The 51,694-nt window shown below is 59.1% G+C and carries 48 protein-coding genes, 2 tRNA genes and 1 pseudogene; 25 read left to right on the top strand and 26 right to left on the bottom strand.

Features of this window, described 5'->3' with window-relative positions; all coding sequences use genetic code 11:
• The 9 genes from panB to ACIOWE_RS17565 form a co-directional block, all read left to right on the top strand.
• Positions 1-738 (top strand): 3-methyl-2-oxobutanoate hydroxymethyltransferase (gene panB / locus ACIOWE_RS17605; RefSeq protein WP_401393823.1); only part of this gene is annotated, 738 nt, incomplete at its 5' end.
• Positions 735-1,595, top strand: coding sequence for a pantoate--beta-alanine ligase (gene panC, locus ACIOWE_RS17600; protein ID WP_401393821.1), 861 nt, complete (start codon positions 735-737; stop codon positions 1,593-1,595). The genes panB and panC, both read left to right, overlap by 4 nt.
• Before the next feature lie 210 nt (positions 1,596-1,805).
• Entirely contained in the window at positions 1,806-2,186 is a 381-nt protein-coding gene (panD, locus tag ACIOWE_RS17595; RefSeq protein WP_003228271.1) for an aspartate 1-decarboxylase, read from the top strand.
• A 229-nt stretch (positions 2,187-2,415) separates the two neighbouring features.
• Positions 2,416-4,080 (top strand): glucose-6-phosphate isomerase, encoded by a 1,665-nt coding sequence (gene pgi, locus ACIOWE_RS17590; protein ID WP_401393818.1) that lies wholly within the window; start codon positions 2,416-2,418, stop codon positions 4,078-4,080.
• A gap of 214 nt (positions 4,081-4,294) precedes the next feature.
• Positions 4,295-6,232, top strand: coding sequence for an acetate--CoA ligase (acs, locus tag ACIOWE_RS17585; RefSeq protein WP_401393816.1), 1,938 nt, complete (start codon positions 4,295-4,297; stop codon positions 6,230-6,232).
• A 50-nt stretch (positions 6,233-6,282) separates the two neighbouring features.
• The gene (locus ACIOWE_RS17580) at positions 6,283-7,155 is read left to right on the top strand and encodes an oxygenase MpaB family protein (protein WP_401393813.1); all 873 of its coding nucleotides are present in this window, start codon (positions 6,283-6,285) and stop codon (positions 7,153-7,155) included.
• 148 nt (positions 7,156-7,303) lie between these two features.
• A complete protein-coding gene (locus ACIOWE_RS17575) occupies positions 7,304-8,320 on the top strand; it encodes a class I SAM-dependent rRNA methyltransferase (protein ID WP_401393810.1) in 1,017 nt (338 codons plus the stop codon).
• A 220-nt stretch (positions 8,321-8,540) separates the two neighbouring features.
• Entirely contained in the window at positions 8,541-11,492 is a 2,952-nt protein-coding gene (locus tag ACIOWE_RS17570) for a DUF748 domain-containing protein (protein ID WP_401393807.1), read from the top strand.
• Complete coding sequence (locus tag ACIOWE_RS17565) at positions 11,492-11,788, top strand: DUF2845 domain-containing protein (RefSeq protein WP_401393804.1); 297 nt, start codon at positions 11,492-11,494, stop codon at positions 11,786-11,788. Before ACIOWE_RS17570 ends, ACIOWE_RS17565 begins: the two co-directional genes overlap by 1 nt.
• A 265-nt stretch (positions 11,789-12,053) precedes the next feature.
• Here ACIOWE_RS17565 and ACIOWE_RS17560 read toward each other — a convergent pair whose 3' ends face one another.
• Together ACIOWE_RS17560 and ACIOWE_RS17555 are read right to left on the bottom strand one after the other, a co-directional pair.
• Complete coding sequence (locus ACIOWE_RS17560; RefSeq protein WP_016986244.1) at positions 12,054-12,410, bottom strand: BON domain-containing protein; 357 nt, start codon at positions 12,408-12,410, stop codon at positions 12,054-12,056.
• A 300-nt stretch (positions 12,411-12,710) separates the two neighbouring features.
• Complete coding sequence (locus ACIOWE_RS17555; protein WP_201236765.1) at positions 12,711-13,151, bottom strand: pilin; 441 nt, start codon at positions 13,149-13,151, stop codon at positions 12,711-12,713.
• 226 nt (positions 13,152-13,377) lie between these two features.
• Between ACIOWE_RS17555 and pilB the strand changes: the two genes are divergently transcribed.
• From pilB to yacG, 5 genes are read left to right on the top strand one after another with little or no spacing between them, the layout of a single operon-like run.
• On the top strand, positions 13,378-15,078 hold the full coding sequence (gene pilB, locus ACIOWE_RS17550; protein ID WP_401393801.1) for a type IV-A pilus assembly ATPase PilB: 1,701 nt from the start codon (positions 13,378-13,380) through the stop codon (positions 15,076-15,078).
• 2 nt (positions 15,079-15,080) lie between these two features.
• Positions 15,081-16,298, top strand: a complete 1,218-nt coding sequence (locus ACIOWE_RS17545; protein WP_201236763.1) for a type II secretion system F family protein — start codon at positions 15,081-15,083, stop codon at positions 16,296-16,298.
• 1 nt (position 16,299) lies between these two features.
• Positions 16,300-17,172 carry a prepilin peptidase gene (locus ACIOWE_RS17540; RefSeq protein WP_401393797.1) on the top strand — a complete coding sequence of 291 codons (873 nt, stop codon included), beginning with the start codon at positions 16,300-16,302 and terminating at the stop codon, positions 17,170-17,172.
• The gene (gene coaE, locus ACIOWE_RS17535) at positions 17,169-17,792 is read left to right on the top strand and encodes a dephospho-CoA kinase (RefSeq protein WP_401393794.1); all 624 of its coding nucleotides are present in this window, start codon (positions 17,169-17,171) and stop codon (positions 17,790-17,792) included. The genes ACIOWE_RS17540 and coaE overlap by 4 nt, the downstream gene beginning before the upstream one ends.
• Positions 17,789-17,989, top strand: a complete 201-nt coding sequence (gene yacG / locus ACIOWE_RS17530) for a DNA gyrase inhibitor YacG (protein ID WP_127651961.1) — start codon at positions 17,789-17,791, stop codon at positions 17,987-17,989. Before coaE ends, yacG begins: the two co-directional genes overlap by 4 nt.
• A 5-nt stretch (positions 17,990-17,994) precedes the next feature.
• On the opposite strand, the gene ACIOWE_RS17525 is transcribed toward yacG, so the two are convergent.
• Together ACIOWE_RS17525 and ACIOWE_RS17520 are read right to left on the bottom strand one after the other, a co-directional pair.
• The gene (locus ACIOWE_RS17525; protein ID WP_096820888.1) at positions 17,995-18,210 is read right to left on the bottom strand and encodes a hypothetical protein; all 216 of its coding nucleotides are present in this window, start codon (positions 18,208-18,210) and stop codon (positions 17,995-17,997) included.
• Between the two features lie 65 nt (positions 18,211-18,275).
• Entirely contained in the window at positions 18,276-18,965 is a 690-nt protein-coding gene (locus ACIOWE_RS17520; protein ID WP_401393790.1) for an energy-coupling factor ABC transporter permease, read from the bottom strand.
• A 109-nt stretch (positions 18,966-19,074) separates the two neighbouring features.
• Here ACIOWE_RS17520 and ACIOWE_RS17515 point away from each other — a divergent pair, with 109 nt between their 5' ends.
• The 5 genes from ACIOWE_RS17515 (at position 19,075) to ACIOWE_RS17495 (ending at position 22,500) form a co-directional block, all read left to right on the top strand.
• Entirely contained in the window at positions 19,075-19,701 is a 627-nt protein-coding gene (locus ACIOWE_RS17515) for a DUF1780 domain-containing protein (protein ID WP_003228301.1), read from the top strand.
• A complete protein-coding gene (locus tag ACIOWE_RS17510; protein ID WP_201236758.1) occupies positions 19,698-20,225 on the top strand; it encodes an MOSC domain-containing protein in 528 nt (175 codons plus the stop codon). Before ACIOWE_RS17515 ends, ACIOWE_RS17510 begins: the two co-directional genes overlap by 4 nt.
• Before the next feature lie 51 nt (positions 20,226-20,276).
• A complete protein-coding gene (locus ACIOWE_RS17505) occupies positions 20,277-20,450 on the top strand; it encodes a DUF3094 domain-containing protein (RefSeq protein WP_007909875.1) in 174 nt (57 codons plus the stop codon).
• A 63-nt stretch (positions 20,451-20,513) separates the two neighbouring features.
• Positions 20,514-21,812 (top strand): NAD(P)/FAD-dependent oxidoreductase, encoded by a 1,299-nt coding sequence (locus tag ACIOWE_RS17500; RefSeq protein WP_401393787.1) that lies wholly within the window; start codon positions 20,514-20,516, stop codon positions 21,810-21,812.
• Positions 21,813-22,092: 280 nt separating this feature from the next.
• Positions 22,093-22,500 (top strand): EF-hand domain-containing protein, encoded by a 408-nt coding sequence (locus ACIOWE_RS17495; RefSeq protein ID WP_401393784.1) that lies wholly within the window; start codon positions 22,093-22,095, stop codon positions 22,498-22,500.
• A 722-nt stretch (positions 22,501-23,222) separates the two neighbouring features.
• On the opposite strand, the gene ACIOWE_RS17490 is transcribed toward ACIOWE_RS17495, so the two are convergent.
• From ACIOWE_RS17490 to rluD, 5 genes are all read right to left on the bottom strand, one after another.
• Positions 23,223-23,299 (bottom strand) — tRNA-Pro (locus ACIOWE_RS17490).
• A 9-nt stretch (positions 23,300-23,308) separates the two neighbouring features.
• Positions 23,309-23,384, bottom strand: a tRNA-Asn gene (locus ACIOWE_RS17485).
• 296 nt (positions 23,385-23,680) lie between these two features.
• The gene (gene clpB, locus ACIOWE_RS17480; RefSeq protein ID WP_401393781.1) at positions 23,681-26,245 is read right to left on the bottom strand and encodes an ATP-dependent chaperone ClpB; all 2,565 of its coding nucleotides are present in this window, start codon (positions 26,243-26,245) and stop codon (positions 23,681-23,683) included.
• A gap of 130 nt (positions 26,246-26,375) precedes the next feature.
• Positions 26,376-27,098 (bottom strand): peptidoglycan editing factor PgeF, encoded by a 723-nt coding sequence (gene pgeF, locus ACIOWE_RS17475; protein WP_401393779.1) that lies wholly within the window; start codon positions 27,096-27,098, stop codon positions 26,376-26,378.
• On the bottom strand, positions 27,095-28,057 hold the full coding sequence (gene rluD, locus ACIOWE_RS17470) for a 23S rRNA pseudouridine(1911/1915/1917) synthase RluD (protein ID WP_401393777.1): 963 nt from the start codon (positions 28,055-28,057) through the stop codon (positions 27,095-27,097). The genes pgeF and rluD overlap by 4 nt, the downstream gene beginning before the upstream one ends.
• 151 nt (positions 28,058-28,208) lie before the next feature.
• On the opposite strand from rluD, the gene ACIOWE_RS17465 reads away from it, so the two are divergent.
• The 4 genes from ACIOWE_RS17465 (at position 28,209) to ACIOWE_RS17450 (ending at position 32,507) form a co-directional block, all read left to right on the top strand.
• The gene (locus ACIOWE_RS17465) at positions 28,209-29,225 is read left to right on the top strand and encodes an outer membrane protein assembly factor BamD (protein WP_201236754.1); all 1,017 of its coding nucleotides are present in this window, start codon (positions 28,209-28,211) and stop codon (positions 29,223-29,225) included.
• Positions 29,226-29,351: 126 nt separating this feature from the next.
• Positions 29,352-29,585, top strand: coding sequence for a PP0621 family protein (locus ACIOWE_RS17460; RefSeq protein ID WP_242489480.1), 234 nt, complete (start codon positions 29,352-29,354; stop codon positions 29,583-29,585).
• On the top strand, positions 29,575-31,164 hold the full coding sequence (locus ACIOWE_RS17455) for a sensor histidine kinase (RefSeq protein ID WP_401393872.1): 1,590 nt from the start codon (positions 29,575-29,577) through the stop codon (positions 31,162-31,164). The genes ACIOWE_RS17460 and ACIOWE_RS17455 overlap by 11 nt, the downstream gene beginning before the upstream one ends.
• Positions 31,161-32,507 carry a sigma-54-dependent transcriptional regulator gene (locus ACIOWE_RS17450; protein WP_401393773.1) on the top strand — a complete coding sequence of 449 codons (1,347 nt, stop codon included), beginning with the start codon at positions 31,161-31,163 and terminating at the stop codon, positions 32,505-32,507. Before ACIOWE_RS17455 ends, ACIOWE_RS17450 begins: the two co-directional genes overlap by 4 nt.
• 133 nt (positions 32,508-32,640) lie before the next feature.
• Here ACIOWE_RS17450 and thiO read toward each other — a convergent pair whose 3' ends face one another.
• Genes thiO through ACIOWE_RS17415 form a run of 7 tightly spaced genes read right to left on the bottom strand, consistent with a single transcriptional unit; the run spans position 32,641 to position 39,406 of the window.
• The gene (gene thiO / locus ACIOWE_RS17445; RefSeq protein WP_401393771.1) at positions 32,641-33,741 is read right to left on the bottom strand and encodes a glycine oxidase ThiO; all 1,101 of its coding nucleotides are present in this window, start codon (positions 33,739-33,741) and stop codon (positions 32,641-32,643) included.
• Between the two features lie 57 nt (positions 33,742-33,798).
• Positions 33,799-34,200 (bottom strand): type IV pilin protein, encoded by a 402-nt coding sequence (locus tag ACIOWE_RS17440; protein WP_401393768.1) that lies wholly within the window; start codon positions 34,198-34,200, stop codon positions 33,799-33,801.
• Between the two features lie 15 nt (positions 34,201-34,215).
• The gene (locus ACIOWE_RS17435; protein WP_401393765.1) at positions 34,216-37,299 is read right to left on the bottom strand and encodes a pilus assembly protein; all 3,084 of its coding nucleotides are present in this window, start codon (positions 37,297-37,299) and stop codon (positions 34,216-34,218) included.
• Positions 37,286-37,765, bottom strand: a complete 480-nt coding sequence (locus ACIOWE_RS17430; protein ID WP_401393763.1) for a PilX N-terminal domain-containing pilus assembly protein — start codon at positions 37,763-37,765, stop codon at positions 37,286-37,288. Before ACIOWE_RS17430 ends, ACIOWE_RS17435 begins: the two co-directional genes overlap by 14 nt.
• Before the next feature lie 11 nt (positions 37,766-37,776).
• Entirely contained in the window at positions 37,777-38,490 is a 714-nt protein-coding gene (locus tag ACIOWE_RS17425; protein ID WP_401393760.1) for a PilW family protein, read from the bottom strand.
• The gene (pilV, locus tag ACIOWE_RS17420) at positions 38,487-38,936 is read right to left on the bottom strand and encodes a type IV pilus modification protein PilV (protein ID WP_401393757.1); all 450 of its coding nucleotides are present in this window, start codon (positions 38,934-38,936) and stop codon (positions 38,487-38,489) included. Before pilV ends, ACIOWE_RS17425 begins: the two co-directional genes overlap by 4 nt.
• Positions 38,933-39,406, bottom strand: a complete 474-nt coding sequence (locus ACIOWE_RS17415) for a GspH/FimT family pseudopilin (protein WP_401393755.1) — start codon at positions 39,404-39,406, stop codon at positions 38,933-38,935. The genes pilV and ACIOWE_RS17415 overlap by 4 nt, the downstream gene beginning before the upstream one ends.
• 130 nt (positions 39,407-39,536) lie before the next feature.
• Between ACIOWE_RS17415 and ACIOWE_RS17410 the strand changes: the two genes are divergently transcribed.
• On the top strand, positions 39,537-40,091 hold the full coding sequence (locus ACIOWE_RS17410) for a GspH/FimT family pseudopilin (RefSeq protein ID WP_401393752.1): 555 nt from the start codon (positions 39,537-39,539) through the stop codon (positions 40,089-40,091).
• Here ACIOWE_RS17410 and ispH read toward each other — a convergent pair.
• The 6 genes from ispH to murJ form a co-directional block, all read right to left on the bottom strand.
• The gene (gene ispH / locus ACIOWE_RS17405) at positions 40,063-41,007 is read right to left on the bottom strand and encodes a 4-hydroxy-3-methylbut-2-enyl diphosphate reductase (RefSeq protein ID WP_401393749.1); all 945 of its coding nucleotides are present in this window, start codon (positions 41,005-41,007) and stop codon (positions 40,063-40,065) included. The genes ACIOWE_RS17410 and ispH overlap by 29 nt on opposite strands.
• 162 nt (positions 41,008-41,169) lie before the next feature.
• A complete protein-coding gene (gene fkpB / locus ACIOWE_RS17400) occupies positions 41,170-41,607 on the bottom strand; it encodes an FKBP-type peptidyl-prolyl cis-trans isomerase (protein WP_401393870.1) in 438 nt (145 codons plus the stop codon).
• A 7-nt stretch (positions 41,608-41,614) separates the two neighbouring features.
• Positions 41,615-42,127 carry a signal peptidase II gene (lspA, locus tag ACIOWE_RS17395; RefSeq protein ID WP_401393746.1) on the bottom strand — a complete coding sequence of 171 codons (513 nt, stop codon included), beginning with the start codon at positions 42,125-42,127 and terminating at the stop codon, positions 41,615-41,617.
• On the bottom strand, positions 42,120-44,951 hold the full coding sequence (ileS, locus tag ACIOWE_RS17390; protein WP_401393743.1) for an isoleucine--tRNA ligase: 2,832 nt from the start codon (positions 44,949-44,951) through the stop codon (positions 42,120-42,122). Before ileS ends, lspA begins: the two co-directional genes overlap by 8 nt.
• Before the next feature lie 13 nt (positions 44,952-44,964).
• Positions 44,965-45,903 carry a bifunctional riboflavin kinase/FAD synthetase gene (gene ribF, locus ACIOWE_RS17385; protein ID WP_177431386.1) on the bottom strand — a complete coding sequence of 313 codons (939 nt, stop codon included), beginning with the start codon at positions 45,901-45,903 and terminating at the stop codon, positions 44,965-44,967.
• A gap of 129 nt (positions 45,904-46,032) precedes the next feature.
• Entirely contained in the window at positions 46,033-47,571 is a 1,539-nt protein-coding gene (murJ, locus tag ACIOWE_RS17380) for a murein biosynthesis integral membrane protein MurJ (RefSeq protein WP_401393739.1), read from the bottom strand.
• A gap of 252 nt (positions 47,572-47,823) precedes the next feature.
• On the opposite strand from murJ, the gene rpsT reads away from it, so the two are divergent.
• Positions 47,824-48,096 (top strand): 30S ribosomal protein S20, encoded by a 273-nt coding sequence (gene rpsT, locus ACIOWE_RS17375; RefSeq protein WP_401393736.1) that lies wholly within the window; start codon positions 47,824-47,826, stop codon positions 48,094-48,096.
• 181 nt (positions 48,097-48,277) lie between these two features.
• Here rpsT and ACIOWE_RS17370 read toward each other — a convergent pair whose 3' ends face one another.
• From ACIOWE_RS17370 to rpmA, 4 genes and pseudogenes are all read right to left on the bottom strand, one after another.
• Positions 48,278-48,745, bottom strand: coding sequence for a CreA family protein (locus ACIOWE_RS17370; protein ID WP_201228557.1), 468 nt, complete (start codon positions 48,743-48,745; stop codon positions 48,278-48,280).
• A 10-nt stretch (positions 48,746-48,755) separates the two neighbouring features.
• The gene (gene proB / locus ACIOWE_RS17365; RefSeq protein ID WP_401393733.1) at positions 48,756-49,874 is read right to left on the bottom strand and encodes a glutamate 5-kinase; all 1,119 of its coding nucleotides are present in this window, start codon (positions 49,872-49,874) and stop codon (positions 48,756-48,758) included.
• A gap of 137 nt (positions 49,875-50,011) precedes the next feature.
• Complete coding sequence (cgtA, locus tag ACIOWE_RS17360) at positions 50,012-51,235, bottom strand: Obg family GTPase CgtA (RefSeq protein ID WP_103303602.1); 1,224 nt, start codon at positions 51,233-51,235, stop codon at positions 50,012-50,014.
• Positions 51,236-51,428: 193 nt separating this feature from the next.
• Positions 51,429-51,686 (bottom strand): annotated as a pseudogene (rpmA, locus tag ACIOWE_RS17355) (50S ribosomal protein L27).
• Positions 51,687-51,694: the final 8 nt, after the last annotated feature.

Below are 51,694 nucleotides of genomic sequence, written 5' to 3'. Positions count from 1 at the left end.
CTGACCTGCTATGACGCGACCTTCGCCCACGCCTGCAACGAGGCCGGTGTCGAAGTGCTGCTGGTGGGCGACTCCCTCGGCATGGTCCTGCAAGGTCACGACAGCACTTTGCCGGTGACCACCGCAGAAATGGCCTACCACACCGCCTGCGTCAAACGCGGCAACACCGATGCCCTGATCCTCGCGGATCTGCCGTTCATGGCCAACGCCACCCTCGAACAGACCATGACCAACAGCGCCATGCTGATGCAGGCCGGCGCGCACATGATCAAGGTTGAAGGTGCGCTGTGGCTGGCCGAGTCGATCCGTCTGCTCGCCGAACGCGGGATTCCGGTCTGCGCGCACATGGGCCTGACCCCGCAAGCAGTGAACATTCTCGGTGGCTATAAGGTGCAAGGCCGCAACGAGAACCAGGCGCGGCAAATGCGTGCCGACGCGATCTCGCTGGAGCAGGCGGGCGCAGCCATGCTGCTGCTCGAGTGCGTGCCGAGTGAACTGGCTGCTGAAATCAGTCAGGCAGTGAAGATCCCGGTCATCGGCATCGGTGCCGGTAACGCCACTGACGGTCAGGTACTGGTGCTGCACGACATGCTCGGTCTGTCGATCACCGGCCGCGTGCCGAAGTTCGTGAAGAACTTCATGAATGGCCAGGACAACATTCAGTCCGCGCTGAAGGCTTACGTCAGCGAAGTCAAAGCCACCACGTTCCCAGGCATCGAACACGGATTCTCTGCATGAACACCGTCAAAACCGTACGCGAACTGCGCGCCGCCGTAGCCCGCGCCCGTAGCGAAGGCAAGCGCATCGGCTTCGTGCCGACCATGGGCAACCTGCACAGCGGCCATGTCGCACTGATCACCAAAGCCACACAGCGCGTGGACTTCGTGGTGGCGAGCATTTTCGTCAACCCGCTGCAATTCGGCGCCGGCGAAGACCTCGACAAGTACCCGCGCACCCTGGCGGCGGATCAGGAAAAACTTCTGGAAGCCGGTTGCGACCTGTTGTTCGCGCCGACCGCTGAAGAAATGTATCCCGATGGCATGGCCGGGCAGACCCGGGTCAGCGTGCCACAACTCTCTGAAGGTCTGTGCGGCGCCAGTCGTCCCGGGCACTTTGAAGGTGTAGCGACAGTGGTCAGCAAACTGTTCAACATGGTCCAGCCGGATCTGGCGATTTTCGGTCAGAAGGACTTCCAGCAACTGGCCGTGATCCGCGCCCTGGTGCATGACCTGAACATGCCGATCCAGATCATCGGCGAGCCGACGGTGCGTGCCGCCGATGGCCTCGCGCTGTCGTCGCGCAATGGCTTCCTCAGTGAAGAACAACGTGCCGTGGCCCCGGTGGTTTACCGTAGCCTGAACGCGATTGCCGAGTCGATCAAACAAGGTGAACGCGATTTTCCGGCGTTGATCAGTGCGCAGTTGCAAACGCTGGAAGCCGCGGGCCTGCGCCCGGACTATCTGGAAATTCGCCACGCGCTGACCTTGCGCCCGGCGGTGGCTGAAGATCGTGATCTGGTGATTCTGGTGGCCGCGTTCCTGGGCACCACGCGGTTGATCGATAACCTGCACCTGAATCTCGACAGCCCTGTCTAAAAAAAACCGCAATCCCCCCTGTAGGAGTGAGCATGCTCGCGATGAGGGCCTGACTTTCGACATCATTGTTGAATGACAGTCCGCTATCGCGAGCAGGCTCACTCCTACAGTGTTTTTCAGCGTCCTGAAAATTGCATTTCAAGCCATATTGCCGCCCTCTAAGCCTTCGGGCACACTGCCCGCCGTTCGATTTCAACCCGGGAAACTCTCATGCACGCGATCATGCTCAAGGCCAAACTGCACCGCGCCGAAGTCACTCACGCGGTGCTCGATTACGAAGGTTCGTGCGCCATTGATGGCGAGTGGCTGGACCTGTCCGGCATCCGTGAGTACGAGCAGATCCAGATTTATAACGTCGATAATGGCGAGCGTTTCACCACTTACGCCATCCGTGGCGAAGAAGGTTCGCGCATGATCTCGGTCAATGGCGCCGCTGCGCACAAGGCCAAGGTCGGCGACCGGGTGATCATCTGTGCTTACGCCCATTACAGCGAGGCGGAACTGCTTAACTTCAAACCGCGCATGCTCTATATGGCACCGGGCAATGAGCTGAGCCATACCAGCAACGCCATCCCGGTTCAGGTCGCCTGACCCGCCGAGCGTCCTGTTCCCCTTCCGTTTGTCGGCCAGTTCCCGGTATCAATGTTAAAAAAGTACAGGGAACGGGTCAGACAAAGTCAAGACAGATCGCAGCGCGAGGTTTACTGTATTCGCCCTGTGTCCAGAAACCGTGGCGACGCAGTTGGCCCACGCTCAAACATGGCGTGCTGGCCTGTTCAGTGTTCAAAAGGCCGTTCAAGTAAAAAGGAAAACCGCAGCGATGGCGTACTACCGCACTCCTCATGACGTTACCGCTCTGCCTGCCTGGCAAGCGTTGAAAGATCACCGCCAAGCCATGCAGGATTTCAGCATGCGCGAAGCCTTCAACGCCGATCCGCAGCGCTTCAATCAGTTCACCCTCAGCAGCTGCGGGCTGTTTCTCGATTATTCGAAGAATTTGATCAACGCCGAGACCCGCAATCTGCTGGTGGGTCTGGCCAATGAAGTCGATCTGAAGGGCGCGATCAAAGCGCTGTTCGACGGCGAAATCGTCAACGCCTCCGAAGGCCGCCCGGCGCTGCACACCGCCCTGCGCCGCCCGGTAGGCGACAAGCTGTCGGTCAACGGCGTCAACGTGATGCCGGAAGTGCACAAGGTACTGAACCAGATCACCGATCTGGTCGGCCGCATCCATGACGGTCTGTGGCGCGGCTACACCGAGAAGCCGATCACTGACGTGGTCAACATCGGCATCGGTGGCTCGTTCCTCGGTCCTGAGCTGGTCTCCGAAGCACTGCTGTCCTACGCGCAGAAAGGCGTGCGTTGCCACTATCTGGCAAACATCGACGGCAGCGAATTCCACGAACTGACGCAAAAACTGCGCGCCGAGACCACGCTGTTCATCGTTTCGTCGAAGTCGTTCAATACCCTCGAAACCCTGAAGAACGCTCAAGCCGCACGCGCCTGGTATCTGGCTCAGGGCGGTTCCGAAGCCGAGCTGTATCGTCACTTCATCGCCGTGTCGAGTAACAATGCGGCAGCCATCGCGTTTGGTATCCGCGAAGAAAACATCTTCCCGATGTGGGACTGGGTCGGCGGCCGTTATTCGCTGTGGTCGGCCATCGGTTTGCCGATCGCTCTGGCCATCGGCATGTCCAACTTCAAGGAACTGCTGTCCGGTGCCTACACCATGGACCAGCATTTCCAGACCGCGCCGTTCGAACAGAACATGCCCGTGCTGCTCGCGCTGCTCGGTGTCTGGTACGGCAATTTCTGGGGCGCGCAAAGCCACGCGATCCTGCCGTATGACCACTACCTGCGCAACATCACCAAGCACTTGCAGCAGCTGGACATGGAGTCCAACGGCAAGAGCGTGCGTCAGGACGGCACTTCGGTGTCGACCGATACCGGTCCGGTGATCTGGGGCGGCGTCGGCTGCAACGGTCAGCACGCTTACCACCAGTTGCTGCATCAAGGCACCCAACTGATCCCGGCCGACTTCATCGTGCCGATCGTCAGCTTCAACCCGGTCTCCGACCACCATCAGTGGCTGTACGCCAACTGCCTGTCGCAGAGTCAGGCGCTGATGCTCGGCAAGACCCTGCCGGAAGCCGAGCAGGAACTGCGCGACAAAGGCATGAGCGAAGAGCAAGTGCACAAACTCGCACCGCACAAGGTGATCCCGGGCAACCGTCCGAGCAACACTATTGTGGTCGAGCGCATCAGTCCGCGTCGTCTCGGCGCATTGGTGGCCATGTATGAACACAAAGTGTTCGTACAAAGCGTGGTCTGGGGCATCAACGCCTTCGACCAGTGGGGTGTGGAGTTGGGCAAGGAACTGGGCAAAGGCGTTTACAACCGCCTGGTCGGCAGCGATGAAAGCACCGCTGACGATCCGTCCACCCAAGGCCTGATCAACTACTTCCGTGGTCGTCACCGCGGCTGATGTGAATGGGTTGCCCACAATTCCAGTGGGCAACCCATATTCAATGTGGGAGCGAGCCTGCTCGCGAATGCGGCGTGTCATTCAGCATCTTTGTTGACTGACACACCGCATTCGCGAGCAGGCTCGCTCCCACAGTTGTTTTACACATGACTTGAACCTCTGCATCGCTCGGCGCATCTTTATTCCTGTCGCACAACAAGAATAAGGAACCGTCATGTTCGATATCAGCACGTTCCCCAAAGCCGATGCCGTCCGCCGGGCTGCTCAGTTGAGTCAGGACGACTATCAGCGCCTGTACCGCGAATCCATTGAACACCCCAGCACCTTCTGGGCCGAACAGGCCACGCGGTTCCTCGACTGGAGCACGCCGTGGCAGACCGTCCAGCGCTACGACCTGAGAACCGGTGAAGCGGCCTGGTTCGCTGGCGGCAAGCTCAACGTCAGTTACAACTGCATCGACCGTCACCTCGAACAACGCGGCGATCAGACAGCCCTGCTCTGGGAGGGTGATGACCCGGCTGAATCGGCGCAAATCACTTACAAGAAACTCCACCACCATGTCTGCCGACTGGCCAACGTGCTGAAAAGCCGTGGCGTGAAGAAAGGCGACCGGGTGTGCATCTACATGCCGATGATCCCCGAAGCCGCTTATGCCATGCTCGCTTGCGCGCGGATCGGCGCGATTCATTCGGTGGTGTTCGGTGGCTTCTCCCCGGATTCGCTGCGTGACCGTATCCTCGATGCTGACTGCCGCACCGTGATCACCGCCGACGAGGGCGTGCGCGGCGGCAAGTTCGTGCCGCTGAAAAGCAATGTCGACAAAGCCCTGCAAAGTTGCCCTGACGTCAGCACCGTCGTGGTGGTCGAGCGCACTCAGGGCAAAGTCGACTGGGTAGAAGGCCGCGACCTCTGGTATCACCAGGCCGTGCGCGACGCCAGCGATGATTGCCCGCCGGAGCCGATGGACGCCGAAGACCCGCTGTTCATCCTCTACACCTCCGGCAGCACCGGTAAACCCAAAGGCGTTTTGCACACCACTGGCGGCTACCTGCTGCAAGCCGCGATGACCTTCAAATACGTGCTCGACTATCGCGACGGTGAGGTGTTCTGGTGTACCGCCGACGTCGGCTGGGTCACCGGCCACAGCTACATCGTCTATGGCCCGCTGGCCAATGGCGCAACCACGCTGATGTTCGAGGGCGTGCCGAGCTACCCGAGCAGCTCGCGATTCTGGCAGGTGATCGATAAGCATAAGGTCAACATTTTCTACACCGCACCGACCGCCCTGCGCGCATTGATGCGTGAAGGTGCCGAACCGTTGAAGGAAACGTCGCGCGCCAGCCTCAGATTACTCGGCAGCGTCGGTGAGCCGATCAATCCGGAAGCGTGGGAATGGTATTTCAATGTGGTCGGCGAACAGCGCTGCCCCATCGTCGATACCTGGTGGCAGACCGAGACCGGCGGCATCATGCTCAGCCCGCTGGTCAGCGCACAGCGGATCAAACCGGGTTGCGCCACGCAGCCGATATTCGGCGTGCAGCCTGTGCTGCTTGACGAACAGGGCAAGGAAATCAAAGGCGCCGGCAGCGGCGTGCTGGCGATCAAATCCAGTTGGCCGGCACAGATTCGCAGTGTGTACGGCGATCCGCAGCGGATGGTCGACACCTATTTCAAACCCTATCCCGGCTACTACTTCACCGGTGACGGCGCGCGGCGCGACGAGGATGGCGACTACTGGATCACCGGGCGTATCGACGATGTGATCAACGTTTCCGGGCATCGCATCGGCACTGCCGAGGTGGAAAGTGCGCTGGTGCTGCACGACAGCATCGCCGAAGCCGCCGTGGTCGGTTATCCACACGACGTCAAAGGCCAGGGCATCTATGCCTTTGTCACCCCCATGAACGGCGCCGAGCCGAACGACGAGTTGAAGAAAGAACTGCTGGCCCACGTCAGCAAGGAAATCGGCAGCTTCGCCAAACCGGACCTGATCCAGTGGGCACCGGCCTTGCCGAAAACCCGCTCAGGCAAGATCATGCGGCGTATCCTGCGCAAGATTGCCTGCAACGAACTCGACAGCCTCGGCGACACCTCGACCCTGGCCGACCCGAGCGTGGTCCAGGGCCTGATCGACAAGCGCCTCAATCAGTAACCTCCCGGGCGCGGCCAATCAGCCGCGCCCTCCCCTCATTAATGAGTGCCATGGAATTCATCCGCAGCCGTATCGAAAATCAGCTCATGAGCCTGACCGGCCTGTCCCTCGGTCAGCTCGACCTGGAAAACCCCAAGGGCGATCCCGGCCTGTTCGGCCCCGACTCGATCAGTTGGCAGGTGCACGGTGATTTCAGCAGCATGCTGATCGGCGGCATCAGCGCGTTGTTGCTGCAAGCCCTGCATCCGCTGGCGTTGGCCGGGGTTTGGGATCATTCGAACTTTCGTCAGGACATGCTCGGGCGCTTGCGGCGCACCAGTCAGTTTGTTTCCGGCACCACGTTCGGCTCGCGTCGCGATGCCGACTGGCTGATCGAGAAGGTTCGCACCATTCACCTGCAAGTGGTCGGCACCGCGCCGGATGGCCGGCCTTACGCAGCCAGTGATCCGCATCTGCTGACGTGGGTGCATGTGGCGGAAGTCAGCAACTTCCTTGCCGCGCATCTGCGTTATCGCAATCCGCAATTGTCAGGGGCGGATCAGGATCGCTATTACGCGGAGATCGCCGTGATCGCCGAACGTCTGGGCGCACGGGATGTGCCGAAATCGCGGCAGGCCGTGAGCGATTATCTGCAACGCATGCGCCCGCAGTTACTGTGTGATGAACGCAGTCGGGAAGTTCTGCGCCTGTTGCTCGATGCGCCGGCACCGAGCGCTCTGGCGCGACCGTTTGGCGATCTGATGATGAAGGCCGGCATCGACCTGCTGCCGGATTGGGCCAGCGACATGCTCGATGTGCGGCAGAGTTCGCTGCAACGCCAGTTGGTTCGCGCCAGCGTCAGACGCAGCGCACCGATGCTGCGCTGGGCTATGCGCAATGGTTCAGTGCAACGGGCGAAGCGCAGGATGGGCCTGATCATCTAAAAGCATCGCGAGCAGGCTCACTCCTACAAGGGATATAGGTTGCATACGAATCTCCTGTAGGAGTGAGCCTGCTCGCGATGGTAGCCACTCGATTGCCCGCCAAGCTGCTAAACTCCCGCGCCCCAATTCTCACCAGCAAGGCGCCCGCATGTCTTCCTTGAATCAGGCGCTGCGCGCCGCCCTCGATCAACGCCAGGACTTGCTTGCCGAGCTGCACCGCCAGGGCACCGACTGCTATCGCCTGTTTCACGGCAGTCAGGAAGGCGCCGGCGGTCTGACCATCGACCGCTATGGCCCGCAACTGCTGGTGCAAAGCTTTCACCAGACGCTGGAACGTGACGATCTGCTGCAACTGCATGCCCTCGTCAATCAAACGCTGGGCCTGGACACTTTGCTGGTTTACAACGATCGCTCCCGGGGCAACTCGCGTATTGACCGTGAAGACACGGTCTACCGCGCCGACGACGCCGCGCTGGCCGATCTGGTCGGTCACGAATGGGGCTTGAACTACCGCGTACGCGGGCGCCATGCCGGGCAGGATCCACTGCTGTTCCTCGACCTGCGCAACACTCGCGGCTGGGTCAAGGATCACGCCAAAGGCAAATCCGTCCTCAACCTGTTCGCCTACACCTGTGGCGTTGGCCTCAGTGCGGCAGCCGGTGGCGCACGCGAGGTGTGCAACCTGGATTTTGCCGAAGGCAATCTGGCGGTCGGTCGTGAAAACGGTTTGCTCAACCCGCAATTGCCCGAAATGCAATTCATCCAGTCCGATTACTTCCCGGCGATCCGCCAGCTCGCCGGTCTGCCGATCAGTCAGCGCCGCGGGCAGAAACTGCCGAGCTATCAGCGCCTCGAACAACGCCAATACGATCTGGTCTTGCTCGACCCACCGGCCTGGGCCAAAAGTGCATTCGGCACCGTCGACCTGCTGCGCGATTATCAGAGCTTGCTCAAACCGGCCCTGCTGACCACCGCCGACAACGGCGTGCTGATCTGCTGCAACAATCTGGCGAAAGTCAGCATGGACGACTGGCGCGAACAGGTATTGCGCTGCGCCGAAAAGGCCGGCCGCCCGGTGCGCGAGTGGAGCGTGATGACCCCGGGTGCGGATTTCCCGTCAATGGATCAACAGCCCCCACTGAAAACCCTCATCCTCCAGCTCTGAGCCCTCCCGCGCGGCTGACAACCATCCAATGTGGGAGCGAGCCTGCTCGCGAAAGCGGTGTATCAACAGCAGATATAGCGACTGATACAACGCCTTCGCGAGCAGGCTCGCTCCCACATGTTATTTATTCCTACAGAAGAATCCGAACAATCCTGTGTCACGCCAGGTACTTCGGAACCAGAATCGCGTGCCATACTCCAAGGCACTCCGATTCAGACAGATGAAGCCGCACATGCCCAAAGGATTGATTCGCGCGATTGGCGCCTTGTTGACTGCTCTGGCCCTTTATAGCCTGCTGGGGTTTCTGATTTTGCCGGGCATCGCCCTGCGCATCGCCAACCAGCAACTGGCCAACTACGCCACGGTGCCTGCGCATTTGCAGCGCATCGAACTCAATCCGTTCAGCCTTGAAGTCACCTTGTGGGGCCTGGTCATCGGCGAGCCGGGCAAGGAGCAGATCGGTTTCGAACGCCTGTACGCCAACCTGCAACTCGACAGCCTGTGGACAAAAGCGCTGCACCTGGCCGACATCCAGCTGGACAAGCCAAAAACCGAAATCCTCTTCGCCAAAGACGGCAAGCTCAACCTGCTGGGCCTGTTCAACGTTCCCGCCAGTGAGCCGACACCGGCTGATCCCAACGCCAAACCATTTCCGCTGCGCATCGATAACATCAAACTGGCCAGTGGCGTCGTGCACTTTCAGGACGTGCGCCCGAGCGAGCCCATCGAGTTTCTCTACGACGACCTCAGCTTCGAACTGAAAAACCTCAGCACCTTGCCCGAAGACAGCGCCGACATGACCTTGGTCGCCATCGGTCCGGCCGGAGGGCGAATCGACTGGAGCGGTAATTTCAGCCTGATCCCGTTCACCTCTGAAGGCACCCTGAAAGTCACCGACGGCAAGATGAAAGCCTTTTGGCCATACGTGCGCGATTCGGTGCCGCTGGTACTCGAAGACGGTGTCATCAGCCTCAGCACCGAGTACAAACTCAATCTGTCGAAAGAAACCGAACTGCTGTTGAACAATGTCGCAGTGAGCATCGCGCCCTTCGCCATCAAGGCGCCGGACGGACGCCCACTGGCGAAACTCGAACGCCTCGACGTCAGCGAAACCAGCGTCGATCTGGCCAAACAGCAAGTGGTGGTCGGCAAGATCCGCAGCAATAAACTGGAAACCTGGGCCGCCCTCGAAGCCGATGGCCAACTGGACTGGCAGAAACTGTTCGCCAGCCAGCCGTCGAAACCCGCCGCCAAAGCCGCCGCAGAACCCGCAACCACACCGGCCGCCGCCGACTCGCCGAAGCCTGAGCCGAGCGCCCCGAGCAAGCCTTGGCAGGTGTTGCTCAAGGATGTGCAACTGCGTGACTACAAAGTGCACCTGGCCGACCGCTCGGCGAAGCCGCAAGTCGCTATCGATATCACGCCGCTGAACCTCGATTTGCAGGACTTCGACAGCCTCAACGGCTCGCCCTTCAAGCTCAAGCTCGACACCGGTGTGGGCAAACAAGGCAAGCTCATGGCCGACGGCGTAGTCAATCTCGCACCGGTCACCGCCCAGCTCAACGTGAAAACCCAGGACATCGACCTGCGTGTCGCGCAGTCCTACATCAATCCGTTCATTCGCCTCGAACTGCGTAGCGGCATGCTCGGCAGTGATCTCAAGGTCAACCTCAAAAGCACCGATCCGCTTGCGCTCAGCGTGACCGGCCGCGCTCAGGTCGATCAACTGCACACCCTCGACACCCTGAAGACCCGCGACTTTCTCAAGTGGCAGCAAGTGGTCGTGGAAGGCCTCAACTATCAGCACGGCGACAGCCTGTCGATCGACAAGGTCAACCTGTTCCAGCCGTACGTGCGCTTCATGATCAACGATGACCGCACCACCAATATCGACGATCTGCTGATTCCGCAACCAGCCGACAGCGGAGCAAAAACCGCCGCTGCCAAACCGGCCAGCAAAGACAAACCGCTGGGCATTCACATCGGCGCTATCGCCATCAACGACGGCTCGGCCAACTTTGCCGACTTCAGCCTGACGCCGAACTTCGCCACCGCCGTTCAGCAATTGAACGGGCAGATCGGCACCATCGACAGCCGTCAGGCGAAACCCGCGAGTGTCGACGTCAAAGGCAAGGTCGACCGCTATGCGCCGGTAACCATCAAGGGCGCGGTCAATCCATTCGATCCGATGGCCAGCCTCGACATCGCCACCAGCTTCAAGCGAGTCGAGCTGACCACGCTGACGCCCTACTCCGGAAAATTCGCCGGTTACCGCATCCGCAAGGGCCGGCTCAACCTCGACCTGCATTACCTGATCACCAAGGGCCAGTTGAAAGCCGAGAACAAAGTGGTGGTCGAGCAACTGCAACTCGGTGAAAAGGTCGACAGCCCGGATGCCGTGAGCCTGCCGCTGAAACTGGCGATTGCCTTGCTCAAGGACGTTGATGGCAAGATCTCCATCGAACTGCCGGTAACCGGCGACCTGAACAACCCGCAATTCAGCGTGATGCCGATTGTCTGGCAAACCCTGCGCAACCTGATCGTCAAAGCCGCAGCGGCGCCGTTCAAGTTGATCGGCGGACTGGTCAGCGGTGGCGGTTCCGAGGACCTTGGCACTGTATCGTTTGCGCCGGGCTCCAGCGAATTGAACAAGGACGCCGAAGCCGCGCTGGTGAAACTGTCGCAGGCGCTCAAGGAGCGTCCGGCCCTGCGTCTGGAAATCGAAGGCACTGCCGCGAAAAGCAGCGACGGCCCATTGCTCGCCGAACAGCGTCTGGAACGTGAATACCAGTACAACTACTACAAGATGCTCCAGCGTCGTGGCGACAAGGTTCCCGCCCAGGCCTCCTTGCTGCAAGTGCCGGAAGGCGAAAAAGGCCCACTGCTGGAAGGCATTTACCGTACTCGTCTGAAAACCCAGCCACCGGCCGAATGGAAGGATCTGGGCAAGGAAGAGCGCACGGCGAAAATGCGCGACGGCGTCATCCAGTTCTGGAGTTCCAGCGATGTATTGCTGCGACAGTTGGGTCAGGATCGTGCCAGCAGCATCAAGGACTATTTGGTGGACAAGGGTCAGTTGGCGGATGACCGCGTGTACTTTATCGACGCTAATCTCGGCGAAGCCGAAAGCGATGGTCGAGTGGTGACGCAAATGCATCTGGATGCCGAATGATGAAAGGTAAGTGGCTGTGGGTAATGTCATTGACGCTCGTGGCCGGGCAGGCTTCAGCGTCCGATACCCTGCGCTGCGGCAGCCAGTTGGTAAGCCTCGGCGACCGCTCCAGCGAGGTACTGCAGAAGTGCGGTGAACCGGTCAGCCGCGATGCACTGGGCTACAAGCGCAGTGCCAATCGCCGCGAAGAGTTTCAGGTCGAGGAATGGACCTACGGCCCGAGCAACGGCATGTACCAATACCTGCGTTTCGAAGGCAACCGCCTGCGCGAGATCACCAGCAAACGCGGCAACTGACCCGACACCAAACCCATGTGGGAGCGAGCCTGCTCGCGAATGCGTTACGTCAGTCGACATCTTCGTCGGCTGACAGAGCGCTTTCGCGAGCAGGCTCGCTCCCACATGTTTTTTTGCGCACCAAATAAAACAGGCCCCGACACGAATGGCGGGGCCTGTAATGGTCACTTCCGTGTGACCGTTCGCATGAACTCTAAAGTTGCGGCAGACGTATTGCTCGGCCCGTCTGTCGCGCCTTCTCCCCGTCCAGGCGAGAAGTCATGCCTTACTCGGCTTTCAGGCCGTCAGCGGAGACCGCTTTGACGCCTTTGATTTTCTTGGTGATGTTCACCGCGGTGGTTTTCTGAGCTTCGGTGATAGCTACAGTCGACGACAGCGATACCACACCTTTGTTGGTTTCTACTTTGATGTCGGTGCCTGGGATGCCTTTTTCGGTAACCAGGTCGCTTTTGACTTTGGTAGTGATCCAGGTATCGGAAGTAGTTTCTTTAGCCTTGGTCATTTCACCGGCGGCCAGAGTCATTGGAGCCTGGGTAGCCTGGGTGGATTGTGCAAACGCACCGGAAGCCATTGTCAGGGTCAGCGCGGTAGCAGCAGCGGCAGTGATAGCGAACTTCTTCATACGAGTAACTCCTGTTTTTCTGGAAAGTCTGCTGGATGTCTTGTCAGCAGGGTTACTGGATATATTGCGAACGCTGTGCCAACTTTTCAGAACACATAAAACCGTTATAAATCAACACCTTATAAATATCTCAAATTTCCGGATTCATGCAAATTGCATGACATGTGCAAAATTCACATGCAAGTTGCGGTTTTTCGGAAAGTTCCTAAAGCGCTGAAATTATTGAAGCTTTTGTGACGCTTCAGGCAATAAAAAATGCCCCGCATTGCGGGGCATTTATTGATCAGACAAGACCTGACATTACGTACCGCTGGCAGTACAGCCCTTTGGCGAGTAGTCCGCGTTAACGGTCGTAGCACAGCTCCAAACGCCCGACGTACTACCGGTTGCAGCACCGGTACGGGTGAGCGTGATCGTTTTACCCAAGACCGGACCTGGAGCGGCGACCAGCGTGCAGGTAATCGAACCGGCACCTGTCGAAGCCGTGCCCGAAGCCGCCAGTGTACAGTTGGAAGTAGTCGCCGTAGCGCTACCGGCAACCAGTGTCAGCGTTGGATCGGTACCTTGATTAATGGTGTCTTCAAAGGGCACTTTCAGCGCGCTGATCTCTGCCAATCCAGCCGTTACCTTGGATCGCGCCTGATATTTGGAATATTGCGGCAAGGCGATGGTCGCCAGAATCCCGATGATCGCCACCACGATCAGCAGCTCGATCAGAGTAAAACCTTGTTGCTTTTTCATAGACACGCTCCATGCATGAGTCGAAATCTCATGATCTGAAAGGGACGCAGCATAGGCCATGCCAACGTCTTTCAGCCCCCGCGCATTGGGCACAACGCACCTTCGACGCCGTTTCCTACAACCTGCAACCGCACTATCTGACACTTTTTGTCACCTGCACCGAGGGTGTTTGGCGCTGTCACTTGACTAGGCTATAAGTCATGAACTGCAAGCGTGCGGAATCCCCATGAATGACATCGCTCTGAGCGGTCTGGCCAAGCAATTGGTGCAGGCCGAACTGCTTACGGAAAAAAGCGCCCAGCAGGCCTGGCAACAGGCCCAGCGCAATCGCCTGTCGCTGGTGAGTTATCTGGTGCAGAACAAACTGGTGAAGAGCTGGCAGGTGGCCGAGATCGCTTCGGAGCACTTCGGCATGGCCTTCATGGATCTTAATTGCCTGGACAAGGAAACCCAGCCCAAGGGCCTGGTCAGTGAAAAACTGGTTCGCCAGCATCACGCCCTGCCCTTGTGGCGACGCGGAAATAAACTGTTCGTGGGGATTTCCGACCCGAGCAATCATCAGGCGATCAATGACATCCAGTTCAGCACCGGGCTGAGCACCGAAGCCATTCTGGTCGAGGACGACAAGCTCACCGATGCCATCGAAAAGTTCTTCGACACCCACGCCAGCGGCCTCGAAGACATGGCCGACGTCGACCTCGATGGCGTGGATGTCGAATCCATCGACGACAGCAAGCAGGACGCCATCGGCGGACTCGACGCCGACGATGCGCCGGTGGTGCGCTTCGTTCACAAGATGCTGCTGGACGCGATCAAGAGCGGTTCTTCCGACCTGCACTTCGAGCCTTACGAAAAGAACTATCGGGTGCGCGTGCGCACCGACGGCATTCTGCGCGAAGTGGCCAAGCCGCCGATTCAACTGGCAGGGCGCATTGCGGCGCGCTTGAAGGTCATGGCCAGCCTCGACATCTCGGAACGGCGCAAACCCCAGGACGGGCGGATCAAGATGCGCCTGTCGAAGAGCAAGTCGATCGACTTCCGGGTCAATACGCTGCCGACCCTGTGGGGCGAAAAAGTGGTGATCCGGATTCTCGACCCGTCCAGCGCGCAGATCGGCATCGACGCGCTCGGCTACGAGCCGGCGCAGAAAGACTTGTACATGGCCGCACTCAAACAGCCACAAGGCATGATTCTGGTCACGGGGCCCACTGGCTCGGGCAAGACCGTGTCGCTGTACACCGGGCTTAACATTCTCAATACCGTCGACATCAACATCTCCACCGCCGAAGACCCGGTAGAGATCAACATGGAAGGTATCAACCAGGTCAACGTCAACCCGAAACAGGGGCTGGATTTCGCCCAGGCCCTGCGCTCGTTTCTGCGGCAAGACCCGGACGTGATCATGGTCGGCGAGATCCGTGACCTCGAAACCGCCGAGATCGCCATCAAGGCCGCACAAACCGGTCACCTGGTTCTTTCGACCCTGCACACCAACAGCGCGGCGGAAACCCTGACCCGTCTGCACAACATGGGCATCCCCGGCTTCAATATCGCCACCTCCGTCAGCCTGATCATCGCCCAGCGGCTGGCGCGCAAGCTGTGCAGCCACTGCAAGAAAGCCATCGAGATTCCCCGCGAAACCCTGATCAAGGAAGGTTTCCCCGAGGAACGCATCGGCAGTTTCACGATCTACGAACCGGTCGGTTGCGATCACTGCAATGGCGGCTACAAGGGGCGCGTGGGGATTTATGAAGTGGTGAAGAACACAGCTGAACTGCAACGACTGATCATGGCCGAAGGCAACTCGCTGGAAATCGACATCCAGATGCGCCGCGACGGCTTCGATGACCTGCGTACGTCGGGCCTGCACAAGGCCATGCAAGGCATCACCAGCCTGGAAGAAATCAACCGGGTCACCAAGGACTGAACATGGCGGTCAAGGCAGCGAAAACCAGTATTTACGCCTGGGAAGGCACGGACAAGAAAGGCAGCAAACTGACCGGCGAGCTGAGCGGGCTCAACCCGGCGCTGATCAAGGCGCAACTGCGCAAGCAGGGGATCAACCCGGGCAAGGTGCGCAAGAAATCCGCCTCGATACTGAGCTTTGGTAAACGCATCAAGGCTCAGGACATCGCCCTGTTCACGCGGCAGATGGCGACCATGATGAAGGCCGGTGTACCGTTGTTGCAGTCCTTCGACATCATCGGCGAAGGTTTCGAAAACCCGGCGATGCGCAAACTGGTCGACGAGGTGAAACAGGAAGTCGCTGCAGGTAACAGTTTCGCCAACGCGCTGCGCAAGAAGCCGCAATACTTCGACGAGTTGTATTGCAACCTGGTGGATGCCGGCGAACAGTCCGGTGCCCTCGATACGTTGCTGGAGCGGGTCGCGACCTATAAGGAAAAAAGCGAAGCGCTCAAGGCCAAGATCAAGAAAGCCATGACCTACCCTAGCGCCGTCGTATTGGTCGCGGCGGTGGTGACCGGGATTCTGCTGGTGAAAGTGGTGCCGCAGTTCCAGTCGGTATTTTCCGGCTTCGGCGCCGAACTGCCGGCGTTCACCCTGATGGTCATCAGCCTTTCGGAATTCATGCAGCAATGGTGGTGGGCGATTCTCGGTGTATTGGCGGCGGCGATTTTCGGCACCCGCCATGCCCTGAAAAAGTCTCAGGCCTTGCGCGACCGCAAAGACACCTGGCTGCTGAAACTGCCGTTGGTGGGCACATTGATGTACAAGTCTGCCGTGGCCCGATTTGCCCGGACCCTGTCGACGACTTTTGCTGCTGGTGTGCCGCTGGTGGAAGCCCTCGACTCGGTGGCCGGCGCCGCCGGCAACGTGGTGTTCAAACGCGCGATATTGCGCATCCGCCAGGATGTGTCCACCGGCATGCAGTTGAATTTTTCGATGCGCACCACCGGCGTGTTTCCCAATATGGCCGTGCAAATGACCGCGATCGGTGAAGAGTCCGGTGCGCTGGACGAAATGCTCGACAAGGTCGCAGGGTTTTACGAGGACGAAGTGGATAACATGGTCGACAACCTCACCAGCCTCATGGAGCCGTTCATCATGGTGGTCCTGGGGGTGATCGTCGGTGGTCTGGTAGTCGCCATGTACCTGCCGATTTTCCAACTCGGCTCAGCGATCTGACATGCCTATCGACGAACTGTTTGCCCTCTATCCGCTGGCTTTTGTCTGCACAGCATTGTTGCTCGGCCTGGTGGTCGGCAGTTTTCTCAATGTACTGATCTGGCGCCTGCCGAAAATGCTCGAGCGCGATTGGCGCCAGCAGGCCCAGGATGTGCTCGGCCTGCCCAGTGAAACACCGCTGCCCACCTATAACCTGATGCTGCCCCACTCCGAGTGCCCGCATTGCGCGCATCGAATCCGTGCCTGGGAAAACATCCCGCTGCTCAGTTATCTGTGGCTGCGTGGACGCTGCTCGGCCTGTACCACCCCCATCAGCAAACGCTATCCACTGACTGAACTGGCCTGTGGACTGCTCTCGGCATTCATCGCCTGGCATGTCGGATTTGGCTGGCCGGCCTGTCTGTTGATTTTTCTCACCTGGGGCTTGTTGGCGATGAGCCTGATCGACACCGAGCATCAACTGCTGCCCGATGTGCTGGTGCTGCCCTTGTTGTGGCTGGGGCTGATCGTCAACAGTTTCGGGATGTTCGTGCCGTTACACGATGCCTTGTGGGGCGCGGTGGCCGGTTATCTGGCGCTGTGGTCGGTGTTCTGGCTGTTCAAGCTGCTGACTGGCAAGGACGGCATCGGTCACGGCGATTTCAAGCTGCTGGCGTTGCTCGGCGCCTGGGGAGGCTGGCAGATTCTGCCGCTGACGATTCTGCTCTCATCGTTGGTGGGGGCGGTCATCGGGGTGATTCTGCTACGCGTGCGTGAGCAAAAAACCTCAACACCGATACCCTTCGGCCCCTATCTGGCAATTGCCGGCTGGATTGCCTTGCTCTGGGGTGGTCAAATAACCGACTTCTATTGGCAGTTTGTCGGTTTGAAATGAATACCCCTGTGGAAAAACCCTGGATTCTCGGTCTGACCGGCGGCATCGGCAGCGGCAAAAGCGCTGCGGCCCAGCACTTCATCGACCTTGGCATCCATGTGGTCGACGCCGATCACGCGGCGCGCTGGGTGGTCGAGCCGGGGCGTCCGGCGCTGGCGAAGATTGCCGAGCACTTTGGTGCTGGCGTGTTGCAGGTTGACGGCACACTCGATCGCGCCGCCCTGCGCAAGCTGATCTTTGAGGTCCCGGAAGAACGCCGCTGGCTCGAAGCCCTGCTGCATCCGCTGATCGCCAAGGAAATCGCTGATCATCTGGCGCAGGCACAATCGCCTTACGCGATTCTGGTTTCACCGCTGCTGATCGAATCCGGACAATACGCGATGACCCAGCGAATCCTGGTGATCGACGCCCCGCAACAACTGCAGATCGAACGCACCTTGCAGCGTGACCAGACCAGCGAACAGCAGGTTCAGGCGATCCTAGCGGCCCAGTCGAGCCGTGAAGACCGTGTGAGCCGTGCCGACGACGTGGTGGTCAACGACCGCGACCTCGCCTGGCTGCACAGCGAGGTCGAGCGCCTGCATGACTTTTACCTGACTTTAAGTGGAGGCCAATCATGAGCCAGATCCCAACCGTTGAATGCCCGACCTGCGGCGCTCCCGTGGAATTCACCCCGGAAAACAAATTCCGTCCGTTCTGCTCCGATCGCTGCAAACTGATCGACCTCGGCGCCTGGGCGTCGGAAGAACACAAGATTCCAGTTGCTCCGGATGCCGAGGACGAAATGTTTTCTGGCGATTTCGACCCGCGTCACTGATCCGGTCAGGGCCGCATAAAGCCGTAATCCTGATTGTCGTCGAGGTTTTCCGCGAGAAAGCGCAACTCGTCGGCCAGGTCCTCGGCGTTGCGCACGGCCTTGCTCTGTTGCACCACTGCACTGAGCAAGGCCCGCAGGCTCAAGCCCGGATCGAACCCCACCTCCTGCGCCATCTCCAGACTCTGCCGGGTTTCCTGCCTCGCCCACTCGTAAACACTCATGCCGCTGCTCCTGAAAGGATTTGCGCGAGCATGAAATTTCCCGCGCGTGGCGGGTTTGATGTGGATCAAGACTTCGGATCGTCGTCGTTCCACGGCGCCGAAAGGTAGCGTGTGCGGTTGAAGGTCTCCAGCCATTCCGGACAGAACACCACCAGTGCGCTGATCACCATGCCGTTGATGAACGCCTCGGGAAAAAGCAGCAACCACAGATACCCGATGAAATCTTCCAGCCACTCCGGCATGGCAAAGAGGCCGTCGTACCACAGCAGTGTCAGGCTCAGGATCAAACACAACAGGGCTGACAGCGCGGCCGCAAAAAAGCCTGAGCAGAAGATGTATACGAACGGATTCCGCGGCTGCGCGCGCTCGACGAGAATCGCCACGCACTCGGTGATCAGCACCGGCAGCAGGATAAACAATGTGCCGTTGACCCCGAGCGCCGCGAGATCCTGACGCCCGAGCAGCAACAAACCGACTTGCGCCACCAGTCCACCGACAATCGCCAGCGGCCAGTCGAGCAGCAGCGTCACGGCAGTCATGCCGATGAAGTGGTACGACACGCCGGTATCGAAATCCCTGCGCACCAGCCACAAGAGAAACAACGCGAACACCGTACCGAACAACAGGTGCTGGCGACGACTGTCACTGAACAACTCGACCCACGGCGCTCGCACGATCGCCCAGAGCAGTACCGGCAGGTAAATCAGCCAACCGAGCGTCAGGCTTGTGGTGGAAAGCAGTTCAGCCCCGATCATGATTCCTTATCCTCACAAATTCCTTTGGGTGCCATTCCTGTGCTGAAAAGTCTACACCGCTCGATGCAAAGCTATCTGCTTGTCGCATTTGAACGCTAAGCTTGGGCCTATGGATGACTCAGATTATTTACGCCTGCTGACCATCGCGGCCGAGCAGGCCAACGCGTTCCTGTCCAATGCCCGCAAATGGGAGCGTGAGCGTTGGGTCTGCCAGCGCCTGCTGCAAGGCCTGAACATTCCCTACCGCGCCGACGAATTCGCGCCCGCCGGCGAGCCGCCGGACGTGCTGTTTCGGGATGCCAATTTCGAGGTGTTCTTCGTCCTGGATGAAGGCCGACGCCTCAACGACGAATGGCGCGACGAGTTGCAGCGGCGGCGCAGTGCGTTTTCCCTCAGCCAACTGGTGCGCCGCGAAGCCAAGCCGCGCCGGATTCCGGCCAACGAATTTCTGCTGCGACTGGCGCCGACCCTGCGCAAAAAAGCGCACAACTATAAGGAACGCGGGATGGATCTGGGCGAACTGGACATCATTGCCTTCGCCAGCCTCAAGCGTGAGGTGCTCGACCTGAACAGTCATTTCCCCCCGCCTACCGAATACTTGCGTCAGGGTTGGCGATCGCTGTCACTCGTCGGCCCGACCTTCGCCCGCGTGCTGTTCGCCCACCCGGATGCGCCGGACTTTCTGCGTAGCAACCTGGGCCGCAGCATCGTCTTTGATGTCGGAATAAGCCTGTGACGCCGCTTCAGCAATTGATCGCCGATGTCCCGCAAACCGGCACGGTGCGCTGGATTGGTGTGCGTCCCGAATCCCGCGGGCCGATGATCGAACTCGATGCCGTGGAAGCCCGCCTGGAGGCTGGACTGACGGGGGATCACGCCCGCCCCGGTGTGCGCAACGCGCGGCAGGTGACGTTGATCCAGTGGGAGCACCTGGCGGTGATCAGCGCATTGATGGGGCGTCCCGCCGATCAACCGATCAAGCCTGAAGATCTGCGGCGCAACCTCGTTATCAGCGGTATCAATTTGTTTAGCCTAAAGGGTCGGCGCTTTCGCATCGGTCAGGCAATATTCGAGACCACTGGCTGGTGTCAGCCCTGCGCACGCTTGCAGAACAACCTCGGCCCCGGCACCTTTCAAGCGGTGCGCGGGCATGGCGGAATTACTGCGCGAGTGTTACAAAGCGGGATCATTCGCCTCGATGATGGCGTGTCCGTCGAGCCTGTTCCGGACAGCGGCTATGCTGCGTTCAACCCCGGTTGAAAACCGCTGTAGCTTCTGCACATTCAGCAACGTCTACCTGACGAGGCCAATATGACCAGCCGCCTGAACCCCGAAGACCAAAAGCATGTCGAAGAGTACCTGCAACTGTCCCAACACCGTGTCGAGCGCCGGCCATTCCGGCCGTGGATGCTCCTGGTGCTGGTGCTGGCAGTGACCATTGGTCTGGGCCTGTTGAGCCGATTTATCAGTTACCTGACGCTATGAGCTGCCTGGCGCTCGCTCGGATAACTGCACCGATTTCCTTTAAAAACCTTGCGAGTTATCCCCATGTCCCATCGTATTGTTATTGTCGGCGGCGGCGCCGGCGGTCTGGAGTTGGCTACCCGTCTGGGTAAGACTCTGGGCAAGCGTGGCACGGCCAGTGTGATGCTGGTCGACGCAAACCTGACGCACATCTGGAAACCGCTGTTGCACGAAGTGGCCGCCGGATCGCTGAACTCTTCCGAAGACGAACTCAACTATGTCGCCCAGGCCAAATGGAACCACTTCGAGTTCCAGCTGGGGCGCATGAGCGGGCTCGATCGCGCACAGAAAAAAATCCAGCTGGCCGCGACGTACGATGAAAACGGCGTAGAGCTGGTACCGGCGCGTGAAGTGCAGTACGACTCGCTGGTGATCGCGGTCGGCAGCACCACAAACGATTTCGGTACTCTGGGCGCGGCGCAACATTGCCTGTTCCTCGACACCCGCAAACAGGCCGAGCGCTTCCACCAGCAACTGCTCAACCATTATCTGCGGGCGCACGCGGGGCAGACCGATGTGGTCGAGCAGATCAGCGTGGCCATCGTCGGTGCCGGTGCGACCGGTGTCGAACTGGCGGCAGAACTGCACAACGCTGCGCATGAACTGGCCGCTTATGGCCTCGACCGGATCAAACCGGAAAATATGCACATCACCCTGATCGAAGCCGGCCCACGGGTGTTGCCTGCCCTGCCGGAGCGCATCGGCGGGCCGGTGCACAAGACGCTGGAGAAACTCGGCGTCAACGTGATGACCAATGCTTCGGTCAGTGAAGTGACGGCCGACAGCCTGATCACCGCCGACGGCAACGAGATCAAGGCCAGCCTCAAGGTCTGGGCGGCCGGTATCCGGGCACCGGGTTTCCTCAAGGACATCGACGGTCTGGAAACCAATCGCATCAACCAACTGCAGGTGCTGCCGACGCTGCAAACCACCCGCGACGAGAACATCTTCGCTTTCGGTGACTGCGCGGCGTGCCCGCAACCGGGAACCGACCGCAATGTACCGCCACGGGCGCAAGCGGCGCACCAGCAGGCTTCGTTACTGGCCAAATCGCTGAAGCTGCGCATCGAAGGCAAGACCCTGCCGGAGTACAAGTACACCGACTACGGTTCGCTGATTTCGCTGTCGCGTTTTTCCGCTGTGGGTAACTTGATGGGCAACCTGACCGGCAGCGTAATGCTTGAGGGCTGGCTGGCGCGGATGTTTTACGTGTCGCTGTACCGCATGCACCAGATGGCGCTGTACGGGCCATTCCGCACGGCGATGCTGATGCTGGGCAGCAAGATTGGCCGGGGCACTGAACCGCGCCTGAAACTGCACTAAAAAACTGTAGGAGTGAGCCTGCTCGCGATAGCGGTGTGTCAGACGACATCTTTGTCATCTAACACACCGCTATCGCGAGCAGGCTCACTCCTACATTTGCTTTGCGATTCTGTCTCCTAGTGTATCTGCGCTCTCTATATCCCACCTTCGCTTACAAACTCCCCCGCTCCGCGACACAGTCGCGATACACCGCCACCGCTTAATGGCCACACCCGAGCAACACCTGCTCAGGCTCTCGTCCTTAACGTGTGGTTGCGTTGCGCAGCCCAGGAGAATGTAAATGTCCCGCACTTCGACTCTCGGTAAAAAATCCATTGGCCTGCTCGGCGCTGCGCTGGCTGGCGGCCTGATGTTGTCCGGCTCGGTATTCGCTGCACAGCCGCTGGCTCAGGGCTACATGGTGGCCTCGGCAGAAACCTCGGTGAAAGCGCCGGAGGGCAAATGCGGTGAAGGCAAATGTGGCGATGCGTCGATGGCAAAGACTGATACCGACGGCGACGGCAAGGTATCCCGCGCCGAATTCCTCAAGGTCGCGCCAAAGTCAGACTTCGACAAGATCGACACCAACCATGACGGCTTCATCGATGAACAAGAAGCCTATAACAATGTGGAGGCCAATTTCGAAGCCAATGGCAAGAAAATGCCTAAAGGCCTGTTCGAGCACCTGAAGGATCAAGACGGCGCCTGAACAGCTTGAAAGGCCCCGTTGGTGCTTATTTTAGCGGCTCCTGTAGTGGAAAGAAGCGCCCGGTTTCAAAACCGGGCGCTTCAACCAGAGGAGGTAACTAATCAGATCACCTCAACACAGCGAGTATCGCTACGTCCCAACGCATTACCCCTATCCCACAACAGTATCTGAAAGCAGAACCTTCCTTTGGGTACGCTTTGGTTAATAGTCAGATCAAAATGACCATCCCCTCCCATCATAAACTCAGCGCTAAGGGCATCCTCTTTCCCAGGAGTTACGACTCTTACGCGATGACGAGCATGCCCGCCGCCTTTTACGAGGAATCGCTGATTTACGGGGTCACCCTCCTTCGGGGTAACTACGTAAGGCGGCGATATGGGCTTGGGCGGGTTAGGATATTCTGGAACTGCGCCTGAGGTTTCTTGTTCGTCGGACATGATTCATTCCTCTTGAATAGGTAAGAAAAAAGCTGACTACAGCTTTTTTTAGTCCGATCAGTGATTTTTTACACCTGTCATTCCTGACAGTCCGGACAGGCGGTAGCACCTAGAGTCACCGATAAATACCTTACACGCGCCAATTTCTCGCCTTTTCTTTAAAGCCCCATCCCCAGCAGCCACGACCGGAGCAAGCATGTAATGTGGCGTTCCACGCTGCTGCACAAGCGCAAAAATTTCAGGCAAAAAAAATCCCCGTATCTTTCGATACGAGGATTTTTAATATGGTCGGGGTAAGGGGATTCGAACTCCTGACATCCTGCTCCCAAAGCAGGCGCGCTACCGGACTGCGCTATACCCCGGCTTGAAATTGGCTCCGTGACCAGGACTCGAACCTGGGACCCAATGATTAACAGTCATTTGCTCTACCGACTGAGCTATCACGGAACTACATATTTCAATTTACAACGGTGAAACTTACAGCTCTTAGACTTCGTTCGCATCGCTGCGTTCGTGTGTCTGAGGCGCGCTATTCTACAACCTAGATCACCTCTGTCAACCCCCTAAATTGCTTTCAAGTTAATGATTTGCAACTTATTTCAGATTTCAACTCAGTGAGCTGAGACCGTCTTGGCGACTGACTGCGGGGCGCACTTTACAAGCCTTTTCCTTTGAGTTCAACAGCCTAACGAAAAAAAAGGCCCCACAATGTGGGGCCTGCCAATTTTCATTGGCGTTTGGACTTAGTTGAAAACGATTTCGTCGTTCTCGACAGCGCCGGTGGCGGTATCACCTGGCATGAAATGACCCGAGAGGATCAATTGCGCCAGCGGGTTTTCGATCCAGCGCTGAATCGCCCGTTTCAGTGGACGCGCGCCATAGACCGGGTCGTAACCGACGGCAATCAGCTTATCCATGGCTTCTGGGCTCAGTTCCAGCTTCAGCTCACGCTCAGCCAGACGCGTACGCAGGCGACCCAACTGGATCTCGGTAATGCCCGCAATCTGATCCCGCGCCAGTGGCTCGAAGATCACCACTTCATCGACCCGGTTGATGAATTCCGGACGGAAGTGCGAAGTCAGCGCGTCCATTACTGCCGCGCGCTGGGCCTCACGATCACCGACCAGTTCCTGGATCTGCACCGAACCGAGGTTCGAGGTCATGACGATCACTGTATTGCGGAAGTCCACCGTACGGCCATGGCTGTCAGTCAGACGACCGTCCTCAAGCACTTGCAAGAGGATGTTGAACACATCCGGATGCGCCTTCTCGACTTCGTCCAGCAGGATCACCGAGTAAGGCTTGCGGCGTACTGCTTCGGTCAGATAACCGCCCTCCTCGTAGCCGACGTATCCCGGTGGCGCACCGATCAAGCGAGCCACGGAGTGTTTCTCCATGAACTCGGACATGTCGATCCGCACCATCGCCTCTTCTGTATCAAAGAGGAATTCGGCCAGCGCCTTGCACAGCTCGGTTTTACCGACACCGGTCGGGCCGAGGAACATGAACGAGCCGCTCGGACGATTCGGGTCGGACAACCCGGCACGCGAACGCCGTACTGCGTTGGCCACAGCGACCACCGCCTCTTCCTGGCCGATCACCCGTTTGTGCAACAGGCTTTCCATCTTCATCAGCTTGTCGCGCTCGCCCTCGAGCATTTTCGACACGGGGATGCCGGTCCACTTCGACACGACTTCAGCGATTTCTTCCTCAGTCACCTTGCTGCGCAGCAACTGGTTTTCGCTCTTGCCATGCTGATCGACCATTTGCAGGCTGCGTTCCAGATCCGGGATCACCCCGTACTGCAACTCGGCCATGCGGTTCAGGTCACCCTTGCGGCGTGCAGCTTCCAGTTCCTGACGCGACTGTTCGATCTTCTGCTGAATCTGTGCAGAACCCTGCACCTCGGCTTTCTCCGAGTTCCAGACTTCTTCCAGGTCCGAATACTCGCGCTCCAAGCGAGCGATTTCTTCCTGAAGTTTTTCCAGGCGTTTCATCGCCGCTTCGTCGCTTTCTTTCTTCAGTGCCTGGGATTCCACTTTCAACTGAATCAGGCGACGTTCCAGACGATCGAGCACTTCCGGCTTGGAGTCGATTTCCATGCGGATACGGCTGGCGGCTTCATCGATCAAGTCGATGGCCTTGTCCGGCAGTTGCCGATCAGTGATGTAACGATGGCTGAGCTTCGCTGCCGCGATGATCGCGCCGTCGGTGATCGCCACCTTGTGGTGAACCTCGTAACGTTCCTTGAGGCCACGCAGGATAGCGATGGTGTCTTCTTCGCTCGGCTCATCCACCAGCACTTTCTGGAAGCGTCGCTCGAGCGCCGCGTCCTTCTCTATATATTGGCGATACTCGTTGAGCGTGGTCGCGCCGACGCAGTGCAACTCGCCGCGGGCCAGTGCAGGCTTGAGCATGTTGCCGGCGTCCATCGAACCTTCGCCCTTGCCGGCGCCGACCATGGTGTGCAGTTCGTCGATGAACAGAATGATCTGCCCTTCCTGCTTCGACAGTTCGTTGAGCAGCGATTTCAGGCGCTCTTCGAACTCACCGCGATACTTGGCACCGGCAATCAGCGCGCCCATATCAAGCGACAGCAGACGTTTACCTTTAAGGCCGTCCGGCACTTCGCCGTTGATGATGCGTTGGGCCAGACCTTCGGCAATCGCGGTTTTACCCACACCAGGCTCACCGATCAGCACCGGGTTGTTCTTGGTGCGGCGTTGCAGAACCTGAATGGTGCGACGGATCTCGTCGTCACGGCCGATCACCGGGTCAAGCTTGCCGTCTTCGGCACGCTTGGTCAGGTCGACAGTGTATTTATCCAGCGCCTGCCGCGACTCTTCGTGGTTGGCGTCATTCACCGCTTCGCCGCCACGCAGGTTGTTGATCGCGTTTTCCAGAGCTTTTTTGCTCACGCCTTGGCCGAGCAGCAACTTGCCGAGCTTGCTGTTCTCGTCCATCGCGGCGAGCAGTACCAGTTCGCTGGAAATGAACTGGTCGCCCTTCTGCTGAGCCAGGCGATCAGCCTGATTGAGCAGGCGCGCCAGGTCCTGCGACATGTTGACGTCGCCGGTCGGGTTCTGGATTTTCGGTAATTGGTCGAGCTCTTTGGTCAGCTCTTTTCGCAAGCTGTTGACGTCGAAGCCCACCTGCATCAGCAGAGGTTTGATCGAACCACCCTGCTGTTCAAGCATGGCTTGCATCAAGTGCGCCGGCTCGATGGCCGGATGATCGTGGCCGACTGCCAACGACTGGGCGTCGGACAAGGCCAACTGCAATTTGCTGGTTAAACGGTCTATTCGCATAAGTCACCTTCCTTTTGAGCAGGCCGGACCTAAAAACCATCCTGAATAAAGAAACCTGCCAGATACCGCTATAGATGCGGTCGATTCTGGAAGATTCAAGCGTCAGTGGGTTGATTCAGGTCAGGCAAGTCTAGCGGGTGAGCCAGATAAGGGAGGCGAAGCGACCAGTGCGCGAGGCACGGCGATAAGAGAAGAAGCGCGGATCGGTGACGGTGCAGAAACCGCCGCCATAAACAGCGGTGACACCACGTTCAGCCAGACGCAGGCGAGCCAGCTTATAGATGTCAGCCATGAACTTGCCGGCATTGCTGCTCGGTACAAAGGCATCGGCTGCTTCAGGCAATTGATTGATGAAGACTTCCCGAACTTCCAGGCCGACCTCAAAGGCTTGCGGGCCGATGGCCGGACCGAGCCAGACCAGCACGTCGTCTGCCGGTACATCCAACGTGTCGAGCGTCGCTTCAAGCACACCCGCCGCCAGACCACGCCAACCGGCGTGCGCAGCGGCAACGCGAGTACCTGCACGGTCGCAGAACAATGCCGGCAAGCAATCCGCCGTCATCGCCGCACAGGCAATTCCGGGGGTGGCCGTCCAACTGGCGTCGGCGGTTGCCACCACGTCCGGATCAGCATGAGCCACGACAATGCCGTGCACTTGCTGCAGCCAGGCAGGCTTTATAGAGAAGTGATCGGTCAGGCGCCGACGGTTCTCGGCGACGTCCTGCGGGCGGTCATCAACATGATCGCCCAGATTAAGGCTGTCGAACGGCGCCTCGCTGACACCACCCTCGCGGGTGGTGACACAGGCCCTGACGCTGGCCGGCGCGGGCCAGTCCGGCGTCAGCCAGTTCATCCGATGAAAGCCTCGCGATCCTGTTTAAGCAGGGTCAGCAGCCAGACGAAGTCTTCCGGTAACGGCGATTCCCAGCTCATGCGCTGACCGCTCGTCGGGTGATCGAGTTCAAGGAACCGCGCGTGCAGAGCCTGCCGCGGAAAGTTCTTGAGGGTTTCGACCATGTTCAGGTTCGCCGCCGGCGGAATACGGAAACGACCGCCGTACGCCGGGTCGCCCACCAACGGGAAGTTGATGTGCGCCATATGTACACGGATCTGGTGAGTACGGCCGGTTTCCAGTTTCACCCGTACGTGGGTGTGGGAACGGAAACGCTCCAGCACGCGATAGTGGCTGACGGCAGGCTTGCCCCCCTCCATCACCGCCATGCGCTGGCGCTGCTGGCCGTGACGACCGATCGGCGCGTTGATCTTGCCGCCGGCAGTCACCACGCCAATCACGATGCATTCGTAGATCCGGCTGACACTGCGGCTCTGCAACTGGGCAACCAGTTTTGTCTGCGCCTGAATGGTCTTGGCCACCACCATCAGACCGGTGGTGTCCTTGTCCAGACGATGCACGATACCGGCGCGCGGGACATTGATGATGTCCGGCACATGGTGCAGCAAGGCGTTGAGCAAGGTGCCATCGGCGTGACCGGCAGCCGGGTGAACCACCAGGCCCGCAGGCTTGTTGATCACCAGGATGTCGTCATCTTCATAGACGATGTCGAGCTCGATGTCCTGGGCGATCCACTCGCCCTGGGCTTCCTGCTCGGCAGTCAGCTCAAGGATGGCACCGCCGTGCACGATGTCGCGAGGGCGGATGACCGCCCCGTCCACAGTCAGGCGACCTTCTTTGATCCAGGCGGAAAGGCGCGAGCGTGAGTGCTCAGCGAAGAGTTGGGCAGCGACTTGATCGAGGCGTTGGCCGCCCAATTCGGACGGCACCTCTGCGCGAAGTTCAATTTTATCGGACATGCTCTGACTGTGCGTCGGCACAGCTTTTGGTTTCGGCTGCGCGCTTGTGGTTAAATACGGCGTCTTTTGCCCCGAGGCTTTTCAACGGGGCGCTCATCATAACAGGACGGCCCCGCCCAAGACAGCGGCCGTCATAGGGACGCAAGCCGCCATGCAAGTGAAACACCTGCTGCTGATCGCCATCCTCGCATTGACCGCTGCTTGCTCATCGAAGGAAGTCGTAGACGAAAACCTCAGCGAAGCCGAGCTGTATCAGCAGGCTCAGACTGACCTGGACAACAACAGCTACACCAGCGCCACAGCCAAGCTGAAGGCTCTGGAGTCGCGTTATCCGTTCGGTCGCTACGCCGATCAGGCGCAGCTGGAGCTGATTTACGCCAACTACAAGAACTCGGAGCCGGAAGCTGCAAAGTCCGCTGCCGAGCGCTTCATTCGTCTGCATCCACAGCATCCGAACGTCGATTACGCGTACTACCTCAAAGGTCTGACTTCTTTCGACCAGGACGTCGGCCTGCTGGCGCGCTTCCTGCCGCTGGACATGACCAAGCGTGACCCGGGCGCAGCGCGTGACTCGTACAACGAGTTCGCCCAGCTGACCAGCCGCTACCCGAACAGCCGCTACGCGCCGGACGCCAAGCAGCGCATGATTTACCTGCGCAACCTGCTGGCCGCCTACGAAATCCACGTGGCCGACTACTACCTGACCCGTCAGGCATACGTTGCCGCTGCCAACCGTGGCCGTTACGTGGTGGAAAACTTCCAGGAAACCCCATCGGTCGGCGACGGCCTGGCGGTGATGACTGAAGCCTATCAGCGTCTGCACCTGGACGATCTGGCGGCCACCAGCCTGGAAACCCTGAAGCTCAACTACCCGAACCACCCGAGCCTGCAAGACGGCCAGTTCGTGCCACGGGTTGCCGAAGCCGACAACCGTTCGTTCCTGAGCAAGGCGACTTTGGGCCTGATCGAATCGCGTCCACCACTGCCGCCGGGAGAGACCCGCGCCAACCAGGACGTGCAGAAGCAGTTCCAGGACGCGAAAGATGCGATCCCGAACGAGCTCAAACCTAAAGACGAGAACGGCGACGTGATCGAAGAGCCGGAGCCGGAATCGAGCAACACCGATCGCTCGTGGTTCAGCTACATGACTTTCGGCGTGTTCGACTGATCACACCGGATGCACAGAAAAGGGAGATCTGCGGATCTCCCTTTTTCGTTTCCGCGCTTTAATCCGCTGTGCGCTGGTCAGGTCCTTGGCTAAACTGCCGGATCATCAATCGAAAAGCTGCTCATCATGCTTCGTTTAATATTCTGGATCGCCCTGATTTTTGCTGCGGTATGGCTGTGGCGCAAATTCAAGGCCCCTGCTTCGTCCGCGCCCTCCCCGCGCCAGCAAGATGCCTCGCCGATGGTGCGCTGCGCGCATTGTGGCGTACACCTGCCCCGCGACCGCGCGCTGAGCCTTCAACAACAGTGGTATTGCAGCCAGGCTCATCTCGAGCAAGGCCCGGGTGCCAGTGATCGCTGAGGCCGCCAACGCCGATCACAAACAGGCTCAGCGTCTGCTGCGCCTTTATCATCTCTACCGTTTGAGCGTCGGCATCACACTGGTGCTGCTGATCTCCAGCAATATGGACAACCGCCTGCTGACGTCGGCCAACGACGATCTGCTGCGCGGCGGCAGTTGGCTGTATCTGGTGCTGAACATCCTGCTGGTGGTGTTCCTCGAGAACACCCGGCGCCCGGCGCAGTTGTTCAGTCTGGCGCTGGTGGATGTGTTGCTGTTGTGTGGCCTGTTCTATGCAGCGGGCGGCGTCGCCAGTGCCCTCGGCAATTTGCTGGTGGTCTCGGTGGCAATCAGCAACACCCTGCTGCGCCGACGCATCGGCCTGCTGATCGCGGCCATTGGCGCCCTCGGCATTGTCGCCTTGAGCTTTCTGCTGAGTTTCAGCCATCCCCTGAGCGCCAATGAATACTTGCAGGCCGGCACCCTCGGCGCGCTGTGTTTTGCCGCCTCGTTGCTGGTGCAGGGGCTGATCCGGCGACTGGAAGTCAGTGAAATATTGGCCGAGCAGAAAGCCAGTGAAGTTGTCGGACTGGAAGCGCTCAACGCGCTGATCCTGCAACGCATGCGCACCGGGATCCTGGTAATCGACGCGCAACGGCGGGTGCAACTGGCCAACCAGAGCGCGCAGACCTTACTCGCGCAGTCGCATCTTCAAGGCCATTTGATCGACGACTACTCCACCGCGCTGGTCGATCGCCTGCAACTGTGGATGAACAACCCGACCCTGCGCCCACAGAGCCTGAAAATCCCCGGTAACGGCCTGGAACTGCAGCCGAGCTTTATCGCCCTCGAGCAGAGCCCCAACCAGCAAACTCTGGTGTTTCTCGAAGACCTCGCGCAAATCGCCCAGCAGGCCCAGCAACTGAAACTCGCCGCACTGGGGCGTTTGACCGCCGGTATTTCTCACGAAATTCGTAATCCACTGGGCGCCATCAGTCACGCCGCGCAATTGCTGGGGGAATCCGAGGAACTCGATGGCGCGGATCGGCGTCTGACGCAGATCATTCAAGATCACTCCCAGCGCATGAATCGAGTCATCGAAAACGTCCTGCAACTGTCCCGCCGCCAGCAGAGCGCCCCGCAACGCCTGGATCTCAAACCATGGCTGGAAAACTTCGTCGCCGAAAGCCGCGAACAGGCCACTGAGCGCCAGCTGATTCATTTGCGGATCAACTCGGGCGACTTCAGCACCCTGATGGACCCCAACCAGCTCACACAAATTCTCGACAATCTGTTACGCAATGGCTGGCGTCACAGCGGACTTCTGCACGAGCAAGCCGAACTCTGGCTGGCCCTGTTCATTGACCCTGACAGCCAGTTGGCGGTACTCGAAGTGCAGGACAACGGTCCCGGCGTGGCCCTTGATGAGCAGGCCCATTTATTCGAGCCGTTCTTCACGACCAGCAACCAGGGCACCGGCCTTGGGCTTTATCTGTCCCGTGAGCTGTGCGAAAGCAACCAAGCGCGCCTAGACTTCAAACCACGCCAAGGCGGCGGCTGCTTTCGCATCACCTTTGCTCACGGACGGAAACAAAGTTGAACACGAGCCCACGGCAAAAAATCCTCATCGTCGACGACGAACCGGACATCCGCGAACTCCTGGAAATCACCCTGGGCCGGATGAAGCTCGACACCTTCAGCGCACGCAATCTGACGGAAGCCCAGGCGCTGTTGCACCGCGAGACTTTCGACCTGTGCCTGACCGACATGCGCCTGCCCGACGGCACGGGGCTTGAGTTGGTACAGCACATTCAGCAACGTTATCCACAATTGCCGGTGGCGATGATCACCGCCTATGGCAGCCTCGAAACGGCAATCAACGCGTTGAAGGCCGGGGCGTTCGACTTCCTCACCAAACCGGTGGACCTGACCCGGCTGCGCGAACTGGTCGCGACGGCCCTGCGCATGCCGGCGGCGGGAGGCGTTTCGATCAGGATTGATCGACGGTTGCTGGGCGATTCATTGCCAATGCGCAATCTGCGCAAGCAAATCGACAAACTCGCTCGCAGCCAGGCGCCGGTGTACATCAGCGGCGAGTCCGGCAGTGGCAAAGAGTTGGTGGCGCGACTGATTCACGAACAAGGCCCGCGTGCCGGTCAGCCATTCGTGCCGGTGAACTGTGGGGCGATTCCATCGGAGCTGATGGAAAGCGAGTTTTTTGGCCATCGCAAAGGCAGTTTCACCGGAGCCGTCGAGGACAAACCGGGTCTGTTTCAGGCCGCGCATGGCGGCACGCTGTTTCTTGATGAAGTGGCGGACTTGCCGCTGTCGATGCAGGTCAAACTGTTGCGGGCGATTCAGGAGAAAGCCGTGCGCAGCGTCGGCGGTCAGCAGGAAACCGTGGTTGATGTGCGGATTCTCTGCGCAACCCACAAGGACCTCGATGCAGAGGTCACCGCCGAGCGCTTTCGTCAGGACCTCTATTACCGTCTCAACGTGATCGAATTGCGTGTGCCGTCCCTGCGCGCACGCCGCGATGACATTGAAGTGCTGGCGGCTCACATGCTCAAGCGCTTGGCCAAGGATACCGGCCAAGCGGCGGCACGCCTGCATCCGCAGGCCCTGGAGGCACTGAAGAATTACCGCTTTCCGGGCAATGTGCGGGAGCTGGAAAACGTCCTCGAACGGGCGCATACCTTGTGCGAGAACCGCATGATCGAGACTGAAGATCTAAGGTTGAGCGAAGGTAACTGCGCGGCGGATGGCGCGATTGCGGATCTGACGCAGATCGACAACCTGGAAGATTATCTGGAGAACGTCGAGAGGAAGCTGATCTTGCAGGCACTGGAGGAAACCCGCTGGAACAGGACGGCGGCGGCGCAACGGTTGAGTCTGTCGTTTCGGTCGATGCGCTATCGGCTGAAGAAATTGGGGCTGGATTGAGGGCCCCATCGCGAGCAGGCTCGCTCCCACATTGGATCGGCGGTGAACACAAAATCTGTGAGCGCCCGAGGTTAACTGTGGGAGCGAGCCTGCTCGCGAAAGCCGTCTGCCAAGCAGTAAAAAAACTAACTGTCTAGATGCGGCCCGCAGGCGCATACGGCGCCGGATCAATAATCGGCGCTCGTCCCAGCATCACATCGGCAAACAACTGGCACGACGCCGGCGCCAGTACCAAGCCGTTGCGGTAATGCCCGCAGTTCAGCCACAACCCGTCAAACCCCGGCACCTGGCCAATATACGGAATGCCCTCCGGCGAACCCGGACGCAAACCCGCCCAGTGCCCGACCACTTCAGCGTCCGCCAGCGCCGGCAGCAACTCCACCGCTGAAGCCTTGAGGCTTTCCAGCGCCATATCAGTCGGCGTCTTGTCGTAGCCTTCGTGTTCCAGCGTACTGCCGATCAGGATATGACCGTCGCGGCGCGGAATCGCATAACGCCCCTTGGCAAGCACCATGCTCGGCAGAAAGTCCGCTGCACATTTGTAGAGAATCATCTGGCCTTTGACCGGTTCGACCGGCAACGTCAGATCCAGCGTCTTGAGCAGATCACCGCTCCAGGCACCCGCCGTCAGCACAACCTGATCGCCAGAGATCACGCCAGTCGACGTCTGAACGCCGATCACCCGCTCACCCTCGCGAACAAAACCGCTGACTTCGCACTGTTCGTGAATGGTTACGTTCGGCAGCGCCAGCAACGCCGCTTTCAGCGATTTGACCAAGCGTGGGTTACGCACATTGGCCACATCGGCCATGTAGATCGCCCGCGAAAATCCACTGCCAAGCACCGGCACCGCGTCATGTGCCGCCGAGATATCCACAGCACGCAACGGGCGATTCTCGCGCTCGGCCCAGGCCAGCGCTGCGGCTTCGTCATCCAGATCCAGCCAATACAGGCCGGTAGTGTGAACCTCAGGATCAACCCCGGTATCAACAAACAGGCGCTCGCCGAGCTGTGGATAAAAATCCTGTGACCAATGCGCCAGCGCGGTGACTGCCGGGCTGTAGCGCCACGGATAGAGCGGAGAAACGATACCGCCACCGGCCCAGGACGATTCCTGGCCGACGTTCGAACGATCGAGCAGCACCACGCTGCGCACTTCGGAAGCAAGATTGTAGGCGGTCAGCAGGCCAATCACCCCGCCACCGACAATCACCACTTGCTGTTGCCTGGTCATGTTTGATCCAACCGTAAAAAAGACAGTGGGCGCAAAAGACGCCCGAAAGAAAGCGCCTCAGCGGCCCCAGCAATCCTTGGTGGTCAGCCCGGTGGTCGCGTTGTTCATGCTTCTGACACCGGTGTTGGTCAGGGTGAAATCCCCGCATTTGTCGGTAGCCATGGCCGTGCCCGTCTTGCGGGTAGCGGTCAGCAGGAAGGTCTGGTCTGTGATCGTCGGCGTGATCGTATAGAAATCGTTGCCGCTACTCAGACCGGTGATACCGGTGTAGATATTGTTTTTGGTGTAGAAACGTTCGAGGCTCTGCGCCTGCTCCGAGAGCAGCGACACCACTTCGGCGCGCCGGCCCTTTTTCACATATTCGGTGTAGCTTGGAAGGCCGATGGTGAGCATGATCCCGATGATCGCAATCACGATCATGATTTCGATCAGGGTAAAGCCTCGGTTGGATCTGCGCATGCCTCAAACTCTCGCTTACTGTATTTGTCGCCACATGATACGACGGCTGCCGCCGCCGGATTTTTCCACCAGGGTGGTAATGCCGCCACTGGAGTCGTTCACAATCTTGCGCGTTGCGCCGTTGACGATGGCGTTCAGGGTCGGAATACCGCCGGTGAATATCACGCCACTGGAAATCGTGTCATTGCTGTCGACCACGCCATCGTTGTTGGTATCGAGCACCGCGTAGTTGAGCATCTTACCGCTGAACGCATCGAGTTCGACCAGTTTGCCAGTGCCGAAGCTGGAACAAGGGTCAGTGGTATCTACGCTCGCCGTGGTGAAGATGATCCGCCCAAGCACCAGACTGGCCTGATTGATCACCCGCTCGCCGGTCAGCGCGTTGTTATACACCAACGGCAGATACCAGCCCTTCTCGCCCGGATACGTCGTGTCGTTCTGGGTCGTGGTAATGAATTGCCCGGTACTGCCGGAGAATACGCCCGTCACTGCCTGTGCCTGCAAACTGCTGACGGTGAGCTGCCCCGAGCCGCCATCGGCATCCCAGACCGAATAGAACGCCTGCAAATCCTTGTTGGTTTTGTCGGCACTTTCGTTGAACTTGCCGGTGCCGACGAAGATCTGTTTGCCGCCCAGTGAATTGTCGGCCAGCAACGGCTGCGCGGTGATCGGCTGAGTCGTCCCGCCCGCCGTTGTGAATAACGGCTTGCCGGAAAACGCCACGCCCCAGCTGTCGGTCGAAGTGGCGCTCAAGTCGAACTTCCACAGCCGCCCTTTCAAGTCACCGCCATAGGCCGCCTGGACGACATTTTGCGAATCGACCTTGAGCTTCACAGAGGACAGACCGTTGGTGGTTTCCGTGCTGTCGATGACGATTTTCTTGATCAGCGAACCATCCCGCACATCCAGCACATACAGCGCCGCCACACCCGAGTTGCTGCCGTAACCGTTGGCGATAAACGCGGCCCAACGCCCATCGGCCAAGCGTGCCACTTCCGGCCGCGCATAGGCGTAACCCAGATCATTAAAAGCGTTGGCGGTGCTCGCGGTGGCCGGTGCGCTGACTTCCCAAAGTGCGCGAAGGACGTTGCCCGCCGAGGCGTCGAACAGTTGCAATGCATAAAATGTCTTGCCGCCGGCACCAGTACCGCCGATGGCGAGAGTTTTCCAGGCACTGTTGAGTTGCGCGTCATACACGCCAACCTGCCCGTCCACCAGAAACTTGTGGCTGACGCCGTTGATGTAATTCGGATCGGCAATCAGCCGCAGAGACGGCAACACACTGGACGGCATGTAGGCATAACGCCGGGTGCCGTTGGCCGAGTTGATCACGTTGACGAAACCGTCGTTGGCGTTCACCACCAGACTGGCATTCATGTTCGCCGCTTTGGTGGTCAGGTAACTGGTGTAAGTAGTATCACCCGAGAGGTCGGAGGCGGTTTTATCCGTAGGTGAAGCCAGCACCAGTGGCGAGTTGATGATGTCGCCCAGCAACACCGTGCGCACCTTGAGCCCGGTCTTGTTGGTGCCTTTACTCCATTCCACCAGATCATTGCCGGTGATGCCGGTGGGCAAACCTTGGCTCAGGGTGGTCTGCTGGGTCGCGGAAAAATTGCCATACGCCAGCGTCACCGCCGCGCTGCTGCTGGTATTCCACGACTGGTAAGTCGGCGCGGTCGCGCCCGGCACAATGGTGGTGTCGGTGGTCCAGAGGGTCGCAGACGTATTGACCGCGCCGGCCGAAGTAAAGCCGAAGGACTTGATCGTACCGCGCCAGTCCTTGGGGTCGTAACTGGTCTGGAAATAACTGGTGCCGCTGGCAAGCGTGGTGCCACTGGTGACACCGCTGCCGCCGGAACCGGCCTTGGAGGTGATGTCGCTCAGCGCCGACGACAATGCGGCATTGAGACCGGTGCTGTCGGTCGCCTGATAGTACCGGCCCTGCCCGTAACTCGCCGCGTCCGAGAGCATGTCGTTATTCGCGGTGAAACCCACGGTGTAGGTGTTCATGTTCTGCTTGGGGAAGTCCACCGCGTTCCAGCTCTTGCCTGCCGCATCGGTGCCCGTCGAGCGCATGTCGATATCGAAGGCGAACTTGGCGATGTCATCCAGATACAGCGTGTCGCCCTCGTTGTCGCCATTGAGGTTATTGCCGTCATTGTTGACGCCGTCCCAGTTCGGCAAGCGGCTACCTCCCAGTGGATCGTTGGTTGGAAAGGTTCGGTCATAGGTCGGCAAACCGTCGGTAATCACCACACCGTAGTTTTTCTGACAGCGATACTGGATTGGGCTGGTATACGTGGCTGGCGTGGAGTTGTAGTACGGCGCCATGCCGCGCATGTAGCGGGTAATTTCGTAATAGGTTTCGGCCAACGGCGTGTTGGCCACGGCACTCAAGTTATTGATCGCTGAAATCAGCGCGTTGTAGTTGGTGTCCGCCTGCGCCTGGGTGACGCTGCCGGAGACTGGCGACAGATCGGCGATGGAACGGGCAATGTAGCCACCATTGCCGGAGTTGTTGCTGGTGGCCGGATTGAACGTCGACAGGCCCATACGCAAGGTCCGGTTACTGGTCACCAGCGCCGTGGAAACGTTGCGTGCAACGTTGATGCGGTAGTCGTTGGGAATGGCCCCGGTGGTGAAGTCGCGGGTGCCGTTGTTGATGGCCAGCCCGACCACATAAGAAATGTAATCCCCTGAATATCGGGTATTACCGCTGCCCACCGGGTCTGGCAGTTTCAGGCACAGCGGCGCCAGGCTGTTGTTGTAGAACGCGTATGCGCCACCGGAACAACCTGAGGTCGGCAGGCTCGATAGAAATATCGGGTCGCCGCTGATCGCCGTCGAACTGAGGCACAGGCCGAGCAGCGCGTTGCACTGCCGGGCCGGCGTGCGGTCAACGGTCGGATCGAACCCCGCCGCGTAAATGATGCTGTTCATACTTCCCGAGTCGTCGATCAGCAGCATGACATTCGGTGGTACTGCCGCGGCGCTCAGCAGTGGCGAATCGGACGGCGTGAACGCATAAGCCGGCGCGGCCAGATAGAAACTCATCAGCATGCCAATCAGCAGCGATACATAGCGTTCAATACTTCGCATAGACACTCTCCACCACGCTACGCGAAGTGCCGGCAATGCCGACAGCGGTCACCCGATACAGCGTCGCCGAGGTGTTGCTCGGCACATTGACGGCGGTGAGTGTCGTCCCGATATTCTGCACACCATAAAAGCCATTGCCGGCGGCGATCCAGGTCACCCCCGAGGTCGAATTGAGCCCGGCCGCACTGATCACCGATGACTCTGCCGGTGGCGCACATTGCGTCGCGCCGCTGCACACCGCCAACGAATAACTGTCCAGTTGTACTGCGCTCTCGCCCACGCGTAACGCTGCTTCGGCGGTCTGGAACGACTGATTGCGCAGACTCACACTGCCGGCCATTTTTTCCTGCAGGTTGGCGCTCTGCATCGATGACAGGCCAATCACCGTCAGCAACAGCAGAAACACCAGACTGACCAGCAGCACCATGCCGCGCTGTGCCTGACGCTGACGCAAAGAAATCATCATTGCTCAGGCCCTCATTGCAAGCGGTTGCGCAAAGCGGCAACCACGTTGAAGGTCTGATTGGCCACCCGGTTGTTCGGGTCGGTGAGGGTCAGGCTCAGGCGTACACTGCGAATACGTGCCGGATCGGCGGGATTGCTGCTGTAAGTCGATGCCGCCACGTCCGTCGCGGAACTGGCCAGACCAAACGTCACATTGAACGCACTGACGTTGTTGACCAGCACCTGCTGGGTTGGCGTGCCGCTGCCGGTCCCCATCAGTATCTGGTTGTTACTGAAGTTATAGATCAGACGCCGGATCGGGAAAGCGATCTGCCCGGTCGCCGGACTCCGTGACCCGGTATAGGCCGTCGCGCTGTTACGGCAATCGGACAGCACCGTCCAGGTTGGCGTGCCGCCGCCACTGCCGACATCCGCAGTCACCAGGGTCAGTTTCAGATTGGCATTGTCCCAGCTGATCGGGGTGATCTGCGCCGCATTGAAATCCCCGGCTGTGCTCGAGTCGGTGATCGTGCCCAGGCAGCCAAACATGCCCACCATGCGCAGTTCCTGAATCATCTTGCTCAACACAAAACGTGCGTCCTCCTGCATGGCAGCGGCACTGTTCTGGCTCACATAAGTGTTTTTTGCCGCGATGAACGTCTGCACCACGCCCAACACCACGATCAGCCCCAGCGCCAGAGCGATGAGCAATTCAATCAGACCGAAACCGCGTTGGTTGCGCCTCATGGGGTGGCCACCGGATCCACCGCAGCGCGGCTGGTCAGCACGAAACTGCGCTGGGCACTGGCGGTATTCGCGGCCCGGGCGTCACTCCAGGTGATGGTGATGGTGTAAACCCGTTGGTTGAGTGTGATGCTGCCGGTGGCCGTCGGCCCGCCGAAATTGACGATGTTGGTCGTGAAGTCGTAGAGATCCTGATCGCGTGTGACGCCAAGGTTACCGGAGGTCGGTGGCGTGACCGTGTAATCGGCGCCGGAGTTGGCGCGAATGCGGTCCATCATGTCATAGGCAATGAAACTGGCCTGACTGGTCATGCGGGAACTGTCGGTGTACTTCAGTGCATTCAATTGCACCGCCGCCGCCCCGAGCAGTCCAACCGTCAGAATCAGCAATGCGACCAACACTTCAATCAGCGTCATGCCCTGCTGTGCGCCTTTGCTCCCTGCCCTCATCCGCAACTTCCACCCAGTTGAATTCGTCCGTTCAAACACACGTTCAGCGTCCTGCTTTGCGTTCCCAGCGTGTAACTGATGACCACCGCCGTGGACGGCGCCGCCAGACCGCCCAGATTGTTGAAATCCAGCGCGGTCACTCCAGAGGTTAGCGTCAGAGTCGCACCACTGCTCATTGCCGGAACAACCCGCAACACATTGGCCGGAGTGCCAGTACTGTCGTAGACCGACAATTCACCTGTCCAGACGCTGCCCCCGGCGGTTGGGCGAAGGCGCAGGGTCACGCCGCGATCAATTGCCTCAAGCCTTGCGAAGTTGATGGCTCTTTGTAAGTCGCCCATTTCGGTATCGGCCTTGCTGCCTTGAATCGAGCGGGTAAATGCCGGCACTGCCAGAGTCACCATGATCACGAAGATTGCCACCGCGACCAGCAATTCGATCAGCGTGAAACCTTTTGTACGATGATCCATCAATGCCCTCCGTTGCCGTCGGCTATACCTGCTTCTACACGCTAGAACATTCAACCGATCTGTGTCGGTTGATTTGCCCTGTCCGGCGCACGGATCGCGTCAAGCACCGCACTCCATGGAGGGAGTTTTCATGTCACAACAGGGTTTCAGCCTGATTGAACTGCTTATGGGACTGGCGATTGGCGCAATTGTTCTGCTACTGGTCAGTCCGGCGTTTGCCACGCTCTCGGAGTCGAACCATCGGGATCAGGCCGCGCAATCTTTGCTCTACGGCATTCGCCATGCTCGAACGTTGGCGATCACCAACAATCAGAGCGTGGTGATTCATGGCATCAATGGCGACTGGAGTCAGGGCTGGCGGATCATTCTGGATATCAGCGGCAAGGGGCCGGAGGACAGCAGCAATCCACTGCTGGTGGAGCGTGCGAGTGACGTGAAGGTGCCGATTGTCGGCAACTGGTCGGTGAGTCGTTATGTGCGGTTCAGCAGTCTGGGCCAACCACTGATGCCCGGGCGGGCCTTTCAGGCAGGGACTTTACACATATGCTCGACTCGCGAGCCGGTCAGCCAGCGTCAGATAGTGCTGGCGGCGACCGGTCGAGTGCGCCTGGGCAGTGAAAAGACTGAACAGGCGCTGTGTCAAAAAGCCAAAAACGTCAGATCGAACGGACGCGCAGTTCTTTAGGCATTGAGAACGTAATGTTCTCTTCGCGCCCGGCCAGTTCATCGGCGCCGGTAGCGCCCCAGGCCTGCAACTGCTGAATCACGCCACGCACCAGGACTTCCGGAGCAGAGGCGCCGGCGGTGATGCCAATGCGCTCGACACCATCGAACCAGCTCTTTTGCAGGTCTTCGGCGCCGTCGATCAGGTAGGCCGGCGTGGCCATACGCTCAGCCAGTTCACGCAATCGGTTGGAGTTGGAGCTGTTCGGGCTGCCGACCACCAACACCACATCGCATTCATCAGCCAGTTGTTTAACAGCGTCCTGACGGTTTTGTGTGGCGTAGCAAATGTCGTCCTTGCGTGGGCCGCCGATAGCCGGGAAGCGATTGCGCAAGGCATCGATGACCCGACTGGTGTCATCCATCGACAGGGTGGTCTGGGTAACAAAGGCCAGTTTTTCCGGGTTGTGCACCTGCAACTCGGCAACGTCTTTTTCGTCTTCGACGAGGTAGATGGCGCCGCCATTGCTGCCGTCGTACTGGCCCATGGTGCCTTCGACTTCCGGGTGACCGGCGTGTCCGATCAAAATGCATTCACGACCGTCACGGCTGTATTTCGCCACTTCGATGTGCACCTTGGTCACCAGTGGGCAAGTGGCGTCAAACACCTTCAGTCCACGGCCAGCGGCTTCCGTACGCACGGCTTGCGATACGCCGTGAGCACTGAAGATCACGATGACGTCGTCCGGCACCTGATCCAGTTCCTCGACGAATATCGCGCCACGACTGCGCAGGTCCTCTACGACGAACTTGTTGTGCACCACTTCATGACGCACGTAGATCGGCGGCCCAAAAACTTCCAGGGCGCGGTTGACGATTTCGATCGCCCGGTCCACGCCGGCGCAGAAGCCACGGGGGTTGGCGAGTTTGATTTGCATGCTGTGCCTCGTGTCTTGCGCGCAAGAAATAACGAAAACTGTGGAAAGCATTGTGGGAGCGAGCCTGCTCGCGAAGGCGGTGTGTCAGACAACATCTATGTTGAATGTCAGTCAGCATTCGCGAGCAGGCTCGCTCCCACATTTTGCCCTTTGTGCGGTCAGTTACAGCGCTTTGACGTTGATGATTTCGACGTCAAAGGTCAGCGTCTTCCCCGCCAGCGGGTGGTTGAAGTCGATGGTCACTTGCGCGTCATCGAATTCTTTCACCACACCCGGCAACTCAGTATTGGCCGCATCGTTGAAGATCACCAGCAAACCCGGCGACAGTTCCATGTCGGCAAACTGCGAGCGCGGAATGATCTGTATGTTCTGCGGGTTCGGCTGGCCGAAAGCATTTTCCGGCTCGACGGTCAGCGTACGTTTGTCACCTGCCTTGAAACCGAACAATGCCGCTTCGAAACCCGGCAGCAGGTTGCCGTCGCCGACCTTGAAGGTCGCCGGGGCCTTGTCGAACGTGCTGTCGACCGTGTCGCCGTTCTCCAGGCGCAATGCAAAGTGCAAGGTGACTTCCGTGTTCTGGCCGATGCGTTGCTCAGCCAATACCTGTTCAGTCATGAACGGCTTCTCCGGTTTTCTTGGATTTGAACATGTCCAGTGCCAGCATCACCGCACCGACGGTGATGGCGCTGTCGGCGAAGTTGAACGCTGGGAAGTACCAGCGGTTCTGCCAGTGCACCAGAATGAAATCGATCACATGGCCCAGGGCGATGCGGTCATACAGATTGCCCAGCGCACCGCCCAGCACCAGCGCCAGAGCGATGGCCAGCCAGGTTTCGTTACGACCAAGACGTTTGAGCCAGACCACCAGCACTGCGCTGACCACGATCGCGATCAGAGCGAACAGCCAGCGCTGCCAGCCGGAGCTGTCAGCCAGGAAGCTGAACGCAGCGCCGGTGTTGTAGGCCAGGGTCCAGCTGAAGTAATCGGGAATGATCACGATCTGCTGGAACATTTCGAGCTTGCCTTCGAAGTAGAACTTGCTGGCTTGGTCGATGACCAGAACCAGCAAACTCAACCAGAGCCAGCCCAACCGTCCGAAACGGCCAACGGCATTAGGCATAGTGACGAACCTCGCCAGCGCCGCTGATGTTGTCGACGCAACGACCGCAGATTTCCGGATGCTCCGGGTTCACGCCGACGTCTTCACGGCAATGCCAGCAACGGGCGCATTTCGGGAAGGCCGACTTGACGATCTGCAGCTTCAGGCCGCTGACTTCGGTGACTACCGCGTCAGCCGGCGCCTGCACGAACGGCGCGACGCTGGCGGTCGACGTGATCAGAACAAAGCGCAGCTCGTTGCTCAGCTTGGCCAGATCGGCGCTCAGCGCCTCTTCGGCGAACAGCGTCACTTCGGCCTGCAGGTTGCCACCGACGGCCTTGGCCGCGCGCTGGATTTCCATCTCTTTGTTGACCGCAACCTTCACTTCCATGATGCGATCCCAGTAGGCGCGACCCAACTCGAAGCCTTCCGGCAGCTCGGTCAGACCTTCGTACCAGGTGTTGAGCATCACCGATTCGTTGCGCTCGCCCGGCAGGTATTGCCACAGTTCATCGGCGGTGAACGCGAGGATCGGCGCGATCCAGCGCACCAGCGCTTCGGAGATGTGGAACAGCGCGGTCTGGCACGAGCGACGAGCCTTGCTGTCGGCGCCAGTGGTGTACTGACGGTCCTTGATGATGTCGAGGTAGAAACCACCCAGCTCCTGCACGCAGAAGTTGTGGATCTTCGAGTAGACGTTCCAGAAACGGTATTCGCCGTAGTGCTCTTGCAACTCGCGTTGCAGCAGCAGGGTGCGGTCTACCGCCCAACGATCCAGCGCGAGCATTTCTTCTGCCGGCAGGATGTCGGTGGCCGGGTTGAAACCGGTCAGGTTCGAAAGCAGGAAGCGCGCGGTGTTACGGATACGACGGTAGGCGTCCGCACTGCGTTGCAGGATCTGCTCGGAAACAGCCATCTCGCCGGAGTAGTCGGTCGATGCCACCCACAGACGCATGATGTCGGCGCCCAGGGTGTCGTTGACTTTCTGCGGCGCGATCACGTTGCCCAGCGACTTGGACATCTTGCGGCCGGACTCGTCGACGGTGAAGCCGTGGGTCAGCAGCTCGCGGTACGGCGCGTGGTTGTCGATCGCGCAACCGGTCAGCAGCGACGAGTGGAACCAGCCACGGTGTTGGTCGGAGCCTTCCAGGTACAGGTCGGCGCGCGGGCCGCTCTCGTGGCCCATCGGATGCGAACCGCGCAGGACGTGCCAGTGCGTGGTACCCGAGTCGAACCAAACGTCGAGGGTGTCGCTGATTTTGTCGTACTGCGGCGCTTCATCACCCAGCAGTTCGGCGGCGTCGAGTTTGAACCAGGCTTCGATGCCTTCGACTTCAACGCGCTTGGCGACTTCTTCCATCAGCTCGACGGTGCGTGGGTGCAACTCGCCGCTTTCCTTGTTGAGGAAGAACGGAATCGGCACGCCCCAGTTGCGCTGACGCGAGATGCACCAGTCCGGACGGTTGGCGATCATCGAGTGCAGACGCGCCTGGCCCCAGGCCGGAACGAACTTGGTGTCTTCGATGGCTTTGAGCGAACGCACACGCAGGGTGTCGCCGCTGACCGGCTCTTTGTCCATGCCGATGAACCACTGCGCAGTGGCGCGGTAGATCAGCGGGGTCTTGTGGCGCCAGCAGTGCATGTAGCTGTGTTCGATGACGGTGGTGTGCATCAGCGCACCGACTTCGGTCAGCTTGTCGACGATGGCCGGGTTGGCCTTCCAGATGAACTGACCGCCGAAGAATTCCAGCGACGGCACGTAAACGCCGTTGCTCTGCACCGGATTGAGGATATCGTCGTTGACCATGCCGTACTTCTTGCAGGTCACGAAGTCGTCTACGCCGTAGGCCGGGGCGGAGTGAACCACGCCGGTGCCAGCGCCCAGTTCGACGTAGTCAGCCAGATACACTGGCGACAGACGGTCGTAGAACGGGTGACGGAAGTTGATCAACTCCAGTTCTTTACCGGTGGTGGTTGCGATCACCGAACCTTCAACGCCGTAACGCGCCAGACAGGCTTCAACCAGCTCTTCAGCCAGAACCAGCAGCTTGTCGCCGATATCAACCAGTGCGTAGTTGAATTCCGGGTGAACGTTCAGCGCCTGGTTGGCCGGGATGGTCCACGGTGTGGTGGTCCAGATCACGATCGAAGCAGGCTTGCCCAGCGACGGCAGACCAAACGCGGCAGCCAGTTTGGCTTCGTCGGCGATCGGGAAGGCTACGTCGATGGTCGAGGACTTTTTGTTCTCGTACTCGACTTCGGCTTCGGCCAGGGCCGAACCGCAGTCGAAGCACCAGTTCACAGGCTTGAGGCCTTTGAAGACGAAACCGCCTTTGACGATTTCGGCGAGGGCGCGGATTTCACCGGCCTCGTTCTTGAAGTCCATGGTCTTGTACGGGTTGGCGAAATCGCCCAGCACGCCGAGACGGATGAATTCGGTCTTCTGACCTTCGATCTGCTCAGTGGCGTAGGCACGGCACAGCTCGCGGGTCTTGTCCGCGCCCAGATTCTTGCCGTGGGTCACTTCAACCTTGTGCTCGATCGGCAGGCCGTGGCAGTCCCAACCCGGAACGTACGGCGCGTCGAAACCCGAAAGGGTTTTCGAGCGGATGATCATGTCCTTGAGAATCTTGTTCAGTGCGTGACCGATGTGGATCGTGCCGTTTGCATACGGAGGGCCGTCGTGCAAGACGAACTTCGGACGATCCTTGCCAATCTCGCGCAACTTTCCGTACAGGCCAATACGGTCCCAGCGCTGCAGGATCTGCGGTTCGCGCTGTGGCAGGCCGGCCTTCATTGGGAAGGCGGTGTCCGGAAGGTTAAGCGTGGCTTTATAGTCGGTCATTTAAGGCTCTTCATTAGCGATGGGCGCTAGGTGCGGCTAGTGCACGGGCGGTGGCGACATCCGCATTGATCGCCGTTTTCAATGCCTCCAGAGAGGCGAAGCGCTGCTCTTCACGCAGCTTTTGGTGGAAAACCACCGTCAAACGCCGGTCATACAGATCGCCGGCAAAATCTAAAAGATGCACTTCAAGGTGGGCTTTGCCATCACCTTGCACCGTGGGCCGCACGCCGATATTGGCGACGCCGGGCCAGGTCTTGCCGTCGATATCGACATCCACCAGATACACCCCGGTGAACGGTACGCGACGACGCTTGAGTTGAATGTTGGCAGTGGGCGTACCCAGTTGCCGGGCCAGTTTCTGGCCATGCAGCACGCGACCGGCGATGCGGTACGGGCGGCCAAGCAAACGTTCGGCCAAGGCAAAATCCGCAGCGGCTAACGCGTTGCGCACCTGGGTGCTGCTGACGCGAATGCCGTCCAGCTCGACGGTTTGCGCAGCTTCAACGGTAAAACCGTGAACCTGCCCGGCCTGCAAGAGAAAATCGAAATCGCCGAGGCGGTCGCAACCGAAGCGGAAATCGTCACCGACTTCCAGATGCTGTACGCCGAGGCCGTCCACCAGAATGGTGTCGACGAACTCACTGGCGCTCAGTTTGCTCAGGCGCTGGTTGAACGCCAGGCACAGGACCCGGTCAACGCCTTCGGCCGCCAGCAGTTGCAGTTTGTCGCGCAACCGCGCCAGACGTGCCGGAGCGGTTTCTGGCGCAAAGAATTCCCGTGGCTGCGGCTCGAAAATCACCACGCAGCTGGGTACGCCCAACTCATGCGCACGCTCACGCAGTCGGGCCAGGATAGCCTGGTGACCACGGTGAACACCGTCAAAGTTGCCAATAGTGGCGACGCAGCCCCGATGCTGGGGGCGCAAGTTGTGGAGGCCTCGAACCAGCTGCATAACGCGCTTCTTGCTCATAAAGTGGTCGATTATAACCACACCCGACGGTCGACGACAGGCAACACCGTAACGCAAAGTGATCGAGCCGACAAAACTGCCGACCCGCGCCCGTTTATAATGGGTGAAACCTCAGCTCAAGGCCTTGCGATTGAAGTCGCGCAGGCGGAAACCGAGCAGCAGCAACATGCCGAAATACGCAACCACACCGGCAACAACCAAAGCGCCAAGACGCAGGAAGCGCTCAAGCATGTGGCCTTGATCCCACGCGGGCATGAAATGCATGCCCAGCAGCAGCACCGCCGACATCACTGTGACCGCCACCACCAGTTTGAAAGCGAACTTGGCCCAACCCGGTTGCGGCTGATACATCTGCTGTTTGCGCAGTTGATAGAACAACAACCCGGCATTCAGGCAGGCACCGGCACTGATCGCCAGCGCCAGACCGGCGTGCGCCAACGGCCCAATCAACACCAGGTTGAACAATTGAGTGACCACCAGCGTGAAGATCGCGATTTTCACCGGGGTACGGATGTTCTGTTGCGCATAAAAGCCCGGCGCCAGCACTTTGATCACGATAATCCCGAGCAAACCGACCGAATAGGCAATCAACGCCCGCTGGGTCATTTCGGCATCGAAGCCACTGAACTGACCGTACTGGAACAACGATACGGTCAACGGTTCAGCGAGAATCCCCAGTGCCAGCGAACACGGCAGCACCAGCACAAAGCACAGGCGCAGGCCCCAATCGAGGATTCGCGAATACTCGTGGCGATCCTTGCTGGCGTAGGTTTTGGCCAGTGTCGGCAACAGAATGGTGCCGAGCGCCACACCCAAGACGCCGGACGGTAACTCCATCAAACGGTCCGCGTAATACATCCACGACACCGAGCCTGCGACCAGAAACGAGGCGAAGATGGTGTTGATGATCAGCGAAATCTGACTGACCGACACGCCTAGGATCGCCGGCAACATCTGCTTCATCACCCGCCAGACGCCGGTATCGCGCAGATTGAGGCGCGGCAACACCAACATGCCGATCTTTTTCAGATGCGGCAGTTGATAAAGCAGTTGCGCCAGACCACCCACCAGTACGGCCCAGCCCAGGGCCATGACTGGCGGATCGAAATACGGCGTCAGGAACAGCGAGAACACGATCATGCTGACGTTAAGAAGGGTCGGCACAAACGCCGGTACCGAAAAGCGGTTCCAGGTATTGAGAATTGCACCGGCTAGCGAGGATAACGAGATCAGCAATATATAGGGGAACGTCACCCGCAGCAGATCGGAGGTGAGCTGGAATTTTTCCGGTGTATCGGTGAAACCGGGCGCCGTGGCCCAGATCACCCAGGGCGCAGCGATCATGCCCAGCGCAGTGACCACGGCCAACACCAACGTCAACAAGCCCGAAACGTAGGCAATGAAGGTGCGTGTCGCTTCTTCGCCCTGCTGGCTTTTGTATTCGGCCAGAATCGGCACGAATGCCTGCGAGAAAGCGCCCTCGGCGAAGATCCGCCGCAGCAGATTGGGCAATTTGAAGGCGATAAAGAAGGCATCCGTCGCCATCCCGGCGCCGAATGTGCGAGCAATGAGGGTGTCACGAACAAACCCCAAAACCCGGGAAAGCATCGTGATAGAGCTGACGGCGGCCAACGATTTGAGCAGATTCATTGAGGGAATTTGTGCCTGTCGATAAACAGCAGGCGAACAAAGCGCCTACTTGTGCGATACTCCGCGCCGCAGCAGCACAGAGCCAAAGCTCGCGAGTTTACAGGTCAAGCGCCGGAAATAAATATCCCGCCTCTTTATACCTACCACTTAGCGGAACGTTTCAAGTGCCCTTGACAAGACTTCAACTCATCGGCATGATTCGCGGCCTATTTTGTTTGCTATTTCCTAAAAAGTCTTTCGAGGAGCTCGACGGTGGCCAACTCACCTTCCGCCAAAAAACGTGCAAAACAGGCTGAGAAGCGTCGCAGCCACAACGCCAGCCTGCGTTCCATGGTTCGCACCTACATCAAGAAGGTAGTTAAAGCCAGTGACGCAAAAGACGCTGAAAAAGCTCAAGCTGCATACGTTCTGGCTGTGCCAGTTATCGACCGTATGGCCGATAAAGGCATCATCCACAAGAACAAGGCTGCTCGTCATAAGAGCCGTCTGAATGGCCACGTCAAAGCGCTGAAAGAAGCTGCTTAATCGACGTAGTCATTAAAAAACCGACCTCAGGGTCGGTTTTTTATTGCCTGCGATTTACTGAACACAGAGCAAAAAAATGTAGGAGTGAGCCTGCTCGCGATAGCGATTAGTCAGACAAACATTTGCTGACTGACACACCGCCATCGCGAGCAGGCTCACCCCCACAGTTGGTTTTGCGGTGTTACTGCTGGACCGGCACCCACGGCAGAATCGGGATGGCGGTCACGGCGTTCTGCGGACTGCCTTCGATCACTCGATCGCTGTAGACCAGATACACCAGCGTGTTGCGTTTCTTGTCGAGGAAACGCACCACCTGCATGGTCTTGAACACCAGCGACGTGCGCTCCTTGAACACCTCGTCACCGTCCTTCAGTTCGCCCTTGAACTTGATCGGACCAACCTGACGGCAAGCAATAGAAGCCTCGGCACGATCTTCAGCCAGACCCAACCCACCTTTCACGCCGCCAGTCTTGGCGCGCGACAGATAACAGGTCACGCCCTCGACCTTCGGATCATCAAACGCCTCGACCACGATCCGGTCGTTTGGGCCGACGAGCTTGAACACTGTCGACACCTGACCGATTTCCTCGGCCGAGGCCAGCAATGGCAGCGCCATCAACAGACCCAACAATCCTTTTGCTACACGCATCAAGTTTTCCTTAAACCAGAATCAGGTTGTCACGGTGAACCAATTCCGGCTCAGCCATGTAACCCAGCAAACCGACAATCGCCTCTGACGACTGGCCGATAATTTTTTGCGCTTCCAGCGCACTGTAATTGGCGAGACCACGGGCGATTTCGCGACCATCCGGCGCCACACAGACCACCATCTCACCGCGACGGAAACTGCCCTGCACCAACTTCACGCCCACCGGCAGCAAACTCTTGTTGCCCTGGGACAATGCCGACACCGCTCCATCATCCAGCACCAGCGTGCCGCGGGTTTGCAGGTGCCCGGCCAGCCACTGCTTGCGCGCCGCGAGCATGCCGCGCTCAGGCGACAGCAAGGTGCCGATGCGCTCGCCCGCTTTCAGGCGATCAAGCACGCGCTCAAGACGCCCACCCACGATGATGGTGTGCGCACCGGAACGCGCAGCCAGACGCGCTGCACGCAACTTGGTCTGCATGCCACCACGCCCCAGCGCACCGCCAGTTCCGCCGGCAACCGCATCCAGAGCCGGATCATCAGCGCGCGCCTCGTAAATCAGCTGAGCATCAGGATTGTTGCGCGGATCAGCGTCGAACATGCCATCGCGATCCGTGAGAATCACCAGCAGATCAGCTTCGACCAGGTTAGCCACCAGCGCCGCCAGCGTGTCGTTGTCACCAAAACGGATTTCGTCGGTGACCACGGTGTCGTTTTCGTTGATCACCGGGATGACTTTCAGCTCGACCAGCGCGCGCAAGGTGCTGCGGGCATTCAGGTAGCGCTTGCGATCGGAGAGGTCGTCGTGAGTCAGGAGAATCTGCGCAGTGTGCCGACCATGCTCGGCGAAGCTCGACTCCCAAGCCTGCACCAACCCCATCTGGCCAATTGCAGCGGCCGCCTGCAGCTCGTGCATCGCACTGGGTCGTACGGTCCAACCCAAACGACTCATGCCTGCCGCCACCGCCCCGGAGGACACCAACACCAACTCGACGCCAGCCTCATGCAAGGCCACCATCTGTTCGACCCAGACACTCATTGCCGCGCGATCCAGCCCTTTGCCATCAGCTGTCAGCAAAGCGCTGCCGATCTTCACGACCCAACGCTGCGCACCTGTCACCTTGCTCCGCATCATCTTCAACCTTAGCTTGAGGACAGCGCGACCTGGCACTGCCCGTGACGTTAATCGTGGCTATTGCTGACCAACGATCGATTTCCAGATACTAAAACGCCGCTCGATTGAGCGGCGTTCAAGTTTATCGCAACGGATCAGTCACGCACGTAAATGATTTCCGGACCGTCTTCGTCATCCACATCTTCTTCGTCCCAATCATCGTCACCGATGTCGTGGACCGACTTCACGCCGCTGCGACGCAGGGCACGCTTGTCATCCAGCGCCTGCAGTTGCGCACGGGCTTCGTCTTCGATGCGCTGATCGAGATCGGCCAGCTCTTCTTTGTAAGCCGGGTCATTGGCCAGGCGATCAGCACGATCTTCCATGTAACGCATGATGTCATGACACAGACGCTCGGTACCAATCTTGGCGATGGCCGAGATCACGTAAACCGGACCAGTCCACTCCAGGCGATCAACGATTTCCTTGACGCGCTCTTCGTGCTCTTCTTCAAGGATCTGGTCGCACTTGTTCAGTACCAGCCAGCGATCACGCTCAGCCAGGGACGGGCTGAACTTGATCAGTTCGTTGACGATCACTTCCGCAGCATCCGGTGCGCTAGTGTCATCCAGCGGCGCCATGTCAACGAGGTGCAACAACAGACGCGTACGCGCCAAGTGCTTGAGGAAGCGGATACCCAGGCCAGCACCGTCGGAAGCACCTTCGATCAGACCCGGGATGTCGGCAACGACGAAGCTCTTCCAGCGATCGACGCTGACCACACCGAGGTTTGGCACCAGCGTGGTGAACGGGTAGTCGGCAACTTTCGGCTTGGCGGCCGAGACCGAACGGATGAAGGTACTTTTACCGGCGTTCGGCAAGCCCAGCAGACCAACGTCAGCCAGTACTTTCATTTCCAGTTTCAGGTCACGCTGCTCACCCGGCTTACCCGGCGTGGTCTGGCGTGGCGCACGGTTGGTACTGGATTTGAAACGAGTGTTACCCAGACCGTGCCAACCGCCCTGCACGACCATCAACTTCTGGCCAGCCTTGGTCAGGTCGCCGATGACTTCCTGAGTCGCCGAGTCGATCACGGTCGTGCCGACCGGAACGCGCAGGATCAGGTCCTCACCTTTCTTGCCGGTGCAGTCGGTACTGCCGCCGTTGGAGCCACGCTCGGCATCGAAGTGCCGGGTGTAACGGTAGTCCACCAGGGTGTTGAGGTTTTCGTCAGCCATCATGTAGATAGAGCCGCCGTCACCACCATCACCACCGTTCGGGCCACCGTTCTCGATGAATTTTTCCCGACGGAAACTCATGGCGCCATTGCCGCCATCACCAGCCTTTACGCGAATCGATACTTCATCAACAAACTTCATAACCAACGCCTCTCGCCATACGGACGAGCCGAAAAACAATCAAGACATAAGACTCTTGCAAAAATGAGCGCAGCGACCCCAAAACACGACCTGCATCGCACGCCGACAGCCCATACAAACAGTTTTGCAAGAGACTCACCCCACAAACGAAAAAGCCCCGTCGCAAGACAGGGCTCTTCCAGCGATCTCGCGATTAAGCCGCGACAACGCTCACGTAACGGCGGTTGAACGCGCCTTTTACTTCAAACTTGATCACGCCTTCGATTTTAGCGAAGAGGGTGTGATCTTTACCCATGCCTACACCGTAACCGGCGTGGAATTGGGTGCCGCGCTGACGCACGATGAGGTTGCCCGGACTGATTGTCTGGCCGCCATACATCTAGACGCCAAGGCGCTTGGCTTCGGAGTCGCGCCCGTTACGGGGACTACCACCAGCTTTTTTGTGTGCCATGAGTTCAC

The organism is Pseudomonas sp. NPDC087598 (assembly GCF_044743525.1).
In the GTDB taxonomy this organism is placed as follows: domain Bacteria; phylum Pseudomonadota; class Gammaproteobacteria; order Pseudomonadales; family Pseudomonadaceae; genus Aquipseudomonas.
Note: the sequence above shows the minus strand (reverse complement) of the source record. Positions and strands in the feature narration are given on the sequence as shown.

Coding starts and splice junctions, on each gene's coding strand:
- panC (WP_401393821.1), top strand. CDS start 735: ATGAACACCGTCAAAACCGTACGCGAACTGCGCGCCGCCGTAGCCCGC.
- panD (WP_003228271.1), top strand. CDS start 1,806: ATGCACGCGATCATGCTCAAGGCCAAACTGCACCGCGCCGAAGTCACT.
- pgi (WP_401393818.1), top strand. CDS start 2,416: ATGGCGTACTACCGCACTCCTCATGACGTTACCGCTCTGCCTGCCTGG.
- acs (WP_401393816.1), top strand. CDS start 4,295: ATGTTCGATATCAGCACGTTCCCCAAAGCCGATGCCGTCCGCCGGGCT.
- ACIOWE_RS17580 (WP_401393813.1), top strand. CDS start 6,283: ATGGAATTCATCCGCAGCCGTATCGAAAATCAGCTCATGAGCCTGACC.
- ACIOWE_RS17575 (WP_401393810.1), top strand. CDS start 7,304: ATGTCTTCCTTGAATCAGGCGCTGCGCGCCGCCCTCGATCAACGCCAG.
- ACIOWE_RS17570 (WP_401393807.1), top strand. CDS start 8,541: ATGAAGCCGCACATGCCCAAAGGATTGATTCGCGCGATTGGCGCCTTG.
- ACIOWE_RS17565 (WP_401393804.1), top strand. CDS start 11,492: ATGAAAGGTAAGTGGCTGTGGGTAATGTCATTGACGCTCGTGGCCGGG.
- ACIOWE_RS17560 (WP_016986244.1), bottom strand. CDS start 12,410: ATGAAGAAGTTCGCTATCACTGCCGCTGCTGCTACCGCGCTGACCCTG.
- ACIOWE_RS17555 (WP_201236765.1), bottom strand. CDS start 13,151: ATGAAAAAGCAACAAGGTTTTACTCTGATCGAGCTGCTGATCGTGGTG.
- pilB (WP_401393801.1), top strand. CDS start 13,378: ATGAATGACATCGCTCTGAGCGGTCTGGCCAAGCAATTGGTGCAGGCC.
- ACIOWE_RS17545 (WP_201236763.1), top strand. CDS start 15,081: ATGGCGGTCAAGGCAGCGAAAACCAGTATTTACGCCTGGGAAGGCACG.
- ACIOWE_RS17540 (WP_401393797.1), top strand. CDS start 16,300: ATGCCTATCGACGAACTGTTTGCCCTCTATCCGCTGGCTTTTGTCTGC.
- coaE (WP_401393794.1), top strand. CDS start 17,169: ATGAATACCCCTGTGGAAAAACCCTGGATTCTCGGTCTGACCGGCGGC.
- yacG (WP_127651961.1), top strand. CDS start 17,789: ATGAGCCAGATCCCAACCGTTGAATGCCCGACCTGCGGCGCTCCCGTG.
- ACIOWE_RS17525 (WP_096820888.1), bottom strand. CDS start 18,210: ATGAGTGTTTACGAGTGGGCGAGGCAGGAAACCCGGCAGAGTCTGGAG.
- ACIOWE_RS17520 (WP_401393790.1), bottom strand. CDS start 18,965: ATGATCGGGGCTGAACTGCTTTCCACCACAAGCCTGACGCTCGGTTGG.
- ACIOWE_RS17515 (WP_003228301.1), top strand. CDS start 19,075: ATGGATGACTCAGATTATTTACGCCTGCTGACCATCGCGGCCGAGCAG.
- ACIOWE_RS17505 (WP_007909875.1), top strand. CDS start 20,277: ATGACCAGCCGCCTGAACCCCGAAGACCAAAAGCATGTCGAAGAGTAC.
- ACIOWE_RS17500 (WP_401393787.1), top strand. CDS start 20,514: ATGTCCCATCGTATTGTTATTGTCGGCGGCGGCGCCGGCGGTCTGGAG.
- ACIOWE_RS17495 (WP_401393784.1), top strand. CDS start 22,093: ATGTCCCGCACTTCGACTCTCGGTAAAAAATCCATTGGCCTGCTCGGC.
- clpB (WP_401393781.1), bottom strand. CDS start 26,245: ATGCGAATAGACCGTTTAACCAGCAAATTGCAGTTGGCCTTGTCCGAC.
- pgeF (WP_401393779.1), bottom strand. CDS start 27,098: ATGAACTGGCTGACGCCGGACTGGCCCGCGCCGGCCAGCGTCAGGGCC.
- rluD (WP_401393777.1), bottom strand. CDS start 28,057: ATGTCCGATAAAATTGAACTTCGCGCAGAGGTGCCGTCCGAATTGGGC.
- ACIOWE_RS17465 (WP_201236754.1), top strand. CDS start 28,209: ATGCAAGTGAAACACCTGCTGCTGATCGCCATCCTCGCATTGACCGCT.
- ACIOWE_RS17460 (WP_242489480.1), top strand. CDS start 29,352: ATGCTTCGTTTAATATTCTGGATCGCCCTGATTTTTGCTGCGGTATGG.
- thiO (WP_401393771.1), bottom strand. CDS start 33,741: ATGACCAGGCAACAGCAAGTGGTGATTGTCGGTGGCGGGGTGATTGGC.
- ACIOWE_RS17440 (WP_401393768.1), bottom strand. CDS start 34,200: ATGCGCAGATCCAACCGAGGCTTTACCCTGATCGAAATCATGATCGTG.
- ACIOWE_RS17435 (WP_401393765.1), bottom strand. CDS start 37,299: ATGCGAAGTATTGAACGCTATGTATCGCTGCTGATTGGCATGCTGATG.
- ACIOWE_RS17430 (WP_401393763.1), bottom strand. CDS start 37,765: ATGATGATTTCTTTGCGTCAGCGTCAGGCACAGCGCGGCATGGTGCTG.
- ACIOWE_RS17425 (WP_401393760.1), bottom strand. CDS start 38,490: ATGAGGCGCAACCAACGCGGTTTCGGTCTGATTGAATTGCTCATCGCT.
- pilV (WP_401393757.1), bottom strand. CDS start 38,936: ATGAGGGCAGGGAGCAAAGGCGCACAGCAGGGCATGACGCTGATTGAA.
- ACIOWE_RS17415 (WP_401393755.1), bottom strand. CDS start 39,406: ATGGATCATCGTACAAAAGGTTTCACGCTGATCGAATTGCTGGTCGCG.
- ACIOWE_RS17410 (WP_401393752.1), top strand. CDS start 39,537: ATGTCACAACAGGGTTTCAGCCTGATTGAACTGCTTATGGGACTGGCG.
- ispH (WP_401393749.1), bottom strand. CDS start 41,007: ATGCAAATCAAACTCGCCAACCCCCGTGGCTTCTGCGCCGGCGTGGAC.
- lspA (WP_401393746.1), bottom strand. CDS start 42,127: ATGCCTAATGCCGTTGGCCGTTTCGGACGGTTGGGCTGGCTCTGGTTG.
- ileS (WP_401393743.1), bottom strand. CDS start 44,951: ATGACCGACTATAAAGCCACGCTTAACCTTCCGGACACCGCCTTCCCA.
- ribF (WP_177431386.1), bottom strand. CDS start 45,903: ATGCAGCTGGTTCGAGGCCTCCACAACTTGCGCCCCCAGCATCGGGGC.
- murJ (WP_401393739.1), bottom strand. CDS start 47,571: ATGAATCTGCTCAAATCGTTGGCCGCCGTCAGCTCTATCACGATGCTT.
- ACIOWE_RS17370 (WP_201228557.1), bottom strand. CDS start 48,745: ATGCGTGTAGCAAAAGGATTGTTGGGTCTGTTGATGGCGCTGCCATTG.
- proB (WP_401393733.1), bottom strand. CDS start 49,874: ATGCGGAGCAAGGTGACAGGTGCGCAGCGTTGGGTCGTGAAGATCGGC.
- cgtA (WP_103303602.1), bottom strand. CDS start 51,235: ATGAAGTTTGTTGATGAAGTATCGATTCGCGTAAAGGCTGGTGATGGC.